At 62.0% G+C, this 56707-nt stretch carries 50 protein-coding genes (2 of these 50 running past the window's edge); 21 read left to right on the forward strand and 29 right to left on the reverse strand.

From position 1 onward, the window contains the following. Positions 1 to 1934 carry the 3' portion of a WG repeat-containing protein gene (locus J3P84_RS11870; RefSeq protein WP_434630366.1) on the forward strand. 220 nt of this gene lie to the left of the window's left edge, so 1934 of the gene's 2154 nt are visible here — the last part of the coding sequence; its start codon lies off the left edge, out of view; the stop codon is at positions 1932 to 1934. Between the two features lie 150 nt (positions 1935 to 2084). Here J3P84_RS11870 and J3P84_RS11875 read toward each other — a convergent pair whose 3' ends face one another. Next, on the reverse strand, positions 2085 to 2438 hold the full coding sequence (locus J3P84_RS11875; protein ID WP_434630368.1) for a hypothetical protein: 354 nt from the start codon (positions 2436 to 2438) through the stop codon (positions 2085 to 2087). 431 nt (positions 2439 to 2869) lie between these two features. On the opposite strand from J3P84_RS11875, the gene J3P84_RS11880 reads away from it, so the two are divergent. Continuing rightward, a complete protein-coding gene (locus J3P84_RS11880) occupies positions 2870 to 7738 on the forward strand; it encodes an NAD-glutamate dehydrogenase (RefSeq protein WP_434630370.1) in 4869 nt (1622 codons plus the stop codon). A 146-nt stretch (positions 7739 to 7884) separates the two neighbouring features. Then, entirely contained in the window at positions 7885 to 8307 is a 423-nt protein-coding gene (gene hpaR, locus J3P84_RS11885; protein ID WP_434573669.1) for a homoprotocatechuate degradation operon regulator HpaR, read from the forward strand. 63 nt (positions 8308 to 8370) lie between these two features. Here the strand turns inward: hpaR (J3P84_RS11885) and hpaI are convergent, their stop codons facing one another. From hpaI to J3P84_RS11925, 8 genes are all read right to left on the reverse strand, one after another. Then, positions 8371 to 9168, reverse strand: coding sequence for a 4-hydroxy-2-oxoheptanedioate aldolase (gene hpaI, locus J3P84_RS11890; protein WP_434630374.1), 798 nt, complete (start codon positions 9166 to 9168; stop codon positions 8371 to 8373). A 13-nt stretch (positions 9169 to 9181) separates the two neighbouring features. Then, a complete protein-coding gene (hpaH, locus tag J3P84_RS11895; RefSeq protein ID WP_434630376.1) occupies positions 9182 to 9985 on the reverse strand; it encodes a 2-oxo-hept-4-ene-1,7-dioate hydratase in 804 nt (267 codons plus the stop codon). A gap of 11 nt (positions 9986 to 9996) precedes the next feature. Beyond that, positions 9997 to 11301, reverse strand: a complete 1305-nt coding sequence (locus J3P84_RS11900) for an MFS transporter (RefSeq protein ID WP_434630379.1) — start codon at positions 11299 to 11301, stop codon at positions 9997 to 9999. A gap of 42 nt (positions 11302 to 11343) precedes the next feature. After that, on the reverse strand, positions 11344 to 11736 hold the full coding sequence (locus J3P84_RS11905) for a 5-carboxymethyl-2-hydroxymuconate isomerase (RefSeq protein ID WP_434630381.1): 393 nt from the start codon (positions 11734 to 11736) through the stop codon (positions 11344 to 11346). A gap of 83 nt (positions 11737 to 11819) precedes the next feature. After that, complete coding sequence (hpaD, locus tag J3P84_RS11910; RefSeq protein ID WP_434630384.1) at positions 11820 to 12677, reverse strand: 3,4-dihydroxyphenylacetate 2,3-dioxygenase; 858 nt, start codon at positions 12675 to 12677, stop codon at positions 11820 to 11822. A gap of 220 nt (positions 12678 to 12897) precedes the next feature. Then, the gene (gene hpaE / locus J3P84_RS11915; protein ID WP_434630387.1) at positions 12898 to 14358 is read right to left on the reverse strand and encodes a 5-carboxymethyl-2-hydroxymuconate semialdehyde dehydrogenase; all 1461 of its coding nucleotides are present in this window, start codon (positions 14356 to 14358) and stop codon (positions 12898 to 12900) included. A 5-nt stretch (positions 14359 to 14363) separates the two neighbouring features. Next, entirely contained in the window at positions 14364 to 15134 is a 771-nt protein-coding gene (locus tag J3P84_RS11920; protein ID WP_434630390.1) for a fumarylacetoacetate hydrolase family protein, read from the reverse strand. Then, the gene (locus J3P84_RS11925) at positions 15131 to 15808 is read right to left on the reverse strand and encodes a fumarylacetoacetate hydrolase family protein (RefSeq protein ID WP_434630392.1); all 678 of its coding nucleotides are present in this window, start codon (positions 15806 to 15808) and stop codon (positions 15131 to 15133) included. Before J3P84_RS11925 ends, J3P84_RS11920 begins: the two co-directional genes overlap by 4 nt. Before the next feature lie 182 nt (positions 15809 to 15990). Here J3P84_RS11925 and hpaA point away from each other — a divergent pair, with 182 nt between their 5' ends. Then, on the forward strand, positions 15991 to 16902 hold the full coding sequence (gene hpaA, locus J3P84_RS11930) for a 4-hydroxyphenylacetate catabolism regulatory protein HpaA (protein ID WP_434601042.1): 912 nt from the start codon (positions 15991 to 15993) through the stop codon (positions 16900 to 16902). A 111-nt stretch (positions 16903 to 17013) separates the two neighbouring features. Continuing rightward, the gene (gene hpaR, locus J3P84_RS11935) at positions 17014 to 17436 is read left to right on the forward strand and encodes a homoprotocatechuate degradation operon regulator HpaR (RefSeq protein ID WP_305500516.1); all 423 of its coding nucleotides are present in this window, start codon (positions 17014 to 17016) and stop codon (positions 17434 to 17436) included. Positions 17437 to 17604: 168 nt separating this feature from the next. Here the strand turns inward: hpaR (J3P84_RS11935) and J3P84_RS11940 are convergent, their stop codons facing one another. Next, positions 17605 to 17820 carry a phage infection protein gene (locus J3P84_RS11940; RefSeq protein WP_434630396.1) on the reverse strand — a complete coding sequence of 72 codons (216 nt, stop codon included), beginning with the start codon at positions 17818 to 17820 and terminating at the stop codon, positions 17605 to 17607. 500 nt (positions 17821 to 18320) lie between these two features. On the opposite strand from J3P84_RS11940, the gene J3P84_RS11945 reads away from it, so the two are divergent. Genes J3P84_RS11945 through J3P84_RS11955 form a run of 3 tightly spaced genes read left to right on the forward strand, consistent with a single transcriptional unit; the run spans position 18321 to position 21219 of the window. Next, complete coding sequence (locus tag J3P84_RS11945; protein WP_434630399.1) at positions 18321 to 18866, forward strand: TRAP transporter small permease; 546 nt, start codon at positions 18321 to 18323, stop codon at positions 18864 to 18866. After that, positions 18863 to 20143, forward strand: a complete 1281-nt coding sequence (locus tag J3P84_RS11950) for a TRAP transporter large permease subunit (protein ID WP_434630402.1) — start codon at positions 18863 to 18865, stop codon at positions 20141 to 20143. Before J3P84_RS11945 ends, J3P84_RS11950 begins: the two co-directional genes overlap by 4 nt. A gap of 56 nt (positions 20144 to 20199) precedes the next feature. Further along, positions 20200 to 21219, forward strand: a complete 1020-nt coding sequence (locus J3P84_RS11955) for a TRAP transporter substrate-binding protein (protein ID WP_434630405.1) — start codon at positions 20200 to 20202, stop codon at positions 21217 to 21219. A 410-nt stretch (positions 21220 to 21629) separates the two neighbouring features. Here the strand turns inward: J3P84_RS11955 and J3P84_RS11960 are convergent, their stop codons facing one another. Then, complete coding sequence (locus tag J3P84_RS11960) at positions 21630 to 22421, reverse strand: transporter substrate-binding domain-containing protein (RefSeq protein WP_434630408.1); 792 nt, start codon at positions 22419 to 22421, stop codon at positions 21630 to 21632. A gap of 88 nt (positions 22422 to 22509) precedes the next feature. Further along, positions 22510 to 23163, reverse strand: coding sequence for a TetR family transcriptional regulator (locus tag J3P84_RS11965; RefSeq protein WP_434630410.1), 654 nt, complete (start codon positions 23161 to 23163; stop codon positions 22510 to 22512). A 141-nt stretch (positions 23164 to 23304) separates the two neighbouring features. Between J3P84_RS11965 and J3P84_RS11970 the strand changes: the two genes are divergently transcribed. After that, positions 23305 to 24528, forward strand: coding sequence for an arabinose transporter (locus J3P84_RS11970; RefSeq protein WP_434630413.1), 1224 nt, complete (start codon positions 23305 to 23307; stop codon positions 24526 to 24528). Here J3P84_RS11970 and J3P84_RS11975 read toward each other — a convergent pair. Beyond that, positions 24525 to 25157 (reverse strand): response regulator, encoded by a 633-nt coding sequence (locus tag J3P84_RS11975; RefSeq protein WP_305500528.1) that lies wholly within the window; start codon positions 25155 to 25157, stop codon positions 24525 to 24527. The two genes, J3P84_RS11970 and J3P84_RS11975, sit on opposite strands and share 4 nt — an antisense overlap. Positions 25158 to 25188: 31 nt before the next feature. Next, positions 25189 to 26550 carry a cache domain-containing protein gene (locus tag J3P84_RS11980; protein ID WP_434601032.1) on the reverse strand — a complete coding sequence of 454 codons (1362 nt, stop codon included), beginning with the start codon at positions 26548 to 26550 and terminating at the stop codon, positions 25189 to 25191. A 320-nt stretch (positions 26551 to 26870) separates the two neighbouring features. Here J3P84_RS11980 and J3P84_RS11985 point away from each other — a divergent pair, with 320 nt between their 5' ends. Next, complete coding sequence (locus tag J3P84_RS11985; RefSeq protein ID WP_434573701.1) at positions 26871 to 28931, forward strand: carbon starvation CstA family protein; 2061 nt, start codon at positions 26871 to 26873, stop codon at positions 28929 to 28931. Positions 28932 to 28946: 15 nt separating this feature from the next. Continuing rightward, positions 28947 to 29144 (forward strand): YbdD/YjiX family protein, encoded by a 198-nt coding sequence (locus J3P84_RS11990; protein ID WP_003201656.1) that lies wholly within the window; start codon positions 28947 to 28949, stop codon positions 29142 to 29144. A 471-nt stretch (positions 29145 to 29615) separates the two neighbouring features. On the opposite strand, the gene J3P84_RS11995 is transcribed toward J3P84_RS11990, so the two are convergent. Then, positions 29616 to 31412, reverse strand: coding sequence for a methyl-accepting chemotaxis protein (locus J3P84_RS11995; protein ID WP_434630418.1), 1797 nt, complete (start codon positions 31410 to 31412; stop codon positions 29616 to 29618). Positions 31413 to 31766: 354 nt separating this feature from the next. Here J3P84_RS11995 and J3P84_RS12000 point away from each other — a divergent pair, with 354 nt between their 5' ends. Next, positions 31767 to 33818 carry a TonB-dependent siderophore receptor gene (locus J3P84_RS12000; RefSeq protein WP_434630421.1) on the forward strand — a complete coding sequence of 684 codons (2052 nt, stop codon included), beginning with the start codon at positions 31767 to 31769 and terminating at the stop codon, positions 33816 to 33818. A gap of 207 nt (positions 33819 to 34025) precedes the next feature. On the opposite strand, the gene J3P84_RS12005 is transcribed toward J3P84_RS12000, so the two are convergent. The 7 genes from J3P84_RS12005 to ribBA all read right to left on the reverse strand — a co-directional run bounded on the left by J3P84_RS12005 (position 34026) and on the right by ribBA (position 40985). Further along, positions 34026 to 35069 (reverse strand): LLM class flavin-dependent oxidoreductase, encoded by a 1044-nt coding sequence (locus J3P84_RS12005; protein ID WP_434630423.1) that lies wholly within the window; start codon positions 35067 to 35069, stop codon positions 34026 to 34028. 30 nt (positions 35070 to 35099) lie between these two features. Then, a complete protein-coding gene (locus J3P84_RS12010) occupies positions 35100 to 35585 on the reverse strand; it encodes a flavin reductase family protein (protein ID WP_434630425.1) in 486 nt (161 codons plus the stop codon). Between the two features lie 40 nt (positions 35586 to 35625). Beyond that, positions 35626 to 36777, reverse strand: a complete 1152-nt coding sequence (locus J3P84_RS12015; RefSeq protein WP_434630427.1) for an ABC transporter ATP-binding protein — start codon at positions 36775 to 36777, stop codon at positions 35626 to 35628. A 16-nt stretch (positions 36778 to 36793) separates the two neighbouring features. Then, complete coding sequence (locus J3P84_RS12020; RefSeq protein ID WP_434630430.1) at positions 36794 to 37603, reverse strand: ABC transporter permease; 810 nt, start codon at positions 37601 to 37603, stop codon at positions 36794 to 36796. Positions 37604 to 37609: 6 nt separating this feature from the next. Continuing rightward, positions 37610 to 38533 (reverse strand): ABC transporter permease, encoded by a 924-nt coding sequence (locus J3P84_RS12025; protein ID WP_434631275.1) that lies wholly within the window; start codon positions 38531 to 38533, stop codon positions 37610 to 37612. After that, a complete protein-coding gene (locus tag J3P84_RS12030) occupies positions 38530 to 39555 on the reverse strand; it encodes an ABC transporter substrate-binding protein (protein WP_434573712.1) in 1026 nt (341 codons plus the stop codon). Before J3P84_RS12030 ends, J3P84_RS12025 begins: the two co-directional genes overlap by 4 nt. Before the next feature lie 320 nt (positions 39556 to 39875). Continuing rightward, a complete protein-coding gene (ribBA, locus tag J3P84_RS12035; RefSeq protein WP_434630433.1) occupies positions 39876 to 40985 on the reverse strand; it encodes a bifunctional 3,4-dihydroxy-2-butanone-4-phosphate synthase/GTP cyclohydrolase II in 1110 nt (369 codons plus the stop codon). Positions 40986 to 41066: 81 nt separating this feature from the next. On the opposite strand from ribBA, the gene J3P84_RS12040 reads away from it, so the two are divergent. Beyond that, a complete protein-coding gene (locus J3P84_RS12040) occupies positions 41067 to 41360 on the forward strand; it encodes a DUF1330 domain-containing protein (protein WP_434630435.1) in 294 nt (97 codons plus the stop codon). A gap of 9 nt (positions 41361 to 41369) precedes the next feature. On the opposite strand, the gene J3P84_RS12045 is transcribed toward J3P84_RS12040, so the two are convergent. The 7 genes from J3P84_RS12045 to J3P84_RS12075 all read right to left on the reverse strand — a co-directional run bounded on the left by J3P84_RS12045 (position 41370) and on the right by J3P84_RS12075 (position 46734). Beyond that, positions 41370 to 41933 carry an NUDIX hydrolase gene (locus J3P84_RS12045; protein ID WP_305500547.1) on the reverse strand — a complete coding sequence of 188 codons (564 nt, stop codon included), beginning with the start codon at positions 41931 to 41933 and terminating at the stop codon, positions 41370 to 41372. Positions 41934 to 41935: 2 nt separating this feature from the next. Then, a complete protein-coding gene (locus J3P84_RS12050) occupies positions 41936 to 42688 on the reverse strand; it encodes a GntR family transcriptional regulator (RefSeq protein WP_305500548.1) in 753 nt (250 codons plus the stop codon). 61 nt (positions 42689 to 42749) lie between these two features. Then, positions 42750 to 43154: a carboxymuconolactone decarboxylase family protein gene (locus tag J3P84_RS12055; RefSeq protein WP_305500549.1), complete on the reverse strand. Its 405-nt coding sequence runs from the start codon at positions 43152 to 43154 to the stop codon at positions 42750 to 42752. A 134-nt stretch (positions 43155 to 43288) separates the two neighbouring features. Then, positions 43289 to 43774: a flavin reductase family protein gene (locus J3P84_RS12060; protein WP_434630437.1), complete on the reverse strand. Its 486-nt coding sequence runs from the start codon at positions 43772 to 43774 to the stop codon at positions 43289 to 43291. 12 nt (positions 43775 to 43786) lie between these two features. Beyond that, positions 43787 to 45268, reverse strand: coding sequence for an aldehyde dehydrogenase (locus tag J3P84_RS12065; protein ID WP_434630439.1), 1482 nt, complete (start codon positions 45266 to 45268; stop codon positions 43787 to 43789). Then, positions 45265 to 46098 carry an alpha/beta fold hydrolase gene (locus J3P84_RS12070; protein ID WP_434630442.1) on the reverse strand — a complete coding sequence of 278 codons (834 nt, stop codon included), beginning with the start codon at positions 46096 to 46098 and terminating at the stop codon, positions 45265 to 45267. Before J3P84_RS12070 ends, J3P84_RS12065 begins: the two co-directional genes overlap by 4 nt. Positions 46099 to 46143: 45 nt before the next feature. Beyond that, complete coding sequence (locus J3P84_RS12075) at positions 46144 to 46734, reverse strand: amino acid synthesis family protein (protein ID WP_305500555.1); 591 nt, start codon at positions 46732 to 46734, stop codon at positions 46144 to 46146. 685 nt (positions 46735 to 47419) lie between these two features. Between J3P84_RS12075 and J3P84_RS12080 the strand changes: the two genes are divergently transcribed. The 8 genes from J3P84_RS12080 to J3P84_RS12115 form a co-directional block, all read left to right on the forward strand. After that, positions 47420 to 48829 (forward strand): circularly permuted type 2 ATP-grasp protein, encoded by a 1410-nt coding sequence (locus J3P84_RS12080; protein ID WP_305500557.1) that lies wholly within the window; start codon positions 47420 to 47422, stop codon positions 48827 to 48829. Between the two features lie 3 nt (positions 48830 to 48832). Next, positions 48833 to 49783, forward strand: a complete 951-nt coding sequence (locus J3P84_RS12085; protein WP_305500558.1) for an alpha-E domain-containing protein — start codon at positions 48833 to 48835, stop codon at positions 49781 to 49783. After that, a complete protein-coding gene (locus J3P84_RS12090) occupies positions 49780 to 50577 on the forward strand; it encodes a transglutaminase family protein (protein WP_434601019.1) in 798 nt (265 codons plus the stop codon). The genes J3P84_RS12085 and J3P84_RS12090 overlap by 4 nt, the downstream gene beginning before the upstream one ends. 185 nt (positions 50578 to 50762) lie before the next feature. After that, a complete protein-coding gene (locus J3P84_RS12095; RefSeq protein WP_434573732.1) occupies positions 50763 to 51257 on the forward strand; it encodes a hypothetical protein in 495 nt (164 codons plus the stop codon). Positions 51258 to 51341: 84 nt separating this feature from the next. Beyond that, entirely contained in the window at positions 51342 to 52013 is a 672-nt protein-coding gene (locus tag J3P84_RS12100; RefSeq protein WP_305500564.1) for a DUF3313 domain-containing protein, read from the forward strand. Positions 52014 to 52119: 106 nt separating this feature from the next. Further along, a complete protein-coding gene (gene tpx / locus J3P84_RS12105; protein WP_434630446.1) occupies positions 52120 to 52620 on the forward strand; it encodes a thiol peroxidase in 501 nt (166 codons plus the stop codon). Positions 52621 to 52824: 204 nt separating this feature from the next. After that, positions 52825 to 54141 (forward strand): MdtA/MuxA family multidrug efflux RND transporter periplasmic adaptor subunit, encoded by a 1317-nt coding sequence (locus tag J3P84_RS12110; RefSeq protein ID WP_434630449.1) that lies wholly within the window; start codon positions 52825 to 52827, stop codon positions 54139 to 54141. Next, positions 54138 to 56707, forward strand: partial view of an MdtB/MuxB family multidrug efflux RND transporter permease subunit gene (locus tag J3P84_RS12115; protein WP_434630451.1) — the 5' portion only. The gene runs 526 nt beyond the window's last position; the window shows 2570 of its 3096 coding nt (coding positions 1-2570); it begins with the start codon at positions 54138 to 54140; the stop codon falls past the right edge of the window. The genes J3P84_RS12110 and J3P84_RS12115 overlap by 4 nt, the downstream gene beginning before the upstream one ends.

Raw genomic sequence — 56707 nt, forward strand, 5'->3', positions numbered from 1 at the left:
AAACCCTGCGGTCCCTGGAGTTGGTCAGTGATGCGCAACTGAGCTTGTCCATCGAAACGAGCGAGTCTGCCGGCGAGCAGTCGTTGCAATACGAGCCGCTGTTTGTCCCGTTCACCAGCGCGCAGCTGAAAGCTGAACTGGCGACGATCCAAGGCCTGCGTTTTGCCCAGAGGCTGTTTGCCGATGGCTCCGAAGCAAGGCTCGACACCAGCAGCCTCGATCCGCTCTGGAAGCGCGCCGGCACCCCGGACGAGCCCGTGGCCGAGCGGTACCTGCCGCAACGCCTGCGCTTTCGTGATGGCAGCGAAAAAGCCTTCGCCGAACTCAAGGCACCCCCCGAAATTGAGTCTGACGACATGATCGCGTCCCATGACGCCTTCCTGATCGATGTCAACAAGCCATTGGCGAGTATCGGCCTGACGGTTGCTTACCGCAGCTATCCGGCGTTCAGGAAAGTGCAACTGGACAAGGATCAGCCGAAAGTAACGCTGGACGACGGCCAATCCTTCCAGCTCACCGCCTTGGGCGACGCGAGCGCCTCCGTGCGCTTGAGCACGCCGAAGTCGTCGACTTTCGTCGTGCAGGGCCTGGATGGGACGGGCAAGGCGCTCTACAGCAACGGCAGCAGTTCGCGGACGTTTCCCTCCGAGAGCGATATCGCAGCGTTGCAGGATTATTACCAAGCGCTGCAGCAGACCAAGGATGATCTCAAGCAACTCAAGACCGGCCAGGCAGTGCAACAACAGCTGGAGCGCCTGACCGAAGCGCTTGTCGCCCAGGTGGGGCCGTTGAAAAACACCGAGGTCGAGTACCAGTTCGAGGCCACCCCGCAACGTATCGTCATTCATGTGCTCGAGCCGCTGGAAGACAACAGCGTTGAATTCGGCCAGGTCAACAACGTCCTTGCGCCACAGGCGCGTTACATCGCGCTTGACCGAGACACCGAGCGCTACGGCTTCATCGATGAGGCCGGCCAGTGGCTGACCAAGCCCCGTTGGGTACAGATACAGGACAGCCTGATGGCGGATGCCTACACGCTGTTTTCAGCCGCTAAGCCCAGCGACCCGGAGTCGGACGGGCAGGCGTTGCGCAGCCAGTTCGCCTATTTCCCCGCGGGCGGCAACAAGCTCGTCGATCTGCCATTCGAGTACATCGCCGAGGCATTGAGCGATGGCCTGCTGCTGGTGGAGCGAGAAACCAACGGCCCTTATGGGCTCTACGATGCCAGGAAGCATCGTTTCATCTTGCCGATGAAATTCGTCAACCCCACCGTGGCCGGCAAGGTGTTCATTGCCCGTCTCGGCAAGCGCACCGATCTCATGGAAGGCCTGTACGGCGCCTATACCCTGGAGGGTAAGGAAATCCTGCCAGCGCAGTTTTCCGGCATCGAGCACAGCGAGGGTTACCTCTACGCCAGTTCCGCCGATCGGACCCGGCAGGATGTCTACAACCTGGACGGCAAGCGGATCAACCCCGAGGGATACAACACGTCAGGTCGCTTCGTGGGGCAGCAACCGCTGCTCGTGCAGGAGGTTAAAAGCAAGAAGTTCGCGTTTATCAATCGCCAGGGCGCGCGATTGCCTATCAAGTTGCCCTATGACGAGGTGGAGCCGTTTTCCAACGGCATGGCGGTGGTCGGGCGCGATGGCAGCTACGGCGCCATCGACCTGGCCGGCAGGCTGAAGGTGCCGCTGGAGTATGACCGGCTCAACGCCTTCCAGACCCGCTACGCAGCCGCCACCCGGGCCGGTGGTGGTTCTGCCCTGGTGTTGATCAGCCAAGACAACAAACTGTTCAAGAAACTGGGCTCCTACACCAGCATGAAGGTGCCGGATAACGGCAATGAGGCCCGTTATTATGTAAGGGGACCGGGTGATAGCGATGAGTATCTGGTGTATGACGCGGATGGCAATCTGGTGAAAGACGGCGAATAAAGCCGCCCCCCTGTGGCGAGGGAGCTTGCTCCCGCTCGGCTGCGCAGCAGTCGCAAGTCGGCCGATGCGGGTTCCCTGGCAGATTTGTGATACCTGGTTTTGGGGTTGCTGCGCAACCCAGCGGGAGCAAGCTCCCTCGCCACGGGGAGCTCAGAGCTGGCTGAGGTAAGTACCGGTTCCCTTGAGAATGTTCTGCAACGTCAGTTCCACTTCCGCCAGATCCGTCACGTTTGCGTCGTAGGTTATCTCCAGCACGTCATCACCGTTGAGTGCATCGGCATCCGCCGCGGCGATTTCGATTTTCAACAAGGTTGGGCTGAGGGTGACCTTGACGCCTTCCAACGTCGAAGGCTCGCCGTCGAGGGTGATCTCCAGTTCGTCTTCGTCGGGATAGCGGGTCATCAGGAACATGTCGCCCTGGTTGCTGTGGCAGCACAGCATGGCCATGTTGTCCTCTTCTTCGTCGCACGGGTTGGCGATCAGCAGGGCGGTGGTCATTTGCATGGGGGAGGGCTCCTGGCTCGATGAGCCTTGCGGGGGCGAAAAAGGGAATTCTGCCAGTCCGGACGATTTTCTGCAGGATTACCACCTTCGGGTGCCGTTTGGGCTCCAGGCTGCTAGGGTTGTTCGATGCAGAGCGGTCATAAAGCTAGCCGATGACCGAATATGTCGCAGCGTTGCAAGCAGGCACATTGTCGCACTCGTTAAGCTGCGCAACGGATGTGCACCTGCAAAGGCCACCCGAGGGTGTTTTTTGCAGGTGTCCATGACATGGAATTACATGGAAAAGGATGTGACCTGCGGGTCTCGTCCAGCTTCACCCACCTGTCATCCTGTTTCCTCTGCCCGAGAATCAGGAACAGGATGGCCGACGGCCCCGAAAGGGGTTGCACGCGACGCTACCATCAATAACAAGCCCAAGCGGAGTACCACAGATGGCGTTCTTCACCGCAGCCAGCAAAGCCGACTTCCAGCACCAACTGCAAGCGGCACTGGCGCAGCACATCAGTGAACAGGCACTGCCACAAGTGGCGCTGTTCGCTGAACAATTCTTCGGCATCATTTCCCTCGATGAACTCACCCAGCGCCGGTTGTCCGACCTCGCCGGCTGCACCCTGTCCGCCTGGCGCCTGCTTGAGCGCTTCGATCACGCGCAACCGCAGGTGCGTGTCTACAACCCCGATTATGAACGTCACGGCTGGCAGTCGACCCACACCGCCGTCGAAGTGCTGCACCACGACCTGCCATTTCTGGTGGACTCGGTCCGCACCGAGCTGAACCGTCGCGGCTACAGCATCCATACCCTGCAAACCACCGTCCTGAGCGTGCGTCGCGGCAGCAAGGGCGAGTTGCTGGAAATCCTGCCCAAAGGCACCCAGGGCGACGACGTGCTGCAAGAGTCGTTGATGTACCTGGAGATCGACCGCTGCGCCAATGCCGCTGAACTCAATGTCCTGAGCAAGGAACTTGAGCAGGTGCTGGGCGAAGTGCGCGTGGCCGTGGCCGATTTCGAGCCGATGAAAGCCAAGGTCCGGGAAATCCTCGCGAGCCTGGACAACAGCGCCTACACCACCGATGCCGACGAAAAAGCCGAAATCAAGAGCTTCCTGGAATGGCTGGTGGGCAACCACTTCACTTTCCTCGGCTACGAAGAGTTCGTGGTTCGCGATGAAGCCGACGGCGGCCACATCGAATACGATCCTGAATCGTTCCTCGGCCTGACCAAATTGCTGCGCGCCGGCCTGACCGCCGAAGACCTGCGCATCGAAGACTACGCGGTCAATTACCTGCGCGAACCGACCGTGTTGTCGTTCGCCAAGGCCGCGCATCCAAGCCGAGTGCATCGTCCGGCCTACCCGGACTACGTGTCGATCCGTGAAATCGACGCCAACGGCAAGGTCATCAAGGAATGCCGTTTCATGGGCCTGTACACCTCTTCGGTGTACGGCGAAAGCGTGCGGGTCATTCCGTATATCCGTCGCAAGGTCGAGGAAATCGAACGTCGTTCGGGCTTCCAGGCCAAGGCGCACCTGGGCAAGGAACTGGCCCAGGTGGTCGAAGTGCTGCCCCGTGACGACCTGTTCCAGACCCCGGTGGACGAGCTGTTCAGCACGGTGATGTCCATCGTCCAGATCCAGGAACGCAACAAGATCCGCGTGTTCCTGCGCAAGGACCCGTACGGTCGTTTCTGCTACTGCCTGGCCTATGTGCCGCGTGACATCTACTCCACCGAAGTGCGCCAGAAGATCCAGCAAGTGCTGATGGATCGCCTGAAAGCCTCGGACTGCGAGTTCTGGACGTTCTTCTCTGAATCCGTACTGGCCCGCGTGCAACTGATCCTGCGCGTGGACCCGAAAAACCGTCTCGACATCGACCCGGTCCTGCTGGAAAAAGAAGTCGTGCAGGCCTGCCGCAGCTGGAAGGACGACTACGCCAGCCTGGTGATCGAGAGCTTCGGCGAAGCCCAGGGCACCAACGTGCTGTCGGATTTCCCGAAAGGCTTCCCGGCCGGCTACCGCGAGCGTTTTGCCGCGCACTCGGCCGTAGTGGACATGCAACACCTGCTGAGCCTGAATGAAACCAATCCGCTGGTGATGAGCTTCTACCAGCCGTTGGGCCAGGTGTCCGGCCAGCGTGAGCTGCACTGCAAGCTGTATCACGCCGACACGCCGCTGGCGCTGTCCGACGTGCTGCCGATCCTGGAGAACCTCGGCCTGCGCGTGCTGGGCGAGTTCCCGTATCGCCTGCGCCACACCAACGGCCGCGAGTTCTGGATTCACGATTTCGCGTTCACCGCCGCCGAAGGCCTCGACCTCGACATCCAGCAACTCAACGACACCCTGCAGGACGCCTTTGTCCACATCGTCCGTGGCGATGCCGAGAACGATGCGTTCAACCGCCTGGTGCTGACCGCCGGCCTGCCATGGCGCGACGTGGCGTTGCTGCGTGCCTACGCCCGTTACCTGAAGCAGATCCGCCTGGGCTTCGACCTCGGCTACATCGCCAGCACCCTGAACAACCACACCGATATCGCTCGCGAGCTGACCCGGTTGTTCAAGACGCGTTTCTACCTGGCGCGCAAGCTCAGCGGCGATGACCTGGAAGACAAGCAACAGCGTCTGGAACAGGCGATCCTCACGGCCCTCGACGATGTGCAGGTGCTCAATGAAGACCGCATCCTGCGTCGTTACCTGGACCTGATCAAGGCGACCCTGCGGACCAACTTCTACCAGACCGACGCCAACGGCCATAACAAGTCGTACTTCAGCTTCAAGTTCAACCCGCACCTGATTCCGGAACTGCCAAAGCCGGTGCCCAAGTTCGAGATCTTCGTCTACTCGCCACGGGTCGAAGGCGTGCACCTGCGCTTCGGCAACGTCGCTCGCGGTGGCCTGCGCTGGTCCGACCGCGAGGAAGACTACCGCACCGAAGTACTCGGCCTGGTAAAAGCCCAGCAAGTGAAGAACTCGGTGATCGTGCCGGTGGGCGCCAAGGGCGGTTTCCTGCCGCGTCGCCTGCCATTGGGCGGCAGCCGGGACGAGATCGCGGCCGAGGGCATCGCCTGCTACCGCATCTTCATCTCGGGTCTGCTGGACATCACCGACAACCTGAAGGACGGCGCCCTGGTGCCGCCGGTCAACGTCGTGCGGCATGACGATGATGACCCGTACCTGGTGGTGGCGGCCGACAAAGGCACCGCGACCTTCTCCGACATCGCCAACGGCATCGCCATCGACTACGGCTTCTGGCTGGGTGACGCGTTCGCCTCCGGCGGTTCGGCCGGCTACGACCACAAGAAAATGGGCATCACCGCCAAAGGCGCGTGGGTTGGCGTACAGCGTCACTTCCGCGAGCGCGGCATCAACGTACAGGAAGACAGCATCACCGTGGTGGGCGTCGGCGACATGGCCGGCGACGTGTTCGGCAACGGCTTGCTGATGTCCGACAAGCTGCAACTGGTCGCGGCCTTCAACCACCTGCACATCTTCATCGACCCGAACCCGGAGCCGGCCAGCAGTTTCGCCGAGCGCAAGCGTCTGTTCGACCTGCCGCGTTCGGCCTGGACCGACTACGACGCCAGCATCATGTCCGAAGGCGGCGGTATCTTCTCGCGCAGCGCGAAGAGCATCGCGATTTCGCCGCAGATGAAAGAGCGCTTCGACATCAGGGCCGACAAGCTGACCCCGACCGAGCTGCTGAACGCCTTGCTCAAGGCGCCGGTAGACCTGTTGTGGAACGGCGGTATCGGCACCTACGTCAAGGCCAGCACCGAAAGCCACGCCGATGTCGGCGACAAGGCCAACGATGCGCTGCGCGTGAACGGTAACGAGCTGCGCTGCAAGGTGGTGGGCGAGGGCGGCAACCTGGGCATGACCCAGCTCGGCCGCGTCGAGTTCGGCCTGCATGGCGGCGCCACCAACACCGACTTCATCGACAACGCCGGTGGCGTGGACTGCTCCGACCACGAAGTGAACATCAAGATCCTGCTCAACGAAGTGGTGCAGGCCGGCGACATGACCGACAAGCAACGCAACCAGTTGCTGGCGAGCATGACCGACGAAGTCGGCGGCCTGGTGTTGGGCAACAACTACAAGCAGACCCAGGCCCTGTCCCTGGCGGCGCGTCGCGCCTTTGTGCGGATCGCCGAATACAAGCGTCTGATGAACGACCTGGAAGCTCGCGGCAAGCTGGACCGTGCCATCGAGTTCCTGCCGACCGAAGACCAACTGGCCGAACGTGTCGCGGCAGGCCAGGGCCTGACCCGTGCCGAGCTTTCGGTACTGATCTCCTACAGCAAGATCGACCTCAAGGAAGCGCTGCTCAATTCCCTGGTGCCGGACGATGACTACCTGACCCGCGACATGGAGACGGCTTTCCCGCCAACGCTGGTGAGCAAGTTCTCCGAGGCCATGCGTCGCCATCGCCTGAAACGCGAAATCGTCAGCACCCAGATCGCCAACGATCTGGTCAACCACATGGGCATCACGTTCGTCCAGCGGTTGAAAGAGTCGACCGGCATGAGCCCGGCGAACGTGGCCGGTGCTTATGTAATCGTTCGGGACATCTTCCATCTCCCGCACTGGTTCCGTCAGATCGAAGCCCTGGACCACCAGGTTTCCGCCGACGTGCAACTGGAGCTGATGGACGAGCTGATGCGCCTGGGCCGTCGCGCCACGCGCTGGTTCCTGCGCAGCCGCCGCAACGAGCAGAATGCTGCTCGTGACGTCGCTCACTTCGGTCCGCACCTGGCGGCGTTGGGCCTCAAGCTCGACGAACTGCTGGAAGGCCCGACCCGCGAAGGCTGGCAGACCCGCTACCAGGCCTACGTGGCCGCCGGCGTGCCGGAGTTGCTGGCGCGCATGGTTGCCGGCACCACGCACCTGTACACCTTGCTGCCGATCATCGAGGCGTCCGACGTCACCGGCCAGAACGCCGCCGATGTGGCCAAGGCCTACTTCGCCGTGGGCAGTGCGCTGGACATCACCTGGTACCTGCAACAGATCAGCGCCTTGCCGGTTGAAAACAACTGGCAGGCCCTGGCCCGTGAAGCGTTCCGCGATGACATCGACTGGCAGCAGCGGGCGATCACTATCTCGGTCCTGCAGGAAGGCGACGGTAGCCAGGACGTGGAAACCCGTCTGGCGCTGTGGCTGGAGCAGCACCGCGAGATGGTCGAGCGCTGGCGCGCCATGCTGGTGGACATCCGTGCCGCCAGTGGTACCGACTACGCCATGTACGCAGTCGCCAACCGCGAACTGCTCGACCTGGCGCTGAGCGGTCAGGCGGTGGTCACGGCCAACTGATACACCGCTGAATGAAGAAGCCCCGCCTCGAGAGAAGCGGGGCTTTTTTATGGGTTTTCAAACAGTTCGCACAAAGCTGAGTGTTCCAGCGTGAAGCTGATAAGATTTGGTTAACTCATTAACTATTTTTTTCGCGAAAACATGTCATGCCCAAACCCCGGCAATCCCTGACCTTGACCCTGCTGCAGGCCCGTGAAGCGGCCATGGCTTTTTTCCGTCCATCGCTGAACCAGCACGGGTTGACCGAGCAACAGTGGCGGGTCATCCGCATCCTCAGCCAGCATGACGAGCTGGAAATCAATCGCCTGGCCGAACTGGCCTGCATTCTCAAGCCGAGCATGACCGGCGTACTGGTACGCATGGAAGCCGCGGGCATGGTCGTGCGGCGCAAGGCCGAACAGGACCAGCGCCGCGTGCTGGTGCGCCTGGCACCCCAGGGCCAGGCATGCTTCGACTCGATGAGCCAGAGCATGGAGGAAAACTACCAGCGTCTGCAGGGGCGGTTGGGGGAGGAGAAATTGCAGACGTTGTTGGGGTTGCTTGATGATCTCAAGACAATCAAACGCTAGAAGGCGCGAGTGGTTCACCTTGTGGTGAGGGAGCTTGCTCCCTCACCACAAGGTGACGGTGAGTCAGTAGACGCCGCCGGTCGATGGTTTTGGGGTGTTCTTGAATGTTGCAGCCAGCGCCTGTAACCCGCGCATCAGCACCGTCGTGTCCACGCCCACGGCGACAAAGGCTGCGCCGAGTTCGATGTAGCGTCGGGCGAGTGTCTCGTCGGCGCTGAGGATCCCGGCCGCTTTGCCCGCCTGGCGAATACGCGCGATGGCGTCCTCGATGGCGGCTTGCACTTGCGGGTGGCCGGGATTGCCGCGATGGCCCATCGATGCGCTCAAGTCCGCTGGGCCGATGAACACCCCGTCGACGCCCTCGACGGCGGCGATGGCGTCCAGGTTGGCGAGTCCCTCGCAGCTTTCGATCTGCACCAGCAGGCACATCTGCTCATCGGCGTGGTCGAGGTAGCCGGCAATGCTGTTCCAGCGCGAGGCCCGGGCCAGTGCGCTGCCGACGCCGCGTACACCGTGGGGCGGGTAATGCATGGCGCGCACCAGTTCGCTGGCTTGGGCGGCGCTTTCCACCATCGGCACCAGCAGCGTTTGCGCGCCGATATCGAGCAGTTGCTTGATCAGCGCCGTGTCGCCGATCACCGGGCGAATCACCGGTTGGCCGGGGTAGGGCGCGATGGCCTGGAGCTGGCCGAGCAGGGTGCGCAGATCGTTGGGCGCGTGTTCACCGTCGATCAGCAACCAGTCGAATCCGGCATTGGCCGCCAGCTCCGCGCAGTAGGCGTCGGCCAGGCCCAGCCACAGGCCGATTTGTGCTTCACCGCTGCGCAGGCGTTGCTTGAAGGTATTGACGAGCATGTCCATGTGAAGTCTCCGGTCAGACGAAACGGCAGGCGATGGAGCCGAGCATGTCGTAATCGACATGGAAGGTATCGCCCGGATTGGCCGCCACCGGGCGGGTGAAAGAGCCGCCCAGGATGATCTGGCCCGGCTGCAGCGTGACGTCGTAGGCCGCCAGTTTGTTCGCCAGCCAGGCCACGCCCTTGGCCGGGTGATTGAGCACCGCCGCCGACACGCCGGACTCCTCGATCACGCCGTTGCGATAGAGCACTGCCGGCACTTTGCGCAGGTCGATCTCGGTGGGCCGCACGGCACGGCCGCCCATGACCACGCCGGCATTGGCGGCGTTGTCGGAGATGGTATCGAAGACCTTGCGGGTGACCTTGGTCTGCGGGTCGATCTGCTGGATACGCGCATCGATGATTTCCAGCGCCGGAATCACCCATTCGGTGGCATCAAGCACGTCGAACAGCGTCACGTTCGGGCCTTTGAGCGGCTTGCCGAGAATGAACGCCAGCTCGACTTCCACGCGCGGCACGATGAAGCGTTCGAACGGAATATCGCTGCCTTCATCGAAAAACATGTCGTCCAGCAGCGCGCCATAATCCGGTTCGGTGATATTCGACGAGACCTGCATCGCGCGGGAAGTCAGGCCGATCTTGTGACCGACCAGCTTGCGCCCGTCGTTGATTTTTTGCGCGACCCAGGCGCGCTGGATGGCGTAGGCGTCATCGATGGTGATGCCTGGATGATCGAGGGAAAATTGCCGCACCTGTTCACGGGAGTGTTCGGCTTGGTCAAGACGCGCGGCGGCTTGCTGGATGAGGCTTTGATCGAGCATGACAAGGGTCTCTACTGTGGATTGACGATGGCTGCCTGGGTGCGCACCACCAACAGGCCACCCAGGGCGATGAGCAGTGCCAGGACGTAAAGGGCCAGGCTGGCGCTCTGGGTGGTGTCGCGCATCCAGCCGATCAGGTAGGGCGCGAAGAACGACGCGATGCTGCCGAAGGAACTGATCAGTGCGATGCCGGCGGCCTGGGTGCTGTTGGACAGGAACGCCGGTGGCAGTTGCCAGAACATCGGCAACGCGGCACTGGCGCCCATGCCGGCGAGGATCAGGCCGCCCAGCACCAGGGTCGGATTGGCCGGGGAAAGCCCGGCGACGGCAATGCCGGCCGCCGCCATCAACAGCGGTACGCACAGGTGCCAGCGGCGTTCGCGGTGGTGATCGGACGAGCGTCCGCAACCGATCATGAAGAAACAGCCAGCCAGGTAAGGCACGGCGCTGAGCAGCCCGACCTTGCCATCGCTGCCGATGCCGGCGCCATGGATCAGGGTGGGCATCCAGAACGCCAGGGTGTTGACCGCCAGCATTACCGCGAAATACACCGCCACCAGCAGCCAGACCTGCGGGTTGCCGAGAATGGCCGAGAACGAGGTAATGGATTTGCGCTGTTCTTCGTGGCTCAGTTGCTCGCGCAGTTGCTGCTTGGCGTCGGCGCTGAGCCAGTTGACCGTCTCGAAGCTGTCGGGCAGGCACTTGAGCACCACCAGGCCGAGCAGGATCACCGGCAAGCCTTCGATGATGAACATCCATTGCCAGCCGCGCAGGCCGCCGAAGTCATGGAAATGTTCCAATATGCCGCCTGACAACGGCCCGCCGATCACGCCCGCCATCGGCACGGCAATGGCAAACAGCGCCGTGACCTGGGCCCGGCGCCGCGCCGGGTACCAGCGGTTGAGGAAGACCAGGATGCCTGGGAAAAACCCGGCCTCGGCGACGCCCAGCAAGAAGCGCAACACGTAGAACCCGCTGGCGCTTTCGATGAGGAACATGCCGGTCGACAACGCGCCCCAGACCACCATCAGCGTGGCGATCCAGCGACGTGGGCCGACCCGGTCCAGGGCCATGTTGCTCGGCACGCCGAACAGCGCATAGGCGATGAAGAACAGACCGGCGCCGAAGCCATAGACCGTGTCGCTGAATTGCAGGTCGGCGCTCATCTGCATCTTGGCGAAGCCGATGTTGATGCGGTCCAGGTGGGCAAAGAGGTAGCAGACCAGCAACAGCGGCATAAGCCGCCAGGTGATGCTGGCATGGGTGCGGTCGTGCGCGAGGGTGCCGGCGGTTTCGGCAGTATTGGCTGTGCTCATGATCTTGTACTTTTTGTCTGAGAGGCCGATGGGGCGAACGGGCTAGCTGGGCTGGCCCTTGAGAAAGGCGTGGACGTTGTTGGCCTTGAAGTTGAGCTGCTCGTGCAGTTCGATCATCTCGAATGACAACGCCAGCAGGCGTTGGGCCTGCAAGTCGGCGAAGTGCGTGGTGATCAGTTCGAAGAGTTTTTCCGCGACCTTTTGCCGGGTAGCCTGGTCGCGACCATGGCCGACCTTGAGCGTCATATGGACAAAGGCGTAATCGTGCCTGCCGTCTGCCATGCGCCAGGTGTCCAGGCGCACGCCACGGCTGCGGATGCCGCCCAAGGGAAACACGCCGCTGTCGCCCAGCAAGACGTGGACCTTTTCAAACAGGCCGGGCAGGTCGGCCTGCTGCTCGATGTTATCGGTGTACTCGGCGATGAAATGGGGCATGGGGGGCCTCCTGCGTGGGCAGCTTCGAGTTGTAAGCGGCAAGCGGCAAGTTGAGGCGATCAGCTTGAGCTTGCGGCTGTTGTTCAGACTGGAAAAATCGCGTTGATCTGGCCGGTGCCGGAGCTGCCGAAGGGCTCGGTGATGATTTCGGCGGGTTTGGCGTAGTCCGGCCCGCCGAGCAGCCCCAGCAGCATCGCCGTGTCGTGCATCTTGCCTTCGCCGAAGCAATGTTCGGCGTAGTCCGGCAGCATGGCGCAGAACTCTTTCCAGCGGCCTTCGCGCCACAACTTCACGACGTGCAGATCGACCTGCTTGTCGAATTCCCGCGTCCAGTTGTGGATATTGGCTTCGGCGTTGCGGTCGTCGGAGAAACGGTGGGACAGCGAGCCGGAGGCCAGGACCAGGACCTTGCGGTCGCTCTTCTCGATGGCCCGGCGCACGGCGGCGCCGAAGGTGAAACTGTCCTGCAGGCGGTGCCAGGCGCACCAGGCGGCAATCGACACCACGTTGAATTTCTGCTCCGCCGGTACATCCATGTGCATGTAGCGCATCGGCACCAAGGTGCCGTATTCCAGCTCAAGGCTGGGGATGTTGTGGGCCAAGGTCCTGATATCGGCGGCGTTGGCCTCGGCGGCGATCAACTCGCCCAGCTCCGGGCAACCCGGGTATTCGTACTCCATGTTTTTGATGAAGTGCGGCAGTTCGTTGCTGGTGTAGATGCCTTTGAAATGCTCGCCGCTGTTGACGTGATAAGCGCTGTTGACCAGCCAGTGCACGTCGAACACCACGGCGGTATCGGCGCCGAGTTCACGGGCGCGGCGGCCGATTTCCTTGTGCCCGGCGATCGCTGCCGCGCGGCAGCCGTGATGCTTGCCGGGCAGCTCGGACAGGTACATCGACGGAACGTGGCAGATCTTCGCAGCCAGGACGACTTCGCCCATGATGATTCTCCTGAAATGTTGTTCTTGTTGATCTTCAAAACGGTGAAACAGGTCTTGCTGGTGTTGGAGCTTTTGTGGCGAGGGGATTCATCCCCGCTGGGGTGCGAAGCGCCCCCAATTCAAATTGCCTGACACACCGTGTGGTCAGGCTTTGGGGCTGCTGCGCAGCCCAGCGGGGATGAATCCCCTCGCCACAGGTTAATCACCAGGTTTTCCTAGGTCATACCCCCCAGCGCGGAATGTGATGGCTGCCCATGGAGATGCACACGTTCTTGATCTCGGCGAAGACTTCGAAGCTGTACTGTCCGCCTTCGCGGCCGGTTCCGGAACCCTTTACGCCACCGAAAGGCTGGCGCAGGTCGCGCACGTTCTGGCTGTTGATGAACACCATGCCGGCCTCGATGCCATGAGCCAGGCGATGGGCCTTGCCGATGTCCTGGGTCCAGATATAGGACGCCAGGCCATATTCGGTAGCGTTGGCCAACCGCAAGGCTTCGGCCTCGTCCTTGAACGGAATCAGGCACACCACCGGGCCGAAGATTTCTTCCTGGGCGATGCGCATGTTGTTGTTCACGTCGGCGAACACCGTCGGCTGGATGAACTGGCCGCAACTCAGATGCGCCGGCAGGTTGGCCGGACGCTCCAGGCCACCGGCGAGCAGGGTGGCGCCTTCTTCGAGACCGATCCTGATGTAGCCGGTGACCTTGTCGTAATGGGCCTGGGTGATCATCGAGCCGACCTGGGTCTTGGGGTCCTGCGGGTCGCCGACGATCAGGCGTCTGGCGCGGGCGGCGAACTCGGCTACGAATTGTGGGTAGACACTTTCCTGAATGAAGATCCGGCTGCCGGCGGTGCAGCGCTCGCCGTTCAACGAGAAGATGGTGAACAGTGCCGCGTCGAGGGCACGGTCAAGATCAGCATCTTCGAAAATCAGTACCGGTGACTTGCCGCCCAGTTCCATCGAGTACTTTTTAAGGCCAGCGGTCTGCATGATTTTCTTGCCGGTGGCGGTGCCGCCGGTGAAAGAAATCGCCCGCACGTCCGGGTGACGCACCAACGCATCACCAGCCGTGGCGCCGTAGCCCTGGATCACGTTGAGCACCCCGTTGGGAATGCCGGCCTCGACGGCCAGGCGCCCGAGTTCGTTGGCGGTAAGCGGCGACAGCTCGGACATTTTCAGCACGGCGGTATTGCCCAGTGCCAGGCACGGCGCGGTCTTCCAGGTCGCGGTCATGAACGGCACGTTCCACGGCGAGACCAAGGCGCAGACACCCACCGGCTGGTACAGGGTGTAGTTGAGCATCTGGTCGTCGACCGGGTAGGTATGACCGTCCATTCGGGTGCAGACTTCGGCGAAGAAATCGAAGTTGTGAGAAGCCCTTGGGATCAGCACGTTCCTGGTCTGGTGGATCGGCAAGCCGGTGTCGAGGGTTTCCAGTTCGGCCAGTTTCGGCACGTTCTGTTCGATCAGCTCGCCGAGTTTGCGCATCAGCCGGGCCCGTTCTTTCGCCGGGGTGTTGGCCCATTTTGGAAACGCTGCCTTGGCCGCCGCGACAGCCTGGGCGACTTCCTCGGCGCCGCCGCTGGCGACTTCGCCAATGGCCTCGCCGGTGGCGGGGTTGTAGTTGACGAAGACGTCTTTGCTCTCGACCTCACGGCCATCGATCCAGTGTTTGATCATGCTGCTCAAGCCTCTTTCCGGGACGCGAAGAACTCGGCTTCGCTGACGATTGTGTTGACCAGGCGACCGACGCCTTCCACTTCCACGACCACTTCATCGCCCGGCACCACATCGGCCAGGCCTTCGGGCGTGCCGGTGGCGATCATGTCGCCGGGTTGCAGGGTCATGAAGCTGGACAGGTATTCGATGAGGTAGGGAATATCGAAGATCATGTCCTTGGTGCTGCCTTGCTGGCGCAACTCGCCATTGATCCAGGTGCGCAAGGTCAGGTTGCCGGGGTCGGCAACATCGGCAACGTCGACGATGTACGGACCGACCGGTGTCGTGGCGTCACGGTTCTTCACCCGCAGGTTGGGGCGGTAGTAGTTTTCCAGGTAGTCGCGGATCGCGTAGTCGTTGCAGACGGTGTAGCCGGCCAGGTAGTCCAGCGCGTCCTCACGCTTGACGTTGCGCGCCGGTTTGCCGATGACCGCCACCAGCTCGCACTCGTAGTGCATGTAGGCAACGTTGTCGGGGCGCCAGGTGATCTGGTTGTGGCCGGTATAGGTGCCGGGGGACTTGATGAAAGCCAGCGGTTCGGTCGGCGGCTTGAACGCCAACTCCGCAGCGTGATCGGCATAGTTCAGGCCCAGGGCGAACATGCTGCCGGTGGCCGGGGGCAGCCATTGCACCTGGTTTTCGGCCAGCAGCCGACCGTTGGCCAGGCGCACGGCGTTATCGTTCTCGACCGTGACGGCGTGGACCCGGCCTTCAAAGTGAATGCGTGCGCGTTTCATGAGGCGGCTCCTGTTTCCTCGGCCACGATGGTATTGACGAGTCGGCCAATGCCGCTGATGTCCACTTCGACGCGATCGCCGGGCAGTACATCGACCCGGCCCTCGGGCGTGCCGGTGATCAAGACATCGCCGGCATGCAGGGTCATGAACTCGCTGATCTCGGCGATCAAGCGGGGGATGTCGCGAACGAAATTGGCCGTGTTGTTCTGCTGGCGAACCTCGCCGTTGACGTACAGCGTGACCGCCAGGCTGTGGGGGTCGGCAACGTTGGCGCTGGGCACCAGGTCGGGACCGATGGTGCAAAAGCCATCCCGGCACTTGGCCTTGACGGCGGGGCGGTAGTAGCTGTCCTCCGGCAGGCTGAATTCATTGACCACGGTGTAGCCGGCCACGTAGTTCAACGCCTCGTCGGCGCTGACGCGGCTGGCGGACTTGCCCATCACCACACCCAACGCCGGCCCGGGTTGCAGGCGCTCGCCCTGGCCTGGATGAATCACTTCGGCCTCGTGCTGGTTGCGGGTGTTCGGCGTCTTGATGAACAGCACGGGCTTGAGCGGCGGCTTCTGGTAAGGCGCTTGCTCGAACTCGGCGAGGCGCTGCTTCAGCAGCCCCTGGTAGTTCAGCGCGACCCCGAACAGGGTGCCGGTCGCGACGTCATGCAGGGCACGGCTCATGCTTGTCTCCTGGGATGGCAGAGACCAGTGCTCTGCGGATATTGTTAATGTGTTAACAGTTATAATTAAGATGTTAACTATCGTCAAGCGTGGCAGAATCTTCCGGCACTGGTTGCCCTGCCGATTTCGGCGCAGCATGAGCTCAGGCAGTGGCCTGAATCAGAATAAAAACGAGTAATGCGATGACCGACCGGCAGCCGATCCCGAACATCAATATTGGCCAGGTGTACGACCAGCGCTACAGCGATGCCGAAGTGCATTACGACCGGCTCGCCAACCTGGCCGGCTTTTTTGGGCGCAACATGCCGGTCCATCGGCATGACCGGTTCTTCCAGGTTCACTACGTCAAGAGCGGCACCGTGCGGGTGTATCTGGATGATCGGCAGTACGTCGAATCAGGGCCGATGTTTTTTCTCACGCCGCCGACCATTCCCCACGCTTTTGTTACCGAAGCCGACAGCGACGGACACGTACTGACGGTGCGTCAGCAACTGGTGTGGCAATTGATCGATGCCGATCCGAGCCTGGCGCCGGCAGGCGTGCAGATGCCGGCGTCCTGCGTCGCGCTGGCGCAGTTGGGGCCGGAGCAGACGGGGGAGGTGCGGCGGCTGGACTGCCTGTTCGAGGAATTGAGCGAAGAGGTGACGGCCGGGCGGCCGGGGCGCAGCGCGGCGCTGGACGGCTTGACGCGGCTGATCATGATCAGCCTGCTGCGGCTGTGCTCCAACTCCCTGGAAGCCAGGCCGGCGCGGCATGAAGACCTGAAGATCTTCCACCGTTTTAATGAGTTGATCGAAGCGCATTATTTCCAGCACTGGCCCCTGTCGCGTTATGCCGCGGACATTGGCGTGACCGAGGCGCGCCTCAACGACGTGTGTCGACGAATCGCCGACCTGCCTTCCAAGCGCTTGATCATGGAGCGCCTGATGCAGGAGGCCAAGCGGCTGTTGTTGTTCACCGGCAGCTCTGCCAATGAAATCTGCTACCAGCTCGGCTTCAAGGACCCTGCGTATTTCAGCCGGTTTTTCCAGCGTTACGCCAGGCTGACACCGGGGGAGTATCGGCAGCGGCAGTCGGGCATGTTGTTCAAATAGACCGATGGACCCATGGCGAGGGAGCAAGCCTCCTCGCCACAAAAGCGAGGCGCTTGCAGCAGCCTGCCGGCGACACTAAGCTGCCGACTCGCCCATCCATACAGTTAGAACATGGCCAACCCGAGACCTTCACTGACGCTGACTCTGCTGCAAGCCCGCGAAGCGGCGATGGCTTTTTTTCGTCCGGCGCTGAACCAGCATGATCTTACGGAGCAGCAGTGGCGAGTGATCCGCATTCTGCACCAGCAGGGTGAGTTGGAGAGCCACCAGCTCGCCCATCAGGCCTGCATCCTCAAGCCCAGCATGACCGGCGTGCTCACTCGCCTGGAGCGCGACGGGCTGGTGCGGCGGCAGAAATCCAGCCAGGACCAGCGTCGGGTTTTCGTTGGCCTGACCGAGCGCGGCCAGCAGTGTTTCGTGTCCATGAGCGAAGGCATGGAAAGCAACTACCGGCGGATCGAGGAACAGTTCGGCGAAGAAAAAATGCAGCAGTTGCTGGGTTTGCTCAATGAATTGAAAAACATCAAGCCCTGAACCCTGGAGCTTGGAGCTTGGAGCTTTTGTGGCGAGGGAGCTTGCTCCCGCTGGGCTGCATAGCAGCCCCAAAACCATTCAACCCGGTTCTCCAGGAAAAACCGGCTGGCAGGTTGACGACTGCTGCGCAGCCGAGCGGGAGCAAGCTCCCTCGCCACAACAGCGCTTTCATGCGGTGCTGCGTTCACGCAGCTCCTGCAACCGATCAGCCCCGCCTTCAGCGACGCGATTCTGAATCAGACGATCAGAGCCACCCTCAGCCAGCTGCTGCGCAGCCTGGACATGGGAAGGGGAGCTCTTGGCCGAGGCCGCCGTCGACAAGCCGACACCGCCAACCAGCGTCAGGGCGATTGCGAGGGATGAAAGTTTCGAGAAATTGAACATGGTGATTCTCCTTGCGCGTTATTGAGTGGGCCGTGGCAGCGCCTGTGTGCTGCTGTCCGGTGTGTGCAGTTAAACGCGCAGGTGTATCGGCGATGTGTGCCGGTAAGGCGTGAAATCGGCGAATTCGTATCAATTCGCTGCCCATATACACAGCGATACAAATCCCCCCGTAACCAGCGGGTCAGACCCGTAATCCACTGACCAGTGACCGATAATCGCACGCTAGTTCCGTCTTGATCCGTGCTCAGGCCCTGCAAGGTTATTGACCGAATTAACTGGGTAGTACATTTTAGCTGGCACTCAGCCTCGCCATGCCCAGGCAAGGCCATAATAAAAAACAGAGGTCCTCATGCGCTCCCGTCCAATGGCTTTCGCCCCGTCTCACGCCTCCAGCCCCGGTATCTGCCGGGACGTTTCGGTTTCGATCCGATAGCGCACGCGTTTGCGCTCTGTCGCGCCGGATGCATGTCGGCGCTCGGTCAACCTGTGAGGTCTTCAAGATGACAAAAGTCGTCGATTTGTATTTCAAGCTGCTGAAGCTGCTGATTGTCCTGTGCATGGTCGCGATGATCGTGCTGGTGTTCGGCAACGTCGTGCTGCGCTATGCGTTCAACTCCGGCATCAGCGTTTCGGAAGAACTGTCGCGCTGGTTCTTCGTCTGGATGATTTTCCTCGGCGCCCTGGTGGCGCTCAAGGACCGCGCCCATCTGGGCATGAACAGCCTGGTCAAGCGCTTGCCGCCCGCCGGCAAGCGTGCCTGCCTGGTCATCAGCCACTTGCTGATGCTGTATATCTGCGGCTTGATCGTCAGCGGCAGCTGGCAACAGGCGGTGATCAACCTGGACGTGGTTGCGCCGGCTTCGGGTCTGTCGATGGCGTTGTTCTACGCCGCCGGCCTGGTGTTCGGCGTCAGCGCCACCGTCATTCTGCTGTATGAACTGTACCTGGCGCTGTTCGGCAAACTCGCGGATGACGAGCTGGTGATGGTCGAGGCCAGCGATGCTTCGGCAATCAACCACGACACCCTCAAAGGTAGCCGCCCATGACCTTGGCCATTTTCCTCGGGTCGTTGATGGGCAGCATGGCGCTGGGTATGCCGATTGCCTTTGCCTTGCTGGTGGTCAGCGTCGCGCTGATGTTCTACCTGGACCTGTTCGATGCCCAGATCATCGCGCAGAACCTGCTCAATGGCGCTGATAGCTTTCCGTTGATGGCCGTGCCGTTCTTCATGCTGGCCGGCGAAGTCATGAATGTCGGCGGCCTGTCCAAGCGCATCGTCAACATCGCCATGGCGCTGGTGGGGCACAAGCGCGGAGGCCTGGGTTATGTCGCGATCATCGCCTCCTGCCTGTTGGCCTCGCTTTCCGGTTCGGCGGTGGCAGATGCGGCGGCACTGGCAGCGCTGCTGGTGCCGATGATGGTCCTGGCCGGGCACAACCGAGGGCGTTCGGCCGGGCTGATCGCCGCTGGCAGCACCATCGCGCCGGTCATTCCGCCGAGCATAGGTTTCATCGTTTTTGGCGTGGCCTCCGGGGTATCGATCTCCAAGCTGTTCCTGGCCGGAATTGTGCCCGGGCTCATGCTCGGTGTCGGGCTCGCCATCGCCTGGTGGTTCATCTCCCGCCGCGAGAATGTCGAGACGGCGCCCAAGCGCTCCCGTACCGAGGTGCTGCGCACATTGCTGGACGGCAGTTGGGCGATGGGCCTGCCGCTGATCATCATCCTCGGCCTCAAGTTCGGCATCTTCACCCCCACGGAAGCGGCGGTGGTCGCGGCGGTCTATTCGCTGTTCGTGTCGTTGGTGATCTACCGGGAAATGAAGATCAGCCAGCTGTACGAAGTGATCCTGTCGTCGGCCAGGACCACCTCGGTGGTGATGTTGCTGGTGGCGGCCGCGATGGTCTCGTCTTGGCTGGTGAACATCGCCGACCTGCCGGGCCAGTTGGCCGACCTGCTGGCACCGTTCATGGACAACCAGACCCTCCTGCTGCTGGTAATGATGGCGTTGATCATCCTGGTCGGCACGGTGATGGACATGACCCCGACCATCCTCATCCTCACGCCGGTGCTGATGCCCGCGGTGATCCAGGCGGGCATCGACCCGGTGTACTTCGGCGTGCTGTTTCTGATCAACACCGCGATTGGCCTGATCACGCCGCCGGTGGGCACGGTGCTCAACGTGGTCTGCGGCGTGGCGAAGCTGGAATTCGAGGAAATCGTGCGTGGCGTGTGGCCGTTCATGCTTGCGCAATTTGCGGTGCTGTTCCTGCTGGTGCTGTTCCCTCAGCTCGTCCTGGGACCGTTGAAGTTCTTCACCGGTTGATGCCGGTGCAATCCGTAGCAGCTCGAAACCAACAACAATAAAGATCGGAGACTGACATGCAAAAACTGATGAAAACCTTGCTGGCCGGGGCCTGCGCAACAGGCTTGCTGCTCGGCAGCGTGGCCGGCCACGCCGCTGAGATCCGCGAGCGCACCCTGCGTTTTGCCTTCCAGAACGTCAAGGAGCATCCGCAGGGGCAGGGCGCGCAGAAGTTTGCCGACCTGCTCAGTGAAAAGAGCGGCGGCAAGCTCAAGGTTCGTCTGTTCCCCGGCGGAACCCTGGGCGGCGATGTGCAGACCGTCTCGGCCCTGCAAGGCGGCACGCTGGACATCACGGTGCTGAACTCCGGCATTCTCGCTGCCCAGGCCGCGGATTTCGCCATGCTCGATTTCCCATTTCTGTTCAACAACGCCGAGGAAGCCCACGCGGTGATAGACGGGCCGGTCGGCCAGAAACTCGCGGCGCAGTTGGACAGCAAGGGCCTGGTCGGCCTGGGTTACTGGGACCTGGGGTTCCGTCACCTGACCAACAGCAAGCATCCAGTGGCGAAACTTGAAGACATGCAGGGCTTGAAGATTCGCGTCATCCAGTCGCCGATCTATCTGGAAACCTTCAGTGCCCTGGGCGCCAACCCGGTGCCGATGGCTTTCCCGGAGGTCTATACCGGCCTGGAGCAACACACTATTGATGGTCAGGAAAACCCGTTCACGGTGATCGAAGGCAACAAATTCTACGAGGTGCAGAAGTACCTTTCGGTGACGGGCCACATCTTCAATCCGCAGTCGTTGATCATCAGTCAGAAAACCTGGAACCGCCTCAACGACGATGAAAAGGCGCTGATCCGCGAGGCCGCGAGCGAGGCACAGAAGTTCCAGCGTGAAGTCACCGCGGCGAGCATGGACAAGGCCAAGGCGACGCTGGCGGGCGCCATGACCGTCAACGAAATCACCCCGGCCGAGAAAGATCGTTTCCGCGAACGCGTGCAGCCGGTGATCGATAAATTCGCCAAATCCCTGGACGGTGAGCTGGTGAAGATGATGTACGCCGAAATCGCCAAGGTGCGGGCGGGGCAGTGAGGTCAGGGCAACACGCCTGACCGTGCCATTCCTGTGGGAGCGAGCCTGCTCGCGAAAGCGGAGTGTCAGTCGATGATGATGTCGACTGAGCGGACGCCATCGCGAGCAAGCTCGCTCCCACAGTGGTTTTGGGTTGGACTCGGGATCTGCATGTGCCACAGATCCCACAGTTGTTGGGTTGGACTCAGGATCTGCATGTGCCACAGATCCCACAGTTGTTGGGTTGGACTCAGGATCTGCATGCGCCACAGATGCTCTTGTGGGTTGGACTCAGGATCTGCATGCGCCACAGGTGCTCTTGTGGGAGCGAGCTTGCTCGCGATAGCGGTGTGTCAGTCGATGAAGATGTCGACTGAGCGGACGCCTTCGCGAGCAGGCTCGCTCCCACAGGTTTTTTATTTGCAGATACATCACTGGGCGCCGGGGACGGCCAGCCACTGTCCGATCACTTTCTGGTAGCTGCCATTGGCCTTGCTCAGGTGGAGCCACTGGTCGACGTACATTTTCCAGGTGTGGTCATCGCGCGGCAGCAGGTAGGCCTTCTCGCCGTATTGCAGGTACTGGGTCGGGTTGACGGCGCACAGGCCCGGTTTGAGTTTCTGCTGGTAGAGCGCTTCGGAGGCATCGGTGATCATCACGTCGGCGCGTTTTTCCAGGAGCTCCTGGAAGATGGTCACGTTGTCATGGAACGCCAGCTGGCCCTTGGGCAGGAATGCCCGCACGAAGGCTTCGTTGGTACCGCCGGCAGGCTCTACAAGACGTACCGAAGGCTGGTTCATCTGCTCGATGGTCTGGTAGCGCGACTGGTCTTCGCAACGCACCAGGGGGATCTTGCCGTCAACGTCCAGGGTGCTGCTGAAATAGGCTTTTTTCTGCCGTTCCAGGGTCACCGAAATCCCGCCCATGCCGAGGTCACATTTGCCGGCCAACATGTCTGGCATCAGGGTTTTCCAGGTGGTCTGGACCCATTGCACTTTGACGCCGAGGCTGCTGGCGAGGGAACGGGCCATGTCGATGTCGATGCCCTCGTATTCACCCGATGCGGCCTTGTAGGTATAGGGCTTGTAGTCGCCCGTCGTGCACACCCGCAGTTCACCTTGTTGCAGGACCTTGTCCAGATGCGAAGGGGTTGGCTCGGCCAGGGCGCTGCCGCAGAACGCCAGCAGGCCACAGAACGTCATCGTGCTTGTTATGGTTTTCATGGATCGGACGTCTCGCAAAGGGAGGGACAAGACGGGCGAGTGTAGTAAAAGTGTCGGCGGGCTGTCACCGGATCGTCGGGACGAGCAGTCAGCCTGGCGCGATCTCGACGGCTTTCTGCCGCAGACTCTCCAGATAGGCACAGAACATATCGGCCATGGCATCGGCATAGGCCCGGATTTCCTCGCCGGAGCGTGGCGTTGCCGAAAATCGCTTACCCACGGAACCGAGCGTGGTGATGATCAGGTCACCGGCCAGGGCGCGGGTCTGCGTGCTGGCTTCCGGCAGCACTTGTTGCATGAAAGCGTCCACCGATTGCTGCACCGAGATTCGCGCCGTCTGATGTTCGGGGGCATCGCGGTAGAGCGGGGCGGCGTCATTGAGGGCGATGCGTATCTGCGCCTCGTCGCATTCGGACTGGATGAACGCGTGCACCAGATCCCTCAATCGCTGCAGAGGCGGCTTGCCCTGGTCCTCCAGAATGTCCCGCAGCATGGCGGTGGTTTGTTGCCACTCGTCACTCTGCAACCGGAACAGGATCGCCGCCTTGTTCGGGAAGTATTGATACACCGACCCGACGCTGACGCCCGCGCGCTCCGCCACACGAGCCACGGTGAAACGCGGGGCGCCGTGGCTTGCCAGAACCTGAACAGCCGCCTCCAGGACGGCCGCCACGAGTTCGGTGGAGCGGGCCTGTTTTGGCTGTTTGCGCGAGGAAATCTGCGGGCTTGGGCGTTCAGACATGAAGTTCATGCACCTCAAAAGGAATGCGAATAGGCAATGCGACGGATTATTCGTATCTTGAATGCGACTAATTGATCGCATTCTAGTCGGCTGCGCAGACGCCGTTCAACTTCACTTCGCTTCCTTTCCATGGGTAGGGTCATGACTCAAGAAAAACTTCATCTCGGCGCCGCATCGGCGCTCGGGGCAACCGTCGAGGCCAATCCGGCGCTCAAGCTGTTGCCGCTCACACTGACCGTGTTTGTCGGTTTCCTCACCATCGGCATGCAATTGCCGGTCTTGCCGCTGCACCTGCATGACACGCTGGGCATGGGCACGCTGGTGATTGGCCTGGTGGTCGGGGCACAGTTCGCCGCGGCGCTGCTGTCACGGGCCTGGGCCGGCAATTTTGCCGACGTGCGTGGCGGCAAGCGCGCGGTCATGGCCGGGCTGGTGACGGCCGCCGTTTCCGGGCTGGTCTATCTGCTTTCCCTGGCGTTCGTTGCCGAGCCGGTTACGTCGGTCTGGCTTTTGTCGGGCGGCCGCGTGCTGCTGGCGATCGGGGAAAGCCTCATCGTCACCGGAGCGATGGGCTGGGGCATCGGCCTGGTGGGGCCGCAGCATGCCGGCAAGGTCATGGCCTGGAACGGCATCGCCATGTACGGCGCCTACGCACTGGGTGCGCCGCTCGGTGTTGCGTTGAATGCCGGTTGGGGCTTCGTGGGCATCGTCCTGGCCTCGATGTTCGTGCCGCTGCTGGCCTTGGCGATTGTCGCCGGCGTGCGCGCCGTCGCCCCTACGGCGACCCGGCGTACACCGTTCTACAAGATGCTCGGCGCTGTCTGGGTTCCCGGCCTGGGGTTGGCGTTCTGCAGCGTCGGTTTTGGTGTTCTCACGGCGTTTATCGCGCTGTTGTTCGCGGCCCGGGAGTGGGGCAACGCTTCGTTGGCATTCACCGCGTTCGGCGTGGCGTTCATCGGTGCGCGGCTGCTGTTCGGGCACCTTCCGGACAAGATCGGCGGCGCCCGTGTGGCTCTGGTCTGTGTATTGATCGAAAGCGTTGGGCTGCTGCTGATCTGGAGCGCCGACAGCGCGACCAGCGCCTACCTGGGGGCGGCACTCACCGGTTTCGGTTATTCCCTGGCGTTTCCCGGTTTCGGCGTGGAGGCGGTGCGGCGTGCACCACCACAGGCTCGCGGTCTCGCCATGGGCGCCTATGTCGCCTTTCTCGATATTGCCCTGGGCATCACCAGCCCGCTGGCCGGCCTGTTGGCGAGTGGCTGGGGCATTGGTGCGGTTTACCTGGGCGGCGCCATTGCCGTGGCGCTGTCGTTTGTAGTGGCTTTGGTGTTGCTCGGAAGGCAGCCAGGCAAGCTCCCTCGCTAGCGGGAAACAAGTCCGTGATCGATCGCGTATTTCACCAGCGCCGCAGGCTTGTCGATATTGAGTTTGCGGCGGATGCTCAGGCGGTGGGTTTCGACGGTACGTACGCTGATGTCCAGTTCACGGGCCATTTCCTTGTTATTGAGCCCCTCGACCATTTTCGCCAGGACCTGGCTCTCGCGCGGCGTCAGTTCGCTGTCGGTGTTCGGGTCGGTGGCGAGGCGCTGGGCGATCTCGGCGCTGTAGAAGGTGCCGCCGCCGATGATGGCTTCGATGGCGGCAATGATCTCTTTGGAAGGTGAATTCTTCAGCACGTAACCGCTGGCACCGGCGCGCACGGATTCACTGATGTACTCATGATTGTCGTACATGCTCAGGATGAGGATCTTCAAGCCGGGGTATTGCTTGCCCAGCAGCCGGGTCAGCTCGAGGCCGTTCATGTCCTTCAGGCCGATGTCCATCAGCAGCAGGTCCGGCTGGCAGCGCCCGACCATGTCGATCGCCTGCGCGCCGTTCTCCGCTTCGCCGACCACGTCCAGGCGAGGCATGACGGACAGCAGCGCGCGAATACCATCACGAACCAGCGAGTGATCGTCGACCAGGGCGACGCGTATGGCGGGGGGCAGGGTCATGGGCAGGTGCTCTTGTGGAAATGAACGCGCATCAACTTTCCGTGGCCGACAGGGTCATGGGCAACAGGATATCCAGTTCGCTTCGTCCCGGAACCGAGGTCATTTCCAGCCGCCCGCCAAAATGCTCGACCCGTTCGCGGATATTACGCAGGCCGATGCCGGTGTGACCACGCTCGACCTGCGGGACGTTGAAGCCCATCCCGTCATCCACCACGGTCAGGCGCAGGGATTGGCCCGAACCGAACAGGGTGATGGCGACTCGTTTCGCCCCGGCGTGTCGCTCGATGTTGGTCAGCGCCTCCTGGGCAATCCGGAACAGCGAGACCGGGGCGCCGTTTTCCAGGCGACAGTCGAATTCGTTGCTTCGGTAGGACACTTCCAGGCCACTGCGCTGTTCGAATTCCGCCGCGAGCTGGCCGATGGCGGCGGGCAGGCCCAGGGTATCGAGCAACGAGGAACGCAAATCATGGGAAATGCTACGGATTTCACCGATCGCTTCGCCCAGTCGATCGGTCGCATTCTTCAAGATGCCGAGGCCATTTTCCTGGCCGTTCTCGATCACATGGCTGGCCAGTTCGAACTGGAACTTGATCGAAACCAACAGCTGGCTGATGCCGTCGTGGAGTTCGCGCGACACCCGTGAGCGCTCTTCCTCCTGCAAGCTGACGATACGCTGGTTCAAGCGCTGCAGTTTCTTGTCGGCCAGGCGATGCTCGCTGACATTGAGGGTGATGCCGCCGGCAAACACCAGCAGCACCGCGACCAACGCGATGGCGGCGATGGCCTGCATGGTGGTGTGGATGCCCTGGGCCACTTCGGCGCGAGCCTGCTGGGTGGCGCGTTCGACGTCTTCCAGGTAGATCCCGGTGCCCAGCATCCAGCCCCAACGATCGAGCATCACGACGTAGGCGAGCTTGTCGGTCACCTGGCCGGAGGAGGGCTTGTTCCAGGCATAGCGCTGAAAGCCTTCGCCTGATTCGGCGCTCTTGAGCAAGGCCTGGATGACGGGCAGGCCCTGTGGGTCCTTCATGTCCCAGAGATATTGCCCCACCAGCTCCGACTGGCGGGCATGCATCAGGCTGCGACCCTGGCGGTCGTAGACGAAAAAATAACCGTTGATGCCAAAACTGAGCTTGCGCAGTTCTTCCAGCACTTGCTGCTGTGCCCGCGCATCTCCCTGGCCGTCGTTGTACAACGGGGCGATCAGGCTCTGCGCCATCTCTACGTAGTTCTTCAGCTCGGCGCGTTTACTGGCCAGGATACTGTCTTCGATCAGCTGCGCCTGTTGGTCACCCAACTGGCGATTGAGCGAGATGACCAAGGCACCAATAACGGCAATCGCCAGGACCAGCGGCAGGATCCCGAGAGCGACGATCTTGTGTTTGAGCAGCATCTGTACTCCTGTCCGGATCCGGCGGGGAGGCGAATGGCGGCATCATATGCCAAACCCATGGGTGAAACATAAAACCTGTGGGAGCGAGCCTGTGTGGGAGCGAGCCTGCTCGCGAAGACGGTGTGTCAGGTAACGACAATGCTGACTGATCCGACGCCTTCGCGAGCAGGCTCGCTCCCACAGGGAGGAATTGGCATCTACGTAGTACTACGGATTTATTTATTGACGGCCAGCAGGGATATTGGGCCAGCTCCGAATTGCCGGGGCCACACTATAAAAACAATCGCCGCAATCCATTGGATATCGGCAGGAGACATGCAATGACAACCCGTCTGGTTAAACACCTCGCCTGGTTTGCCGTGGCTGTTCTGGGAGCGTGTGCGTTGAGCGTCGTGGCCCTGCGCCGCGGAGAGCCGATCAACGCCCTCTGGATCGTCGTCGCGGCTGTGGCCATCTACCTGGTCGCCTACCGCTACTACAGCCTCTTCATCGCCAACAACGTGATGCAACTCGATGCGCGCCGGGCCACGCCCGCCGTGCTCAACAACGATGGCCTGGACTACGTCCCGACCAACAAACACATCCTTTTCGGCCACCACTTCGCGGCCATTGCCGGCGCGGGGCCGCTGGTCGGGCCGGTGCTGGCGGCGCAGATGGGCTATCTGCCCGGCACGCTCTGGCTGATCGCCGGCGTGGTGCTGGCCGGTGCGGTGCAGGACTTCATGGTCCTGTTCCTCTCGACCCGCCGCAACGGTCGCTCCCTGGGCGACATGGTGCGCGAGGAAATGGGCCGCATCCCCGGCACCATCGCGCTGTTCGGCTGCTTCCTGATCATGATCATCATCCTCGCGGTGCTGGCGCTGATCGTGGTCAAGGCCCTGGCCGAGAGCCCGTGGGGCATCTTCACGGTGATGGCGACCATCCCGATCGCGATGTTCATGGGCATCTACATGCGCTACATCCGCCCGGGCCGCATCGGTGAAATCTCGCTCATCGGCGTGCTGTTGCTGCTCGGTTCGATCTGGCTGGGCGGGCAGATCGCCGCCGACCCGGTCTGGGCCAAGGCCTTCACCTTCACCGGGATCCAGATCACCTGGATGCTGATCGGCTACGGTTTTGTCGCCGCGGTGCTGCCGGTGTGGCTGATCCTGGCGCCACGGGACTATTTGTCGACCTTCCTCAAGATCGGCACCATCATCGCCCTGGCGATCGGCATCCTGGTGACCATGCCCGAGCTGAAAATGCCGGCGCTGACCCAGTTCACCGACGGCACCGGGCCGGTGTGGAAGGGCGGTCTGTTCCCGTTCCTGTTCATCACCATCGCCTGCGGCGCGGTCTCGGGTTTCCACGCGCTGATCTCCTCGGGCACCACGCCCAAGCTGCTGGATAACGAAACCAACGCCCGCTACATCGGTTACGGCGGCATGCTGATGGAGTCGTTCGTGGCGATCATGGCGATGGTCGCGGCCTCGGTGATCGAGCCGGGCGTGTACTTCGCCATGAACAGCCCGGCGGCGATCGTCGGCACCGACGTGGTGGCTGTGGCCCAGACCGTCAGCAGCTGGGGTTTTGCAATCACCCCCGACGCGCTGCAAGCGGTGGCCAAGGACATCGGCGAGACCACCATCCTGGCCCGTGCCGGCGGTGCGCCGACCCTGGCGGTGGGTATCGCGCAGATCCTTCACTCGGTGCTGCCGGGTGAGAACACCATGGCGTTCTGGTACCACTTCGCGATCCTGTTCGAAGCGCTGTTCATCCTCACCGCGGTAGACGCCGGCACCCGTGCCGGGCGGTTCATGCTGCAGGACCTGCTCGGCTCGTTCGTCCCGGCCCTCAAGCGCACCGAATCGTGGACCGCCAACCTGATCGCCACCGCCGGCTGCGTCGCGCTGTGGGGTTACTTGCTGTACCAGGGCGTGATCGATCCGCTGGGCGGCATCAACACCTTGTGGCCGCTGTTCGGCATCTCCAACCAGATGCTGGCCGGTATCGCGCTGATGCTCGCCACCGTGGTGCTGATCAAGATGAAGCGCCAGCGCTACGTCTGGGTCACGCTGCTGCCGGCCAGCTGGCTGCTGATCTGCACCACCACCGCAGGCCTGATCAAGCTGTTCGACGCCAACCCGGCGATCGGCTTCCTGGCCCTGGCGCGCAAATACAACGATGCCCTGGCCGCCGGCCAGATCCTGGCCCCGGCCAAGAGCATCGAGCAGATGCAGCACGTGGTGTTCAACGCCTACACCAACGCAACGCTGACGGTGTTGTTCCTGTTCGTGGTCTTCAGCATCCTGTTCTACGCGCTCAAGGTCGGCATCGCCGCCTGGGGCACGAAAGAACGCACGGACAAGGAAGCGCCATTCCAGGCGCTGCCGGACGCTTGATAGGGGATTGCAACGATGTTCAATGACTTGAGTCGCCTCGGTAAATACCTCGGTCAGGCCGCCCGCCTGATGGTCGGCATGCCCGACTACGACAACTACGTCGAGCACATGCAAACCAAGCACCCCGACAAGCCGCTGATGGACTACGAGGCGTTCTTCCGAGAACGCCAGGAAGCCCGTTACGGTGGCAAGGGTGGCCCCAAATGCTGTTGAACTGAAGTAATCCCCTGTGGGAGCGAGCCTGCTCGCGAAAGCGGAGTGTCAGTCGATGAAGATGTCGACTGACCTGACGCCTTCGCGAGCAAGCTCGCTCCCACAGTTGTTTTGGGTTGGACCCAGGATTTGCATGCGCCACAGATGCCCTTGTGGGAGCGAGCCTGCTCGCGAAAGCGGAGTGTCAGTCGATGAAGATGTCGACTGACCTGACGCCTTCGCGAGCAGGCTCGCTCCCACAGTTGTTTTCGGTTGGACCCAGGATTTGCATGTGCCACAGATGCCCTTGTGGGGCAGACTCAGGATTGTATGTGCGCAGAAAGGCCAATGTGGCGAGGGAGCTTGCTCCCGCTGGCGTGCGCAGCAGGCCCCGGCGGTTCTTCAGGCTGACCGCATCGCCCGTCTTGCGACTGCTGCGCAGCCGAGCGGGAGCAAGCTCCCTCGCCACAATTGTCTGGCTTGATCCTTTGATCAGTCAGCCAGCAACACCGCCGCATCAAACCCCACCCGCAGGTTGCCCCAGTGACGGCCGCCGAAGAAGAACGGTACGTCGATCTCGGTCATGATTTCCCCGGTGTCGCGCAGGTAGGTCTGGAGCAGGAAGCGCTGGACGTTGCCCGCCGCACGCAGGCCGATAGGGTCGTTGAAGATCCGCTTGTTGCGGCACACCGGCAGGTCGACCGCGCGGTCGCCAGTGGGTTGCTTGGACACCCAGCTGTTGTTGACCGGGCAATAGCCCTTCGTATCGACGATGAACGAGACCTTGCCGCCCGGCGTGCTGCGGGTCAGCTTGTCGCATTCTTCCTGGCAGACCCGGGCAAAGCGTTCGGTGTAGCTGGTCATGTATTGCTTGGGATCGGTACCCGGGATCAGCTGGTAATTCTGGTCGAACAGGTTGATGCCTTGTTCCTGCAGCGCCTGCAGCTGAACCTGCAGCGTGTCGCGGCATTCGCTGGCGCGGGTGATGGCGGCGTCCAGCTTGCCGTGGCCGAGCACGAAGCGGCCCAGCAGCGTCTGGACCTTCTCGGCAACACCGGACAGATCGCGGGTGGCGGTCGCCGACTGCTGCATGCGCTGGTCGATCGACTGGCTGTCGGCATGGATCTGGGTGACGCGTTCGTTGATACCGGTGTTGGAGTCGGCGAACTGCTGGATGTGGTCGGCGATATCCGCCAGTTTGCCATTGGTGGACTCGAAGTCGACGATCATGCTCTCGAAATGGCCAGAGGCACGTTCCACTACCTTCTGGGTTTCCCGGGCGCTGTGGCTGATCTGGGTGGTCTGCTCGTGGGTGGAACTGACTTCCTGGAGCATCGCGTCGATGTTGCGCGAAATATCATCGGTAGCCCGGCTGACGTTCTGCGCCAGGGTGCGCACTTCATCGGCGACCACGGCGAAGCCACGGCCACTTTCCCCGGCGCGCGCCGCTTCGATGGCGGCGTTGAGTGCCAGCAGGTTGGTCTGGGCGGAAATCTGCTGGATCAGCCCGACGATGGATTTGATGCTCGACGAACGCTGGTTCAGCGCGTCCACCAGCGTGGCGAACTCACCCAGGCTGCTGGAGATCTCGCTGATGTTGCCGGTCACTTCCAGCAACTCGGCATAGGAATCGCGGGCCATGTTCAGGTTCTGCGCGGTGGTGCTGGAGATGCCCTGGGTCTGGCGCGAGACTTCTTCGATACGGCCCACGGCGGTGTTGCTCTGGTCCATCACTTCCTTGGCGAAGCGCGCCTGGTGGGTCGCGCTGTCGCTGGAGTCGCTGATGTTCTTCAATGAACGGGCCGACTCCACGGCAATGTGCACCGTCAAGGCCTGGACGTTGCTGATGATCTCGCGCTGCTTGGCCAGGAAGCGGTTGCAGGTGGCGGCCAGCGTGCGGATCTCGTCATGGGTGACCAGCGGCAAGTCCTTGGACAAGTCGCCTTCGCCGTTGGCGATCTCTTCCAGCGCCTTGGTCATCACAGTGACGGGGCGCACGATGAGGTGGCGGAAATACCAGACCATGAAGCTGATCATGCCGAACGTCAGGAGCGCGCCGAAGAGCAGGGCATGGGTGAGGCTGTCGAGGCGATCTTCGATCTGGCCCAGCAGCGCGGCGTCCAGTTGGGCCGTGCGCAACTGCACGAGAATATCGGCCCGGGCACTGACGGCGACCCAGTACAGCAGGCCACTGACGACGACCAGCAGGAAAAGGCTTGAAAGCTTTTTGGTGAGGGTATCGAAGAATTGCATCTCGATAGACTCGTACAAGGCCTTTAACGTCTGCATGCCGCTGCTCCTGGGCAAAAAAATCACTGAATGGAATACATTCGACCGCTGACGCCAAAGCTTTAGGGTAGCAGGGCGATTTGATATCACTTTGTGGGAGCGAGCTTGCTCGCGAAGGCGCAGGTACAGCCAACATCAATGCTGGCAGACCCACCGCTTTCGCGAGCAGGCTCGCTCCTACAGGGTGTATAGCGCTATCAATTTGATACAAAAGATTTACTGGGAATGATTCTCAAAGTATATTCGCTCTCATTCACATCCCCCCATGAGTGCAGCGTCTTGAATCGTTCCACCCCCCTCGCTTACCGCAATGCCCTCGTCAAATGTGTTTTACCTGCGCTGTCCTGCTGTTTCATGGCAAGCCCCTTGAAGGCCCAGGACACCCTTGAACTGCCCACCACGGATGTGCAAGGCAGTCGGATCATTCAGGACGAAGGCTACACGGCGACGCAAGCCAGCACGGCGAGCAAGAGCGATGTACCGATCAAGGAAGAGGCGCAGTCGATCAACGTGGTGACCCAGCAGACCCTGGCGGACTACCAGGTGCGCTCGCTGAACGACGCGATGAAGTTCGTCAGCGGCGTCAGCCAGGGCAACACCCTGGGGGGCTCCCGGGACTCGCTGGTCAAGCGCGGTTTTGGCACCAACGATGACGGTTCGATCCTGCGCGATGGTGTGCGTTCGAACCTGGGCCATAACTTCAGCGCCACCACTGAGCGAGTCGAAGTGCTCAAGGGCCCGGCCTCTATGTTGTACGGCGCGCTGGAACCGGGTGGCCTGATCAACGTCATCAGCAAGAAGCCCGAATACACCCAGAGCACCACATTGAGCGGTTCCGCCTACAGCGAGGGCGGCGGCACCATGGCCCTGGACACCACCGGGCCGTTGGGCGACACCGGGTTGGCCTATCGCCTGATCGCCGAACGCGGCCATGAGGATTACTGGCGCAACTACGGCGTCAACGAGAGCACGCTGGTGGCGCCATCGCTGGCCTGGACCGGTGAGCGTGCTTCGTTGAACCTGAGTTATGAGTACAACGAATATTCCAACCCGTTTGACCGTGGCACGGTGTTCAAGAATGGGCATCCGGCCGACATCGACTATGACAAGCGCCTGGACGAGCCTTGGGCCAAGAGCGTCGGGATCCGCGAGACGGCCACCGCACGGTTCGAGTACGAGCTGAGCGAGGCGTGGAAAACCCGGGTGACCTACGGTTGGAACAATGACCGCTACAGTCTTGCGATTGCCCAGCCCGCTACGCTCACAGGAAATGTTCTGCGCCGCAGGGCCAATGGCGCCCATTATGATGATGAGACCCGTTACGCCAGTTGGGATTTCATGGGTAAGCAAGAGCTGCTCGGCCAGCGTCATGACCTGTTGCTCGGCATCGATAATCAAGTGTCCGATCAATTCCGGGGCAAGACCTATCGTGGCAACCCGCAGCCCGGCTTCAACATAACTTCACCGGTTTACGGCAACCTGCCAGAGCCGAGTTTGGTCAGCACTACCGACAGTGACCTGCGAAATCAATTGAATTCCAGTTCCGTGTACCTGAAAGACAACTGGCATTTGGATGACCGCTGGATTCTTGTAGTCGGTGGTCGTTATCAACATTACGACCAATACAGCGATCAAGGCGTAGGCAGGGATTACGAACTCAATCGCGATGACAACGGCGACGCCTTCGTGCCATTCCTCGGCCTGGTTTACAAAGCCACCGACAGCCTGTCGCTATATGGCAACTACAGCCGCTCCTTCAAGCCGAACGACGACGTTGACGACGCCGGCAATACCTTCGATCCGGAAGAGGGCCGCAGCTATGAAATCGGCGCAAAGTACGATCCGCTCCCAGGCTTGAATATCAACCTTGCGCTGTTCGACATCGTGAAGAAAAACGTCGTGACGTCCTCCACGGTCAATGGCGTGACCCTGGCGGAAGCCGCCGGCAAGGTAGGTTCCCAGGGTCTGGAACTCGACATCACGGGCCGCCTCGCCGACCGCTGGGACCTGATCGGGACTTACGCCTACACCCATACGGAAATCCTCGACGATCCGGAGGACGAAGGCCACCGTCTGGCCGATGCTCCCAAGCACACCGCCAGCCTATACCTCAGCCACCATCTGAACGTGCCGGCCGAATTCGGCGCCTGGCACGCCGGGGCCGGAGCGCGGTATGTCGGCGAACGCGCCGCCAACAACGCCAACGATTTCTGGCTCAGCAGCTACACCGTCGCCGACGCGTTCCTGCGCTGGGAGTCGCCGGTGTTCGGACAAAAGACCTCGTTGCAGTTGAACGTCGACAACCTGTTCGACAAGCAGTACTACCCGTCGTCTACCGGGAGCCAGTTGCAGGTCAACGTCGGCGAGCCGCGTACTGCCAGATTGAGCGCCAGCGTGACGTTCTGATCGCAGTGCTTGAATAAAAATGCCCGGGCATCAAATGTCCGGGCATTTTTTTCAGCTTCAATCCGCTTTCGCGAGCAGGCTCGCTCCCACATAGGCTGCGGGTGTTCCAGACCCTGTGGGAGCGAGCCTGCTCGCGAAGGCGGTGGCACATTCAACATTGATACTGACTGACACTACGCTTTCGCGAGCAAGCCCGCTCCCACAGGATCAGCGAAACGCCGGCACCACCTGCTGGATGAACAACTCCAGGGATTTTTTCTTCTCGGCATGCGGCAAACTGTTGTCGCACCAGAAGCTGAACTCGTCCACGCCCAGTTCCTGGTAGTACCTGATCCGCTCGATGATCTCTTGCGGCGTGCCGACCATGGTGTTCTTGCGGATGTTCTCCAGCTGGAACTCCGGGCGCTCGGCGAATTTTTCTTCCGGGCTTGGCGCCAGGAAGCCATTGACCGGCACCTGTTTGTTGCCGAACCAGGCGTCGAAGGTGCGATAGAACTTCGAGATTGCCTGGGCACCGATCTTCCAGCCCTCGGGATCGTCCTCGGCGTGCACATGGGTGTGGCGCAGCACCATCAATTGCGGACGTGGCACGTCGGGATTGTTGTCCAGGGCGGCCTGGAATTTGTTCTTCAGGTCGAGGACTTCTTCATCGCCTTTCATCAAAGGCGTGACCATCACGTTGCAGCCATTGGCGACGGCGAAGTTGTGCGAGTCAGGGTCGCGGGCGGCGATCCACATCGGCGGATGAGGCTTGCGGATGGGCTTGGGCACGCAGGTGGAAGTGGGGAATTTCCAGATCTCGCCGTCGTGGGCGTAGTCGCCTTGCCACAGCGCGCGCACCACCGGGACCATTTCCCGCAATGCCTGGCCGCCGGAAGAGGCTGGCATGCCGCCGGCCATGCGGTCGAATTCCACCTGATAGGCACCCCGGGCCAGCCCGACTTCCATGCGGCCGTTGCTGATAACGTCGAGCAACGCGCATTCGCCAGCCACTCGCAGCGGGTGCCAGAACGGCGCGATGATGGTGCCGGCGCCGAGGTGAATGGTCGTGGTCTTGCCGGCCAGGTACGCCAGCAGCGGCATCGGGCTTGGCGAAATGGTGTATTCCATGGCGTGATGTTCGCCGATCCACACGGTACTGAAACCGCCGGCTTCGGCCATCAGCGTCAGCTCGCTGAGGTCTTCGAACAACTGGCGATGGCTGACGCTTTCGTCCCAGCGCTCCATGTGTACGAACAGGGAAAATTTCATGGCGCTTTCTCTTTATTGTTGACGATCGGTTCAGGCGAGGACGGGCAGGGCGCCCATCTTGCCGTGGCAATAAACCAGCGGCCCCGGTGTGTGTTGCGGCACGATCAGGTTCTTCACGGCGCCGACCATGATGGCGTGGTCGCCACCCTCGTATTCACGCCACAGTTCGCATTCGATGATGGCGGTAGCGTTGCCCAACAACGGATTGCCCAGCTCGCTCAAGGTCCATTCGATGCCCTGGGCCTTGTCCTTGCCTTTGCGGGCGAACGCGTAGGCTTCGTTCTGCTGGCCGCCGGAAAGCACGTGGATGGCGAAGCGTTTGTTCCGGATCAGCAGCGGATAGGAATCGGAGCTGTAGTTGGGGCAGAACAGCACCAGGGCCGGGTCCATCGACAATGAACTGAAGGCGCTGGCGGTCAACCCGACGATTTGTCCGTCATCGTCCAGCGTGGTGATCACCGTCACCCCGGACGGGAACGAACCCATGACTTGTTTGTAGAGGTTGGCATCGATCATTTCGCAGTCCTCGCTCGCAGGCGGTTATGACGCAGTGTTCTCAGTGGGCGCCGGCGGCCTTGTTCAGGTCGCTCTCGGCCCATTGGGTGTAGACGCAGGCATCGGCGGCGGCCCAGCGCACCCGCACCGGGTCGCCGGCCTTGAGCGGCATGCCGGCGGCGGACAGCGCCTTGACGGTCATCTGGGTGCCGCCGGAGGTGACCACGCTGCAGGTCTGGCTTTCGCCAAGAAATAGCACCTCCACGACCGTGGCCGAGACTTCGTTCCAGCCGGCCGGCAGGGTGTCCTGGGTCGCCTGCTCGACACTCAGGGCCAGGGCTTTTTCCGGGCGGACCATCAGCAACACGTCCTGGTCGGTTTGCAGGCCGGTGGTCAGGCGGATCGACAGTGACTGGCCTTCGAAGGTCGCCGCGGCATTGCCCTGGGCCTTGAGCTTGAGGAAGTTGGAGTTGCCCAGGAACGAGGCGACAAAGGCGTTCGGTGGATTCTGGTAGAGGTCGTAGCCGCTGCCCAGGCCGACGATCTTGCCGTGGCTGAAGATCGCGATGCGCTGGGACAGGCGCATGGCTTCTTCCTGGTCGTGGGTGACGTAGACAATGGTGATGCCCAGCCGGCGGTGCAACTGGCGCAGTTCGTCCTGCAAATCTTCGCGCAGCTTTTTGTCCAACGCGCCGAGGGGTTCGTCCATCAGCAGGATGCGCGGTTCATAGACCAGCGCCCGGGCAATCGCCACGCGCTGCTGCTGGCCGCCGGACAGTTGCGAAGGGCGCCGATGGGCGAACTCTTCCAGTTGCACCAGCTTGAGCATGGCATCGACCCGGCGTTCGCGTTCGGCGCTGGCCAGTTTGCGGATCGCCAGCGGGAAGGCGATGTTGTCGCGCACCGACAGATGAGGGAACAACGAATAGCGCTGGAACACCATGCCAATGTCGCGTTTGTGCGGCGGTACGTTGACCAGGGATTTGCCGTCCACCAGGATCTCGCCGCTGCTGGGGGTTTCGAAGCCGGCCAGCATCGACAAGGTGGTGCTCTTGCCCGAGCCGCTGGAGCCGAGGAAGGTCAGGAATTCGCCATCCTGGATCTCCAGGGAAATATCGTCCACGGCGGCAAAGTCGCCGTAGTGCTTGTTCAGGTTGCGCAGGCTGACCAGGGTCTTGTTGTTCTGCTGTGCGGGGTCTTTGACGGCACTCATCTTATCTCCTAGGCGCTCAGGCGCTGATTTCGTTGCGCCGGCGCAGGGCGGCGGCGATCACCATTACCAGCACCGAGAGGCCGATCAGCAGCGTCGAAGCGACGGCGATCACAGGCGTCAGGTCCTGGCGCAAAGTGGTCCACATTTTTACCGGCAAGGTCTGCAGGGTCGGGCTGGCCATCATCACGCTCAGCACAACCTCGTCCCACGACACCAGGAATGCGAACAAGGCGCCGGAGACCATGCCCGGGCGAATCGCCGGGAAGGTCACCTTGAACACCGCTTGCAGGCGCGAGGCGCCGCAGATCACCGCCGCGTCTTCGATGGATTGGTCGAACAGCTTGAGCGAGTTGATGATCGAGATGATGGTGAACGGCAGCGCGACGATTACGTGGCTGACCACGAAGGCAAACATCGTCCCGGTGTAGCCGAGTTTCAGGAACAGCGCGTAGACCGCCACGGCGATGATCACCAGCGGCACGATCATCGGCAGGGTGAACAGGCCGTAGAGCATTTCCCGGCCGGGAAAGCGTCCACGTACCAGGGCAAATGCGGTAGGCAGGCCCAGGGCCACGGCGCAGACGGTGGTCAGCAGCGCGACCTTGAGGCTGGTCAGCGCGGCGCTCATCCAGTCGGGGTTGGAGAAGAACTGGCCGTACCATTTGAAGGTCCAGCCCGGCGGCGGAAACACCAGCCACTGCGACGAGCCGAACGACAGCAGCACGATGAACACGATCGGCAGCAGCAGGAACAGCGCGATCAGCCCGGTGGTGAAATACAGGCCGAACCGCATGCGCCGGCTCATGGCATTGGGAGTCAGGAGCATGATGGCTTACCTCGCGTTGCTGGCGCCCACCGGGGATTCCGGCTGGAGCTTCAGGTAGAAGTAGAACAACACCAGGGTGATCGCCACCAACAAGGCGGCACCGGCGCTGGCCAGGCCCCAGTTGAGGAACGACTGCACCTGCTGGATGATGAATTCCGGCAGCATCATGTTCTGCGCGCCGCCCAGCAGCGCCGGGGTCACGTAGTAACCGAGAGACATCACGAAGACCATCAGCCCGCCGGAAAACAGCCCCGGCCGGCACAGCGGCAGGAACACCCGGAAGAAGTTGGTCCAGGGGCTGGCGCCGCAGATGGAACCGGCCTGCAGAATCATCGGGTCGATGGCTTGCATGGTCGCCTGCAGCGGCAGGACGATGAACGGGATCATGATGTAGCTCATGCCGATCACCACGCCGGTGAGGTTGTGCACCATCTCCAGCGGCTGGTCGATGATGCCCAGGGCCATCAATGCCTTGTTCACTACCCCGGAGGCCTGCAACAGCACCAGCCAGGAATAGGTGCGCGCCAGCAGGCTGGTCCACATCGACAGCAGCACGATGTTCAGCATCCAGCGGCCCCAGCCACGGGGCACCAGGGTGATGGCCCAGGCCAGCGGGAAGCCCAGCAGCAGGCTGAACAACGTCACCAGCCCGGCCACCGAAAAGGTGTTGAACAGCACCCGGGCGTAAGCCGAGTTGGCGAACAGCTGTTCGTAGTTGCCCAGGCCCGGCACGGGTTCCAGCACGCCGCGCAGCAGCAGGCCGATCAGTGGCGCCAGGAAGAACAGGCCGAGGAACAGCAGCGCAGGAATCAGGTTGCCGGCGCCGCGCCAGCGCTGCATCAACGACGGCGTCTGCTTGCGCGCCACGGCCGGACCGGCAGCGCCGACGGCGCCCCCGGTGCGAGGGGTTGCCGCTGCCGCCATTTTCATTTGACCAGCCATTCATTCCACCGTGTCGCGATGTCCTGACCGTTCTTGGCCCAGTACGCAAAATCCAGCGTGATCTGATCCTTGGCGTAGGCGGTCGGCAGGTTGGGGGCGAGCACCGAATCCAGGCGCGCGATGCTGTCAACGTTGACGGGGGCGTAGGCGGTCAGGTTGGAGAAGTCTGCCTGACCCTTGGCGCTGCTGGCGTTGGCCAGGAATTTCATGGCGGCGGCCTTGTTTTTCGCACCCTTCGGGATAACCAGGATGTCGGCCATGACCAGGTTCTGCTTCCAGCTCACGCCGACGGGCGCGCCGTCCTGTTGCAAGGCATAGATCCGACCGTTCCAGAACTGGCCGATGCTGGCCTCGCCGGATGCCAGCAATTGCTGGGACTGGGCGCCGCCGCCCCACCAGACGATGTCTTTCTTGATGGTGTCGAGTTTCTTGAAGGCGCGGTCCAGGTCCAGCGGATAGAGCTTGTCCTGCGCCACGCCATCGGCCAGCAGGGCCAGTTCCAGCACGCCAGGGCTTGGCCATTTGTACAGCGCGCGTTTGCCGGGGTAGGTCTTGGTGTCGAACAGCGCGGACCAATCCGTTGGCTTGCCAGAACCGAGCTTGCCTTCGTTGTAGCCGAGTACGAAGGAGAAATAGAACGAGCCGACACCGTGGTCGGAGACGAAGCGCGGGTCGATCTTGTCGCGCTGGATGACCGAGAAATCGAGAGGTTCGAGCAGGCCTTCGGCGGCGGCACGCAGGGCAAAGTCGGCCTCGACATCGACCACGTCCCACTGCACGTTGCCGCTTTCGACCATGGCCTTGAGTTTGCCGTAGTCGGTCGGGCCATCCTGGACCACGGTGATGCCGCTGGCCTTGCTGAACGGATCGGCCCAGGCCTGCTTCTGCGCGTCCTGGGTGCTGCCGCCCCAACTGACGAAATTGACGCTTTCAGCGGCCATCGTCGCCTGGCTGGTGACACTCAGCAGGCCGGCAAAAAGAATTGCGGCTGCACTTTTCTTCAACACCATGTTCACGCCCTCATTGTTGTGTTTATTGAGTGGGCTTCTGTTCGCCCACTTATCGGGAGCTTTGGGTCAAGCGGGTCTTGCAGGCGACCGCGCCAGGGTAGGCAGAAGCGTTCGGTCGATGGAATATCATATTATGGTATTCCAAACTTTCTGCAAGGGTTTTGCCGTACCGGCTATCTGCCTGACGCGGATTTTTCCTATGTCCATGAACCTTGTGGGAGCGAGCTTGCTCGCGATAGCGGTTTGTCAGTCGCCATTGATGTCGACAGGTCCATTGTCATCGCGAGCAAGCTCGCTCCCACAGGAAATGGGGCACAGGCCTACCCGGTAAAAGCAATGCTCTCCACCACCTCCAGGTCGTACCCGGTCAACCCGGCATACTTGAGCGGTGGCCCGAGATGCCGCAGCTTGCCAACACCCAGGTCCTGCAGAATCTGCGCGCCGGTCCCTACTTCAGAATAGATGCGCGATTGGGAGCGGCTGAATTGCCGTGGCGGCTGGGTGAGCTGCGGCACACGCTCGAGCAACGCCTGGGATGACTCGTGGTTGGCCAGCACCACCACCACGCCACGACCTTCCTCGGCGACCCGTTGCAGCGCCGCCCACAACGTCCAGTTGGACGGGCCGTTGTACTCGGCACCCACCAGGTCGCGCAGTGGATCGATCACATGCACGCGCACCAGCGTCGGCTCTTCCCGACGGATATCGCCCATGACCATCGCCATGTGCACGCCGCCTTCGATGCGATCTTCAAAGGTGAACAGGCGGAAGGTACCGTGCACCGTCGGCAGTTCCCGTTCACCGATGCGCACCACCGTGTGCTCGGTGCTCAGGCGGTAGTGGATCAGGTCGGCGATGGTGCCGATCCTGATCCCGTGCTTGCGGGCGAAAATTTCCAGGTCCGGGCGGCGCGCCATGGTGCCGTCATCGTTCATGACTTCGACAATCACCGATGCCGACGTGAAGCCTGCCAGGCGCGCCAGGTCGCATCCGGCTTCGGTATGCCCGGCGCGGGTCAGTACGCCGCCTTCCTTGGCCCGCAGCGGGAAGATATGCCCCGGTTGCACAATGTCCGTCGGTCCCGCATCAGGAGCAACAGCGGCGGCGACGGTGCGCGCCCGGTCAGCGGCGGAGATACCGGTGGTCACGCCCGTGGCGGCCTCGATGGACACCGTGAAAGCGGTGCTGAACACACTGCCGTTGCTTGGCACCATCTGTTCGAGGCCCAGGCGTTGGCAGTGCTCATCGGTCAGGGTCAGGCAGATCAGCCCGCGTGCTTCGCGGGCCATGAAGCTGATCGCCTGGGCATTGCAACAATCGGCGGCGAGCAGCAAGTCGCCTTCGTTTTCCCGATCTTCGTCATCCACCAGCAACACCATCTTGCCCAGGCGGTAGTCTTCGATGATTTCCTCAATGCTGTTAAAGGCCATGGCGGGCTCTCTTTGTTTTGGAGGTGCAGGATGGAAACAGCTTGTGGTATACCATAATACAAAACAAACACAGAGGTCACTATGAAGGCGTACTGGATTGCTCATGTGGATGTCACCGACCCCGATCAATACAGCCAATACACCCAGCGCGCGCCAGCGGCGTTTGCCTTGTATGGCGCACGGATGCTCGCCCGGGGCGGACGCAGCGAAGCGATGGAAGGCAGGGCCACGCCGCAGCGCAGCGTGGTGATCGAATTCGATTCCTACGAACAGGCGCTGGCCTGCTATCACTGCGAGGAGTATCAGCAGGCGAAGAAGCATCGTGAGGGTGTGGCGCGGGCCGAGGTGATCATCGTCGAGGGCGTGGCGCCCTGATCGCAGGCGTCAGCGGATGAAGTGAATCTTGCCGCTGTCGTCGTTGCCCATGTAGATGCCGTAGACCCCGGCCTGGCGTTCCTCGATGTAACGTTCGAGGATCTGCCGGATGGCCGGGTAATAGATGCTGTCCCATGGGATGTCTTCGGCAGCGAAGAATTGGCAGGCGAGGGTTTCCGCGCCGAACTCGCCGGTGATCTCCAGCGCGATGGCGCGGAAGATGATGTACACCTCGCTGATTTTCGGCACGCTGAAAATCGAGTAGGGCGAGATGATTTCGGCGCGCACGCCGGTCTCTTCCCAGACTTCACGCAGGGCCGCCTGCTCGGTGGTCTCGTTGCCTTCCATGAAGCCGGCCGGCAGTGTCCAGGTGCCGGGGCGCGGCGGGATGGCGCGTTGGCACAGCAGGTATTTGCCGTCCTGTTCGATGATGCAGCCGGCGATGATCTTCGGGTTCACGTAGTGGATGTAGCCGCAGCCGCCGCACATCAGCCGCTCATGGGTATCGCCCGCTGGCAGGCGCTGGCTCAAGTCAGTGCCGCCACACTTTGGACAAAAGCTCGGGCTGAACATGATCAGCGTCCTATGCGAGGTTCTTTCAACGCGATGGGCGCGGTGATTTCCGGGATGTTGCCGGTCTCTTCCTGCTGGCGCTTGAGGTATTCCAGCGCGACCTTGGCGGCGGCGCGTACGTGATCGACGCAGGCCTGGTGGGCCACCAGCGGATCGCCACTCTTGATCGCCTCGACCATGCGTTCCATTTCCTGGTTGCTGCTGCCACGGCGGTTTTCCTGGGACACCGACGTCGCCCGCAGGTAGCTGATGCGCGCCTGCAACTGGCGCAACTGGGTGGCGGCAACGTGATTGCCGGAACCTTCAAGCAGTACGTCGTAGAAACCCTGGACCGAATCCAGCACCTGCTGCAGCTCGCCGTCCTTGAGGGCCTTGCGGTTTTCCTCGAGGGCTTTTTCCAGCGCCTTGATGTCCTTGGCCTTGGCCCGCAGGGTGAACAACTGGACGATCAAGCCTTCGAGCACGCACCGCAGCTCATAGATATCACCGGCGTCGGCCAGGGTGATGATCGCCACCCGTGGACCCTTGGCATCGGCGAACTCCACCAGGCCTTCGGATTCGAGGTGACGCAGGGCTTCACGCACCGACGTACGGCTCACGCCCAGGCGGTCGCACAGGTCGCGTTCAACCAGGCGATCGCCCGGCAGCAGCTGGAAGTTCATGATGGCGCTTCGCAGTTTATCCAGCACGATTTCGCGCAGGGTAACGGGGTTGCGATTGACCTTGAAGCTGTCGTCGAGTGGCAGGCGTTTCATGGGGTCCGCTCTGTGATGTGGCTGTCCATGCAAAACGGGCAAACATCCATGCTCGTTCAGTTCAAACAGCCGAGGGTTGACTGGAGGCCTCGGCGTCGGCTTCGGCGAAGGCTTCGCGGGCAAGCCGGAAACTGTCTACGGCAGCGGGGACGCCGCAATAAATGCCGACCTGAAGCAGAATTTCGCGTATTTGCTCACGACTCAGTCCGTTACGCAAGGCGCCGCGCACATGCAGCTTGAGTTCGTGCGGACGATTGAGCGCCGAGATCATCGCCAGGTTGATCATGCTGCGCTCCTTGAGCGACAAACCCTCGCGGCCCCAGACATGGCCCCAGCAATATTCCGTGACCATTTCCTGCAGCGGCCGGGTGAAATCGTCGGCGTTCTCGATGGCCCGGTTGACGTAGTCCTGGCCCAGTACCTGGGTGCGGATCTTCAGGCCTTGCTGGTATTTTTCGTTGCTCATACGAATCCCCGAAAATAGTGATGGACCTGTGGGAGCGAGCCTGCTCGCGAAAGCGCTGTGTCAGACGCATCATCACCAGCTGATCCACCGCCTTCGCGAGCAGGCTCGCTCCCACAGGGGGATATGTGCAGCCTTCAAGCAAGCACGGGCAGCGGGCCCAGCTTGCCTTTGTGGTAGATCATCGGCGTGACCGGTTGCGAGGGCAGGATCAGGTTCTTCACCGCGCCGACGATGATCGCGTGATCGCCACCGTCGTATTCGCGCCACAGCTCGCACTCGATGATCGCCGTGGCTTTTCCCAGCAACGGATTGCCCAGGTCGCTCAGGTGCCAGTCGATGCCTTTGGCCTTGTCCTTGCCTTTGCCGGCGAAGGCGTAGGCTTCGGCGGTCTGGTCGGCGGACAGCAAGTGGATCGCGAACTGCTTGCTGTCGCGCAGGATCGGGTAGGTATCGGAGGCATAGTTGGGACAGAACAGCACCAGCGCCGGGTCGATGGACAAGGCGCTGAAAGCGCTGGCGGTGATGCCGACGATATTGCCCTCCGGGTCCAGGGTGGTAACCACCGTGACGCCGGACGGGAACGAGCTCATGACTTCTTTGTAGATGCCGGGTTCGATCATTTCTCAGGACTCCTAGCGCATCACGAACGGGTCAGGCATGGGCGCCTGGGAAAGGTTGATCCACACCGTTTTCAGCTCGGTATAGGCCAGCACTGAATCGATGCCGCTTTCGCGTCCATAGCCACTGTTCTTGAACCCGCCGATCGGCGCCATGGCCGAGACCGCGCGGTAGGTGTTGACCCAGATGATCCCGGATCGCACGTCCCGGGCCAGGCGATGGGCGCGGCCCAGGTCACGGGTCCAGATGCCGGCGGCGAGGCCGAACTGCGAGTCGTTGGCGATCGCCAGGGCTTCGGCTTCGTCCTTGAAACGAATGACCGAGGCCACCGGGCCGAAGACTTCTTCCTGCATGATCTTCATCGAATTGCGATCGCACTCGAACAGGGTCGGCTCGTAGAACCAGCCGTCTCCCAGGTTCGGCGGGCGCTTGCCGCCGGTACGCAGGCGTGCGCCTTCGGCGACGGCATCGGCCACCAGGTCTTCGACCACGGCCAGTTGCTGCGCGGTGGCCATGGGGCCCATTTCGCTGGCGTCTTCCTGGGGGTTGCCGATGCGAATGCGCTGGGCGCGCTCCACCAGGCGCGAGACGAACTCGTCGTAGATTTCATCCTGCACCAGCAGTCGCGATCCGGACACGCAGCTCTGGCCGGAGGCGGCGTAGATCCCGGCAATCGCACCGTTGATGGCGCTGTCGAGGTCGGCGTCGGCAAAGATGATGTTGGGCGATTTGCCGCCCAGCTCCAGTGACAGCTTGGCGAAGTTCTCGGCGCTGCTGCGCACCACATGCCGGGCCGTGGCGGCACCACCGGTGAAGGCGATCTTGCGCACCAGCGGATGGCGGGTGAGGGCGGCGCCGGTGCTGGGGCCATAGCCGGTAATCACGTTGACCACGCCCGGCGGAATCCCAGCCTCCAAGGCCAGGCGGGCGAGTTCCAGGATCGTCGCCGAGGCGTGCTCGGACGGCTTGATCACGATGGTGTTGCCGGCCGCCAGCGCCGGGGCGAGCTTGATCGCGGTCAGGTACAGCGGGCTGTTCCAGGGGATGATCGCCGCGACCACACCCATGGCTTCGTGCACGGTGTAGGCGAACAGGTCCGGCTTGTCGAGGGGCAAGGTGCCGCCTTCGAGCTTGTCAGCGAGGCCTGCGGTGTAGTAGAAAAACTCCGGCAGGTAGCCGACCTGGCCACGGGTTTCACGGATCAGCTTGCCGTTGTCGCGGCTTTCGAGCTGGGCCAGCTTTTCCTTGTTTTCGGCGATCAGGTCACCGAGACGGCGCAGCAGTTTGCCCCGAGCAGTGGCGGTCAGTCCGCGCCAGGCCGGGCTGTCAAAAGCCGTTTGTGCGGCTTGTACGGCGCGATCGACATCGGCTTCGTCGGCATCGGGCAGCTCGGCCCAGGGCTCGGCCAGCGCCGGGTTCAGGCTCTCGAAGGTCTTGCCGGACAGCGCATCGACCCATTCACCGCCGATGCACATCGAAAAGCGTGCGAGTGTCATGCAACGATTCCCTTTATTGGATTTTTTCGTGTATTGGCCGTGTCGAGGAATTCCAGCAGCAACTGGTTGACCAGGCGCGGCGACTCTACCGGCATCATATGCCGTTGCTCGGCGAGCACGGCAACCGTGGCGCCGGGAATCCGCTCGGCCAGTTGCCGGGCCATTTCCGGGGTCGAGCCGGGGTCCAGTTCGCCGGTGGCAATCAACGTCGGCGCCTGGATGCTGCCCAGGTCGTCGGCGCGGTACATGTCCTGGGTGGCGAACAGCTCATAGGTGGTCAGGTAACCCTGGGGATCGTTCTGCGCCAGGGTCTGGCGCAGCGCGGCGATCTGCGCCGGATTGGCCGCCTGGTATTCGCGGCTGAACCAGCGCGACAGCGCGGCTTCGGCGTTGGCGTCCGGGCCATGCTCGGCGGCCTGGGCGGTGCGGGCGATGACCCCCGCACGTTGTTCGGCGCTGCGGTTGAACACGCTGTTGAGCACCACCAGGCCATGCAGGCGTTGCGGGTAATGCAAGGCGAAGGCGCGTGCCACCAGGCCGCCCATGGAAAAGCCGATCACGCTGGCCTGGGGCAGTTGCAAGTGGTCCAGCAATTCGAGCAGCTGATCGGCGTACCCGAGCAGGCCAGTCCCGGTGGCAGGGCGCGGGCTGGCGCCATGGCCGAGCATGTCGTAGGCGATGACGCGGTACTTCGTGGCCAGGCCAACGACCTGGCCGCCCCACATTTCTTTGTTCAGGCCCACGCCGTGGATCAGGACCACGGGCTGGCCTTGGCCGGTTGCCAGGTAACTGGTGCCGGCCGGGGTGAGTTCAGCGGTGAGCCGAATCATGGAGCGCTCCTGCATGCCTTTTTTATTGTGGTTGCCCCGGTGGGATCACTGGGCCTGTTCGGCGGCCAGTTCTTCCAGGTCGATGTAACGATTGCCGATGCGTGGATGCAGGCGCCCGCCATCGGCGCAGCCCAGCACCACGACGATTTCGTCGGCGCGTGGAGCGTCTTCGATCTGCATTTCCAGGGTGATGTAGTGCGAGCGCAGGCCTTCGTCGTCCTTGTGCATCATCGGGATCTGGATCGAGGTGCCGGGGCCGCCGCGCTTGTTGGTGAAGCTCAGGTAGCTCTTGGCCTTGACCGCTTCGCGGTAATGGTTGCCGAAGCGCAGGGTATGGATCACGGCGGAGGCGTGCTCGATCTCGCCGTCGGCACCGACGACCGCGGCCTTGCCATAGGCTTCGATCTTTTGCGCACCGCCAATGATGCCCACCAGGCGCTCGACCATCAGCGCGCCGAGATCGGAGCAATTGGCGCGGATCTCGGGTTTCAGGTCTTCGACAAAACCACGGCCCAGCCAAGGGTTCTTCATGACCACCGCCAGCCCGACCATGGTCACCGGCTTGTCGGTGGCCTTGCCTCCTTCGATGAAGGTTTCTTCGACATAGCTGACGATCTTGCGAATTTCGAAACTCATGAGCTGCTCCGTGGGGGAAAGTGTCTGTGCGTATGATGGTATACCATAATACTGCCGGTGCAAGTGGCGACTTAGGATTTGTGCGAGGGGAGGCGACGGAAGGCTGGGGGCGGGCAGGAGGTCTTGAGGATGCCAGGGAACCCCGTGGCGAGTGAGCTTGCTCCCGCTCGGCGACGCAGTCGCCGCAAAGGAGTCCACTGGGTGTAACAGGTGAAATGGTTGCCGATGATGGGGCCGCTTCGCGCCCCAGCGGGAGCAAGCTCCCTCGCCACGATGTGCTTTCCCGCGAAATCTCGGCGCTTGAGCTATCGTTGGGTAAACCCGGCCATTTTTGCCGGTGGGTATAAATTTCCCCTTTTCAGGGCATCCGGGGCCAACTGCTCGCCCGACTGCACCGATTCGACCCGTTTGTGACATCGACGCCGGGCACTGAAATAAACGTTTCAGCCAGCAAACCGATTTTTGCCGTCAAATAGAAAAGAAATTTCGCTTTTTCAGCGTTGCGCGCCGTTTTTTCCAGCATTGTGTGGATGTCTCCGCGCTTAGGCACAGCGTTTGCTACGGCTCAAAGACGCAAGAACCAAGAGGTGCTCCAAGGAACAGGCTCATCAAACAAGGCAAGGCCAGACTGGTGAAATGACGAAGTCATAAGAAATGCCGTGTACGACACGGCTGGGAGTTGGCTATGCCCCACGCTTTTTTCAATGAAATGTATGACGCACAGGGTGACTGCCGCCCGCATTACCAAGCCTTCTCGCGCTGGCTGGCGGATACGCCGCTGGAGCTGTTGGAGCAACGCCGCCGCGAAGCCGACCTGCTGTTTCATCGCGCGGGCATCACGTTCACCCTCTACGGCGACGAGCAGGGCACCGAGCGCCTGATCCCCTTCGACATCATCCCCCGCAGCATCAAGGCCAGCGAATGGCAGACGGTCGAGCGTGGCTGCATCCAGCGGGTCCAGGCCCTGAACATGTTCCTGGCCGATATCTACCACGGGCAACGCATCCTCAAGGAAGGCATCATTCCGGCCGAGCAAGTGCTCGCCAACGAGGGCTACCAGATCGCAATGCAGGGCCTGGACCTGCACCGTGGCATCTACGCGCACATTGCCGGTGTCGACCTGGTTCGCGACGGCGACGGCAGCTACTACGTGCTGGAGGACAACCTGCGCACGCCCAGCGGCGTGAGCTACATGCTCGAAGACCGCAAGATGATGATGCGTCTGTTCCCCGAGTTGTTCGCCGCCCAGCGCGTGGCGCCCATCGACCACTATCCGAACCTGCTGCTCGATACCCTCAAAAGCTCAAGTCCACTCGACAACCCTACCGCCGTGGTGCTGACCCCGGGGCGTTTCAACAGTGCCTATTTCGAACATGCGTTCCTGGCCCGGGAAATGGGCGTGGAGCTGGTAGAGGGCGCCGACCTGTTCGTGCGTGACGACCACGTCTATATGCGCACCACCGCCGGCCCCCAGCAGGTGGATGTGATTTACCGTCGCCTTGACGACGCCTACCTCGATCCGCTGTCGTTCAATCCCGATTCGATGCTCGGCGTGCCCGGGCTGGTCGCGGTCTATCGTTCCGGCAATGTGGTGCTGGCAAACGCCGTCGGCACTGGCGTGGCGGACGACAAGTCGATCTATCCGTATGTCGACGAAATGATCCGCTTCTACCTCACCGAAGAACCGATCCTGAAGAACGTGCCCACCTGGCAGTGTCGCAAACCCCAGGACCTGTCCCATGTACTGGCGAACCTGCCCGACCTGGTGGTCAAGGAAACCCAGGGCTCCGGCGGCTACGGCATGCTGGTGGGGCCGGCCGCCACCGCAGCGGAAATCGAGGATTTCCGTGCCCGTCTCAAGGCCCGGCCGGAGGCGTACATCGCCCAGCCGACCTTGAGCCTGTCCACGTGCCCGACTTTTGTCGAAAGCGGCATCGCCCCGCGCCACATCGACCTGCGTCCCTTCGTGCTGTCCGGCAAGGAAACCCGCCTGGTACCGGGCGGCTTGACCCGCGTGGCGCTGCGCGAAGGCTCGCTGGTGGTGAACTCGTCCCAGGGTGGCGGCACCAAGGACACTTGGGTAGTGGAGGACTAAGACATGCTTTCAAGAACCGCTTCGGACCTCTATTGGATGTCCCGCTACCTGGAGCGCGCCGAGAACCTGGCGCGCATGCTCGAAGTCAGTTATTCGCTGTCGTTGATGCCCCAGGCCGGGCGCAGCGACGGGCATGCCGAGCTGGCGATGTCGCTGCTGGCGGCCGGTACGCTGGACGATTACAACGCCCGCTATGACGCGCTCAACAGCGAGCGCATGCTGCATTTCTTTGCTCTGGATGAAGCCAACCCCGGCAGTATCTATAGCTGCCTGCGTGCCGCGCGCACCAATGCCCACGCCGTGCGCGGACGCATCACCGCCGACATGTGGGAAAACATCAACGCGACCTGGCTGGAGATGCGCAACATCGCCAGTAACGGCCTGGGCCGCTACGGCATCAGCCATTTCTGCGAATGGGTCAAGGAGCGTTCGCACCTGTTCCGCGGCGCGACGTCGGGCACGATCATGCGCAACGACGCCTACAGTTTCATTCGCCTGGGAACCTTCATCGAGCGCGCGGACAACACCTTGCGCCTGCTGGACGCGCGCTACGAGATGTTCGGCGAGGAGTCGGAGGAGGTCAGCGACAACTCGGCGCGCGGCTATTACCAATGGAGTGCCTTGTTGCGGGCGCTGTCTTCGTTCGAGGCGTTCAACGAGATCTACCGTAACGCTCCCAACGCCGAGCAGGTCTCGGAGATGTTGCTGCTGCGGGCCGACGTGCCGCGCTCGCTGCATGCGTGCATCGAAGAACTGGACCATATCCTCGCCAGCCTGCCTGGCAACAACGGTCGTCCGGCCCAGCGCCTGGCCGCGGAATTGAATGCGCGCCTGCGTTATTCCGGCATCGACGAGATCCTCGCGTCGGGCCTGCATCAATGGCTGACCGAACTCATCGGCCAGATCCGCCACCTGGGCCAGACCGTCCACGATGCCTACCTGGAGGTGGTATGAAATTGTCCATTCGCCACGACACGACCTACAGCTATGCCGACGAAGTCTGCACCAGCATCCAGTTCCTGCGCCTGACGCCCAAGGACAGCCCGCGCCAGCGCATTCTGCAATGGCACCTGGAGTTGCCACGCCTGGTGCGCAGCCAGCTCGATCCTTACGGCAACATCCTGCATGTCATGACCATGGACGAGCCGCATGGGGCTCTGGTACTGACCGCTTACGGTGAAGTACAGATCGACCAGACCGTCGAGATGGAGCCCGACAGCCAGTCACCGCTGCCGTTCCTGCGCACCAGCCGTCTCAGCCAGGCCGATGAGAGCCTCAGCGCTTTCGCCGTGGCCCGGTGCGGGGCACGGCGTGATCGTTCGGCGCTGGCCGACTTGATGAATGGCCTTGCCGATCGCATGGCCTACCTTCCGGGCACCACTGCGGTCAGCAGCACGGCGGCCGAGGCGTTTGCCGGCGGTGCCGGCGTCTGCCAGGACCACGCCCATGCATTCGTGGCGTGTGCCCGCAGCCTGGGCGTGCCGGCGCGGTATGTGTCCGGCTACCTGTGCACCGAAGACGAAAACCACCTGGCGAGCCATGCCTGGGCTGAAGCCTGGCTGGGGGATGGCTGGTACAGTTTCGACGTAACCAATCGCCTGACCCGTCCCGATCGCCACCTGAAACTGGCGATCGGCCTGGACTATCTCGACGCCTGCCCGGTGCGCGGCATGCGCCGGGGCGGCGGGGCGGAGCAGATGCACGCGCGGGTGCAGGTGAGCTCGATGGTGCAGGTGCAGCATCAGTAATTTATCCAATAAAGCCTGAGGCCCCTTCCCGAGCAGGCTCGCTCCCACAGGGTTTCGGCCGGGCACCGATCCATTGTGGGAGCGAGCCTGCTCGCGAAGTTGGCGGCACGGTTCTTTTGCGTACGCAGCCGTGCGAACCTGTCATCATCGCGCTTCGCAACACCCCTTGATAAAGGAACAGCGCCATGGACGATGTACAGCAATTGGGCGAAATGCTCCGTCACTACGCCGACAGCGAAGCGCACAAGAAGCAGCAGCACCAGGCCCACTCGGCGGTATGGGCTGAGCGGATCGAGGCGTTGTACGGGCAGATCGAGCAATGGTTGGCGCCGGTCCTGGCGCCGAACCTGTTGGAGTTGAGCCGTGGCGCGTATGTCGCCCATGGGCCGAGTGTTCCTGCCGAGACGTCGACTTTCAAGACGGAAAAACTGACGTTGTCCATTACCGGTAAACCGGTTGAGTTTGTGCCGGATGTGATGGGCGCGGGCGGGTTGATTTCCTTGTCGATCATCGGCCTGACCGCCACTCGCCACGGCAGCATTTCCCTGGTTTGCCAGCCGCCATCAACGCAGTGGCAATGGCGCAGGACCAACGGGTTGAAGGATCCGGACACCTACGTCTTCGATGCAAATTTCCTCGCTCAGCAGTTGCAGAGTCTTATACCGCGCGAGCGAAGCTGAATACGCTTGGCCGGGCAAAACCCCGCGCATTGGCTATACCTGTAGTTCCGCCCCCCGTCGGGTGTGGCTTACAGGAGTAACAGCATGAAGTTCGCCTCCATGATCGGCACCGTTTGCATCGCCTCGCTCGCGCTCGCGGGCTGCTCCAGCAAAGTCACCCAGCCGGACGAGTATTCCGGGTTCCTGGGGGACTACAGCCGGCTTAAGGAAGAAAAATCGCCGTCGGGGGCCGAGGTGATGCGCTGGGTCGATCCGAAGATCGATCTGGCGAAGTATTCCCGCATCTATATCGAACCGACCCAGCTGTACCCCAAGCCGCAAGCGACGGTGAAAATCCCGTCGGCAACATTGGCCGGCATCACCAGCTACTACGACCAGGCGCTCAAGCGTGAAGCCGGCAAGTCCCTGCCGCTGGCGACCAGCCCTGGCCCGGGTGTCCTGGTGGTGCGGGCGGCGATCACCGCGGTCAGCAGCAAGACCGAGGGCCTGAAACCCTACGAAGTGATTCCGATCGCCCTGGTGGCCGCCGCGGTCAGTACCGCCAGCGGCATTCGTGACCAGGAAACCACCCTGGGCACCGAAGCGGTGTTTCTCGACGGTGGCAATAATGCGGTAATCGCCCAGGTGGTGCGCAAGGGCACGGGTAAACCGTTGTCGAACGAGTCCCAGGTCATGAAGCCCGATGATGTCAAAGGGGTCATCGATGGCTGGGCGGCGGATCTGCATCAGTCATATTTGCAGCTCAAGGCTAAATAGCAGGCCCGGTCACTCGTGACTTTTTGTGTGCAGGCATAGGTCGGAGCACCATTTCATGGTTAACTCCGGCCTCACCATTTTCAAACCTGTCAGAAGGAATCCGTTCATGGCTCAAGTCACTCTCAAAGGCAACCCTGTCCAAGTCAACGGCCAGTTGCCCCAAGCCGGTTCCAAGGCGCCAGCCTTTTCCCTGGTAGCCGGCAATCTGTCGGACGTTTCCCTGAAGGATTTCGCCGGCAAGCGCAAAGTGCTGAACATTTTCCCAAGCGTCGACACGCCGACCTGCGCCACTTCCGTGCGCAAGTTCAACGCCCAGGCCAACGATCTGAACAACACCGTAGTGCTGTGCATCTCCGCCGACCTGCCGTTCGCCCAGGCCCGTTTCTGTGGTGCCGAAGGCCTTGAAAACGTGCAGAACCTGTCGACCCTGCGCGGTGCCGAGTTCATTGAGAACTACGGCGTTGCCATTGCCGACGGCCCGCTCAAAGGCCTGACCGCCCGTGCCGTGGTGGTGCTGGATGAAAACGACACCGTGCTGCACAGCGAGCTGGTCAAGGAAATCGCCGAAGAGCCGAACTACGACGCGGCGCTGGCTGTCTTGAAGTAAGTGCTTTGAAATAACTGCTCTGAAATAAAGTATTTATTACAATTGTTAACGGCCTGGCCTGACCAGGCCGTTTTCATTTGTGTTTCAAGGCTTTAGCTAACCGGGCGGAATGTAAGCCCAAGGTAAATTGCCGGTAAAGGCGCTTTGCTAAATATCCGCCAGTGCTTATCGTTCAGCCTCCTGTAAAAGAAGCTCACGCGCCCAATGGTTGACCACTCCATGCAATCCTCTGTTTCCCGCAAATCCCGTCGCTGGCTGTTCGGCCTGTTTGTCGTACTGGTCATCGCGCTGCTGGCCTGGAAGTTCTGGCCCGCCAGTACCGACCCGAAAAACGGCGCAGAGCAGAAAGCCGCGGCTGGACACGCGGGACGCTCGGGTGGCATGCGGCCGGGGTTTGGCGGTGCGGCGGGGCCGATTCCGGTTCGGGTGGCGCCAGCGGTCACCGGGGATTTCCCCCTGTACTACAAGGCGCTGGGCACGGTCACCGCGCTCAATACGATCAACGTTCGCAGCCGGGTCGGCGGCGAGTTGGTGAAGATCGCCTTTGAAGAAGGGCAGATGGTCAAGGCCGGCGACCTGCTGGCGGAAATCGACCCACGTCCTTACCAGAATGCCTTGCTCCAGGCCGAAGGCACGCTGCTGCAAAACCAGGCCCAACTGAAAAATGCCCAGGTCGACCTGGAACGCTATCGCGGCCTGTACGCCGAAGACAGTATCGCCAAGCAGACCCTCGATACCGCCGCTGCGCTGGTGGGCCAGTACCAGGGTACGGTCAAGACCAACCAGGCAGCGGTCAACGACGCCAAGCTCAACCTGGAATTCACCAGGATCCGCGCGCCGATCAGCGGCCGCGTAGGTCTGCGTCAACTGGACATCGGCAACCTGGTGGCCGCCAACGACACCACGGCCCTGGCCGTCATCACCCAGACCCAGCCCATCAGCGTCGTGTTCACCCTGCCGGAAAACAACCTCGAAACCGTGCTCGCCCGCTATCGCAGCGGAGCGAAACTACCGGTCGAGGCTTGGGACCGTGGCGATGTGAAACTCCAGGCCAGCGGTGTTCTGCAAAGCCTGGACAACCAGATCGACGTCACCACCGGCACCTTGAAATTCAAGGCGCGCTACGAAAACCGCGACCAGTCGCTGTTCCCCAACCAGTTCGTCAACGTGCGCCTGCTGGCCGACACCCTCAAGGGCGTGGTCCTGGCGCCGACCGCAGCCATCCAGTTCGGCACCAACGGCACCTTCGTCTACGCGCTTGATGGCGACAAGAAAGTCACCATCAGGAAGCTCAAGATCGGTGCCAGCGATGGCGAAAAAACCATTGTCACCGAGGGCTTGGCCGCCGGCGACAGGGTGGTGCTCGAAGGCACCGACCGCTTGAAGGAGGGCAGCGAGGTGGAAGTGGTCAACGACAGCCAGGAGGTGCCGACCACGCCGACCGAGCACCTGCAAGGCAAGACGGCCGCGGCCCCGACTGAGCCGGTTGCGGCCGACAAGGCGAAAAAGGGCGGCGCATGAATCTCTCGCGGCTGTTCATCCTTCGCCCGGTCGCCACCACGTTGAGCATGCTGGCGATTGTCCTGGCCGGCCTGATTGCCTATCGGCTGCTGCCGGTCTCGGCACTGCCCCAGGTCGACTACCCGACCATCCGCGTGATGACGCTGTACCCGGGCGCCAGTCCCGACGTCATGACCAGCGCCGTGACCGCGCCCCTGGAGCGGCAGTTCGGGCAGATGCCGGGCCTCACCCAAATGGCTTCCACCAGTTCCGGTGGTGCGTCGGTGATCACCCTGCGTTTCAATCTGGACATCAACATGGATGTCGCCGAGCAGCAGGTGCAGGCCGCGATCAACGCCGCGACCAATCTGTTGCCAACCGATCTGCCGGCGCCGCCGGTGTACAACAAGGTCAACCCGGCGGACACCCCGGTGCTGACGCTGGCGATCACCTCCAAGACCATGCTGCTGCCCAAGCTCAATGACCTGGTGGACACGCGAATGGCGCAGAAGATCGCGCAGATCAGCGGCGTCGGCATGGTGACCATCGCCGGCGGCCAGCGCCAGGCCGTGCGGATCAAGGTCAACCCGGAGGCACTTGCGGCCGCCGGGCTGAACCTGGCCGATGTGCGGACCCTGATCGGTGCTTCCAACGTCAACCAGCCCAAGGGCAACTTCGACGGCCCGACGCGGGTCTCGATGCTCGACGCCAACGATCAGCTGACCTCGCCCAAGGACTACGCCGAACTGATCCTGGCCTACGCCAACGGCGCGCCATTGCGGCTCAAGGACGTGGCACAGATCGTCGACGGCGCGGAGAACGAACGCCTCGCCGCCTGGGCCAACGAAAACCAGGCCGTGCTGCTGAACATCCAGCGCCAGCCCGGGGCCAACGTCATCGAGGTGGTGGACCGGATCAAGGCGCTGCTGCCGAGCATCACCGATAACCTGCCGGCCGGCCTTGACGTGACCGTGCTGACCGACCGCACCCAGACCATCCGCGCCTCCGTCACCGATGTGCAGCACGAACTGCTGATCGCGATTGCCCTGGTGGTGATGGTGACGTTCCTGTTCCTACGGCGGGTCAGCGCCACGATCATTCCCTCGGTGGCCGTGCCGCTGTCGTTGATCGGTACATTCGGCGTGATGTACCTGGCCGGGTTTTCCGTCAACAACCTGACCCTGATGGCCCTGACCATCGCCACCGGTTTTGTGGTGGACGATGCCATCGTCATGCTGGAGAACATTGCGCGCTTCATCGAGGAGGGCGACAGCCCGATGCAAGCCGCGCTCAAGGGCGCCAGGCAGATCGGTTTCACCCTGATTTCCCTGACGCTGTCGTTGATCGCGGTGCTGATCCCGCTGTTGTTCATGGCGGACGTGGTCGGCCGATTGTTCCGCGAGTTCGCCATCACCCTGGCAGTGGCGATCCTGATTTCTTTGGTGGTGTCCCTGACCCTGACGCCGATGATGTGCGCCCGCTTGCTCAAGCGCGAGCCCAAGGAACAGGAGCAGGGCCGTTTCTACCGGGCCAGCGGTGCCTGGATCGACTGGTTGATCGCCGCCTACGGGCGCAAGTTGCAATGGGTGCTCAAGCATCAGCCGCTGACCCTGCTGGTGGCGGTGGGCAGCCTGGTGCTGACGGTGGTGTTGTACCTGGCCGTGCCCAAGGGCTTTTTCCCGGTGCAGGACACGGGCGTGATCCAGGGCATTTCCGAAGCGCCGCAGTCAATTTCCTTCGCCGCCATGAGCGAGCGCCAGCAGCAGCTGGCCAAGGTCATCCTCGCCGACCCGGCGGTGCAGAGCCTGTCCTCTTACATCGGTGTCGACGGCGACAACGCCACGCTAAACAGCGGACGCCTTCTGATCAACCTCAAGCCCCACAGCGAGCGGGACGACAGCGCCAGCGAGATCATCACCCGCCTGCAACCGCAGCTCGACCGGCTGGTCGGCATTCGCCTGTTCATGCAGCCGGTGCAGGACCTGACCATCGAAGACCGGGTCAGCCGCACCCAGTACCAGTTCAGCCTGTCATCGCCGGACGCCGAGTTGCTCAGCCTGTGGAGCGGTCGTCTGGTCGAGGCCCTGGCCCAACAGCCGGAACTGACCGATGTCGCCAGTGACCTGCAGGACAAAGGCTTGCAGGTCTACCTGGTCATCGATCGCGACGCCGCCTCGCGCCTGGGCGTGTCGGTGTCGAACATCACCGATGCGCTGTACGACGCTTTCGGCCAGCGACAGATCTCCACCATCTATACCCAGGCCAGCCAGTACCGTGTGGTGCTTCAGGCCCAGGCCGGGGAAAATCTCGGGCCGCAGGCGCTGGACCAGATCCACGTCAAGACCACCGACGGTGGCCAGGTCCGATTGTCGAGCCTGGCCCGTGTCGAAGAGCGTCAGGCGCAACTGGCAATCGCCCACATCGGCCAGTTCCCGGCGGTGATGATGTCGTTCAACCTGGCGCCGGGCGTGGCCCTCGGGCATGCGGTGGAGGTGATCGAAAAGGTCCAGCAGGACATCGGCATGCCAGTGGGCGTGCAAACCGAGTTCCAGGGCGCGGCGCAGGCGTTCCAGGCATCGTTGTCGAG

This window comes from Pseudomonas sp. Z1-29, assembly GCF_051131995.1.
Classification (GTDB): Bacteria; Pseudomonadota; Gammaproteobacteria; order Pseudomonadales; family Pseudomonadaceae; genus Aquipseudomonas.

What these genes read in the sequence shown, in the direction of transcription:
- J3P84_RS11875 (WP_434630368.1), bottom strand. Translation starts at nt 2,438, where the DNA reads ATGCAAATGACCACCGCCCTGCTGATCGCCAACCCGTGCGACGAAGAA.
- J3P84_RS11880 (WP_434630370.1), top strand. Translation starts at nt 2,870, where the DNA reads ATGGCGTTCTTCACCGCAGCCAGCAAAGCCGACTTCCAGCACCAACTG.
- hpaR (WP_434573669.1), top strand. Translation starts at nt 7,885, where the DNA reads ATGCCCAAACCCCGGCAATCCCTGACCTTGACCCTGCTGCAGGCCCGT.
- hpaI (WP_434630374.1), bottom strand. Translation starts at nt 9,168, where the DNA reads ATGGACATGCTCGTCAATACCTTCAAGCAACGCCTGCGCAGCGGTGAA.
- hpaH (WP_434630376.1), bottom strand. Translation starts at nt 9,985, where the DNA reads ATGCTCGATCAAAGCCTCATCCAGCAAGCCGCCGCGCGTCTTGACCAA.
- J3P84_RS11900 (WP_434630379.1), bottom strand. Translation starts at nt 11,301, where the DNA reads ATGAGCACAGCCAATACTGCCGAAACCGCCGGCACCCTCGCGCACGAC.
- J3P84_RS11905 (WP_434630381.1), bottom strand. Translation starts at nt 11,736, where the DNA reads ATGCCCCATTTCATCGCCGAGTACACCGATAACATCGAGCAGCAGGCC.
- hpaD (WP_434630384.1), bottom strand. Translation starts at nt 12,677, where the DNA reads ATGGGCGAAGTCGTCCTGGCTGCGAAGATCTGCCACGTTCCGTCGATG.
- hpaE (WP_434630387.1), bottom strand. Translation starts at nt 14,358, where the DNA reads ATGATCAAACACTGGATCGATGGCCGTGAGGTCGAGAGCAAAGACGTC.
- J3P84_RS11920 (WP_434630390.1), bottom strand. Translation starts at nt 15,134, where the DNA reads ATGAAACGCGCACGCATTCACTTTGAAGGCCGGGTCCACGCCGTCACG.
- J3P84_RS11925 (WP_434630392.1), bottom strand. Translation starts at nt 15,808, where the DNA reads ATGAGCCGTGCCCTGCATGACGTCGCGACCGGCACCCTGTTCGGGGTC.
- hpaA (WP_434601042.1), top strand. Translation starts at nt 15,991, where the DNA reads ATGACCGACCGGCAGCCGATCCCGAACATCAATATTGGCCAGGTGTAC.
- hpaR (WP_305500516.1), top strand. Translation starts at nt 17,014, where the DNA reads ATGGCCAACCCGAGACCTTCACTGACGCTGACTCTGCTGCAAGCCCGC.
- J3P84_RS11940 (WP_434630396.1), bottom strand. Translation starts at nt 17,820, where the DNA reads ATGTTCAATTTCTCGAAACTTTCATCCCTCGCAATCGCCCTGACGCTG.
- J3P84_RS11945 (WP_434630399.1), top strand. Translation starts at nt 18,321, where the DNA reads ATGACAAAAGTCGTCGATTTGTATTTCAAGCTGCTGAAGCTGCTGATT.
- J3P84_RS11950 (WP_434630402.1), top strand. Translation starts at nt 18,863, where the DNA reads ATGACCTTGGCCATTTTCCTCGGGTCGTTGATGGGCAGCATGGCGCTG.
- J3P84_RS11955 (WP_434630405.1), top strand. Translation starts at nt 20,200, where the DNA reads ATGCAAAAACTGATGAAAACCTTGCTGGCCGGGGCCTGCGCAACAGGC.
- J3P84_RS11960 (WP_434630408.1), bottom strand. Translation starts at nt 22,421, where the DNA reads ATGAAAACCATAACAAGCACGATGACGTTCTGTGGCCTGCTGGCGTTC.
- J3P84_RS11965 (WP_434630410.1), bottom strand. Translation starts at nt 23,163, where the DNA reads ATGTCTGAACGCCCAAGCCCGCAGATTTCCTCGCGCAAACAGCCAAAA.
- J3P84_RS11970 (WP_434630413.1), top strand. Translation starts at nt 23,305, where the DNA reads ATGACTCAAGAAAAACTTCATCTCGGCGCCGCATCGGCGCTCGGGGCA.
- J3P84_RS11975 (WP_305500528.1), bottom strand. Translation starts at nt 25,157, where the DNA reads ATGACCCTGCCCCCCGCCATACGCGTCGCCCTGGTCGACGATCACTCG.
- J3P84_RS11980 (WP_434601032.1), bottom strand. Translation starts at nt 26,550, where the DNA reads ATGCTGCTCAAACACAAGATCGTCGCTCTCGGGATCCTGCCGCTGGTC.
- J3P84_RS11985 (WP_434573701.1), top strand. Translation starts at nt 26,871, where the DNA reads ATGACAACCCGTCTGGTTAAACACCTCGCCTGGTTTGCCGTGGCTGTT.
- J3P84_RS11990 (WP_003201656.1), top strand. Translation starts at nt 28,947, where the DNA reads ATGTTCAATGACTTGAGTCGCCTCGGTAAATACCTCGGTCAGGCCGCC.
- J3P84_RS11995 (WP_434630418.1), bottom strand. Translation starts at nt 31,412, where the DNA reads ATGCAGACGTTAAAGGCCTTGTACGAGTCTATCGAGATGCAATTCTTC.
- J3P84_RS12000 (WP_434630421.1), top strand. Translation starts at nt 31,767, where the DNA reads ATGGCAAGCCCCTTGAAGGCCCAGGACACCCTTGAACTGCCCACCACG.
- J3P84_RS12005 (WP_434630423.1), bottom strand. Translation starts at nt 35,069, where the DNA reads ATGAAATTTTCCCTGTTCGTACACATGGAGCGCTGGGACGAAAGCGTC.
- J3P84_RS12010 (WP_434630425.1), bottom strand. Translation starts at nt 35,585, where the DNA reads ATGATCGATGCCAACCTCTACAAACAAGTCATGGGTTCGTTCCCGTCC.
- J3P84_RS12015 (WP_434630427.1), bottom strand. Translation starts at nt 36,777, where the DNA reads ATGAGTGCCGTCAAAGACCCCGCACAGCAGAACAACAAGACCCTGGTC.
- J3P84_RS12020 (WP_434630430.1), bottom strand. Translation starts at nt 37,603, where the DNA reads ATGCTCCTGACTCCCAATGCCATGAGCCGGCGCATGCGGTTCGGCCTG.
- J3P84_RS12025 (WP_434631275.1), bottom strand. Translation starts at nt 38,533, where the DNA reads ATGAAAATGGCGGCAGCGGCAACCCCTCGCACCGGGGGCGCCGTCGGC.
- J3P84_RS12030 (WP_434573712.1), bottom strand. Translation starts at nt 39,555, where the DNA reads ATGGTGTTGAAGAAAAGTGCAGCCGCAATTCTTTTTGCCGGCCTGCTG.
- ribBA (WP_434630433.1), bottom strand. Translation starts at nt 40,985, where the DNA reads ATGGCCTTTAACAGCATTGAGGAAATCATCGAAGACTACCGCCTGGGC.
- J3P84_RS12040 (WP_434630435.1), top strand. Translation starts at nt 41,067, where the DNA reads ATGAAGGCGTACTGGATTGCTCATGTGGATGTCACCGACCCCGATCAA.
- J3P84_RS12045 (WP_305500547.1), bottom strand. Translation starts at nt 41,933, where the DNA reads ATGTTCAGCCCGAGCTTTTGTCCAAAGTGTGGCGGCACTGACTTGAGC.
- J3P84_RS12050 (WP_305500548.1), bottom strand. Translation starts at nt 42,688, where the DNA reads ATGAAACGCCTGCCACTCGACGACAGCTTCAAGGTCAATCGCAACCCC.
- J3P84_RS12055 (WP_305500549.1), bottom strand. Translation starts at nt 43,154, where the DNA reads ATGAGCAACGAAAAATACCAGCAAGGCCTGAAGATCCGCACCCAGGTA.
- J3P84_RS12060 (WP_434630437.1), bottom strand. Translation starts at nt 43,774, where the DNA reads ATGATCGAACCCGGCATCTACAAAGAAGTCATGAGCTCGTTCCCGTCC.
- J3P84_RS12065 (WP_434630439.1), bottom strand. Translation starts at nt 45,268, where the DNA reads ATGACACTCGCACGCTTTTCGATGTGCATCGGCGGTGAATGGGTCGAT.
- J3P84_RS12070 (WP_434630442.1), bottom strand. Translation starts at nt 46,098, where the DNA reads ATGATTCGGCTCACCGCTGAACTCACCCCGGCCGGCACCAGTTACCTG.
- J3P84_RS12075 (WP_305500555.1), bottom strand. Translation starts at nt 46,734, where the DNA reads ATGAGTTTCGAAATTCGCAAGATCGTCAGCTATGTCGAAGAAACCTTC.
- J3P84_RS12080 (WP_305500557.1), top strand. Translation starts at nt 47,420, where the DNA reads ATGCCCCACGCTTTTTTCAATGAAATGTATGACGCACAGGGTGACTGC.
- J3P84_RS12085 (WP_305500558.1), top strand. Translation starts at nt 48,833, where the DNA reads ATGCTTTCAAGAACCGCTTCGGACCTCTATTGGATGTCCCGCTACCTG.
- J3P84_RS12090 (WP_434601019.1), top strand. Translation starts at nt 49,780, where the DNA reads ATGAAATTGTCCATTCGCCACGACACGACCTACAGCTATGCCGACGAA.
- J3P84_RS12095 (WP_434573732.1), top strand. Translation starts at nt 50,763, where the DNA reads ATGGACGATGTACAGCAATTGGGCGAAATGCTCCGTCACTACGCCGAC.
- J3P84_RS12100 (WP_305500564.1), top strand. Translation starts at nt 51,342, where the DNA reads ATGAAGTTCGCCTCCATGATCGGCACCGTTTGCATCGCCTCGCTCGCG.
- tpx (WP_434630446.1), top strand. Translation starts at nt 52,120, where the DNA reads ATGGCTCAAGTCACTCTCAAAGGCAACCCTGTCCAAGTCAACGGCCAG.
- J3P84_RS12110 (WP_434630449.1), top strand. Translation starts at nt 52,825, where the DNA reads ATGGTTGACCACTCCATGCAATCCTCTGTTTCCCGCAAATCCCGTCGC.